At 69.5% G+C, this 57,107-nt stretch carries 53 protein-coding genes, 5 tRNA genes and 1 pseudogene; 39 read left to right on the top strand and 20 right to left on the bottom strand.

The genetic code is table 11. The features are described from left to right. The 4 genes from AB0D53_RS33540 to AB0D53_RS33555 form a co-directional block, all read right to left on the bottom strand. Positions 1-283: ATP/GTP-binding protein (locus AB0D53_RS33540; protein WP_351003482.1), on the bottom strand; the 283-nt coding region annotated here is incomplete at its 3' end. Further along, positions 264-671 carry a DUF742 domain-containing protein gene (locus AB0D53_RS33545; RefSeq protein ID WP_072487285.1) on the bottom strand — a complete coding sequence of 136 codons (408 nt, stop codon included), beginning with the start codon at positions 669-671 and terminating at the stop codon, positions 264-266. The genes AB0D53_RS33545 and AB0D53_RS33540, both read right to left, overlap by 20 nt. 133 nt (positions 672-804) lie before the next feature. Beyond that, a complete protein-coding gene (locus AB0D53_RS33550; protein ID WP_006127850.1) occupies positions 805-1,218 on the bottom strand; it encodes a roadblock/LC7 domain-containing protein in 414 nt (137 codons plus the stop codon). A gap of 9 nt (positions 1,219-1,227) precedes the next feature. Next, positions 1,228-4,980, bottom strand: coding sequence for a nitrate- and nitrite sensing domain-containing protein (locus AB0D53_RS33555; protein WP_362453013.1), 3,753 nt, complete (start codon positions 4,978-4,980; stop codon positions 1,228-1,230). 580 nt (positions 4,981-5,560) lie between these two features. On the opposite strand from AB0D53_RS33555, the gene AB0D53_RS33560 reads away from it, so the two are divergent. The 3 genes from AB0D53_RS33560 (at position 5,561) to gltX (ending at position 8,154) form a co-directional block, all read left to right on the top strand. Continuing rightward, positions 5,561-5,749, top strand: coding sequence for a hypothetical protein (locus tag AB0D53_RS33560; RefSeq protein ID WP_362453014.1), 189 nt, complete (start codon positions 5,561-5,563; stop codon positions 5,747-5,749). Between the two features lie 163 nt (positions 5,750-5,912). Continuing rightward, positions 5,913-6,689, top strand: a complete 777-nt coding sequence (locus AB0D53_RS33565) for a fumarylacetoacetate hydrolase family protein (protein WP_072487282.1) — start codon at positions 5,913-5,915, stop codon at positions 6,687-6,689. After that, positions 6,682-8,154, top strand: coding sequence for a glutamate--tRNA ligase (gene gltX, locus AB0D53_RS33570; RefSeq protein WP_362453015.1), 1,473 nt, complete (start codon positions 6,682-6,684; stop codon positions 8,152-8,154). The genes AB0D53_RS33565 and gltX overlap by 8 nt, the downstream gene beginning before the upstream one ends. Before the next feature lie 58 nt (positions 8,155-8,212). Here gltX and AB0D53_RS33575 read toward each other — a convergent pair whose 3' ends face one another. Together AB0D53_RS33575 and AB0D53_RS33580 are read right to left on the bottom strand one after the other, a co-directional pair. Continuing rightward, the gene (locus tag AB0D53_RS33575; RefSeq protein WP_362453016.1) at positions 8,213-9,118 is read right to left on the bottom strand and encodes a DUF3800 domain-containing protein; all 906 of its coding nucleotides are present in this window, start codon (positions 9,116-9,118) and stop codon (positions 8,213-8,215) included. A gap of 152 nt (positions 9,119-9,270) precedes the next feature. Continuing rightward, entirely contained in the window at positions 9,271-9,600 is a 330-nt protein-coding gene (locus AB0D53_RS33580) for a hypothetical protein (RefSeq protein ID WP_362453017.1), read from the bottom strand. 92 nt (positions 9,601-9,692) lie between these two features. Between AB0D53_RS33580 and AB0D53_RS33585 the strand changes: the two genes are divergently transcribed. From AB0D53_RS33585 to AB0D53_RS33635, 11 genes are all read left to right on the top strand, one after another. Next, positions 9,693-10,595, top strand: a complete 903-nt coding sequence (locus AB0D53_RS33585; RefSeq protein WP_362453018.1) for a helix-turn-helix transcriptional regulator — start codon at positions 9,693-9,695, stop codon at positions 10,593-10,595. A gap of 12 nt (positions 10,596-10,607) precedes the next feature. After that, complete coding sequence (locus AB0D53_RS33590) at positions 10,608-10,805, top strand: DUF397 domain-containing protein (protein WP_362453020.1); 198 nt, start codon at positions 10,608-10,610, stop codon at positions 10,803-10,805. 88 nt (positions 10,806-10,893) lie between these two features. Continuing rightward, positions 10,894-12,420, top strand: a complete 1,527-nt coding sequence (locus tag AB0D53_RS33595) for a class I SAM-dependent DNA methyltransferase (protein WP_362453021.1) — start codon at positions 10,894-10,896, stop codon at positions 12,418-12,420. Further along, positions 12,417-13,574 carry a restriction endonuclease subunit S gene (locus tag AB0D53_RS33600; protein WP_362453023.1) on the top strand — a complete coding sequence of 386 codons (1,158 nt, stop codon included), beginning with the start codon at positions 12,417-12,419 and terminating at the stop codon, positions 13,572-13,574. The genes AB0D53_RS33595 and AB0D53_RS33600 overlap by 4 nt, the downstream gene beginning before the upstream one ends. A gap of 150 nt (positions 13,575-13,724) precedes the next feature. Continuing rightward, positions 13,725-17,363 carry a DEAD/DEAH box helicase family protein gene (locus tag AB0D53_RS33605; protein WP_362453024.1) on the top strand — a complete coding sequence of 1,213 codons (3,639 nt, stop codon included), beginning with the start codon at positions 13,725-13,727 and terminating at the stop codon, positions 17,361-17,363. A 17-nt stretch (positions 17,364-17,380) separates the two neighbouring features. After that, a complete protein-coding gene (locus AB0D53_RS33610) occupies positions 17,381-18,100 on the top strand; it encodes an HAD family hydrolase (protein WP_362453026.1) in 720 nt (239 codons plus the stop codon). A gap of 88 nt (positions 18,101-18,188) precedes the next feature. Further along, a tRNA-Gln gene (locus AB0D53_RS33615) sits at positions 18,189-18,260 on the top strand. 25 nt (positions 18,261-18,285) lie between these two features. Then, a tRNA-Glu gene (locus tag AB0D53_RS33620) sits at positions 18,286-18,358 on the top strand. Positions 18,359-18,418: 60 nt separating this feature from the next. Beyond that, positions 18,419-18,491: transfer RNA gene (locus AB0D53_RS33625), tRNA-Glu, on the top strand. Between the two features lie 12 nt (positions 18,492-18,503). Further along, positions 18,504-18,575: transfer RNA gene (locus tag AB0D53_RS33630), tRNA-Gln, on the top strand. A 26-nt stretch (positions 18,576-18,601) separates the two neighbouring features. Then, a tRNA-Glu gene (locus tag AB0D53_RS33635) sits at positions 18,602-18,674 on the top strand. An 84-nt stretch (positions 18,675-18,758) separates the two neighbouring features. Here AB0D53_RS33635 and AB0D53_RS33640 read toward each other — a convergent pair. Continuing rightward, positions 18,759-19,400, bottom strand: a complete 642-nt coding sequence (locus tag AB0D53_RS33640; RefSeq protein ID WP_362453027.1) for a MerR family transcriptional regulator — start codon at positions 19,398-19,400, stop codon at positions 18,759-18,761. A gap of 89 nt (positions 19,401-19,489) precedes the next feature. Between AB0D53_RS33640 and AB0D53_RS33645 the strand changes: the two genes are divergently transcribed. Then, complete coding sequence (locus AB0D53_RS33645) at positions 19,490-19,987, top strand: DUF4188 domain-containing protein (protein ID WP_362453028.1); 498 nt, start codon at positions 19,490-19,492, stop codon at positions 19,985-19,987. Positions 19,988-20,055: 68 nt separating this feature from the next. On the opposite strand, the gene ndgR is transcribed toward AB0D53_RS33645, so the two are convergent. Then, positions 20,056-20,772 carry an IclR family transcriptional regulator NdgR gene (gene ndgR, locus AB0D53_RS33650; RefSeq protein ID WP_030928691.1) on the bottom strand — a complete coding sequence of 239 codons (717 nt, stop codon included), beginning with the start codon at positions 20,770-20,772 and terminating at the stop codon, positions 20,056-20,058. A gap of 174 nt (positions 20,773-20,946) precedes the next feature. Here ndgR and leuC point away from each other — a divergent pair, with 174 nt between their 5' ends. The 4 genes from leuC to AB0D53_RS33670 all read left to right on the top strand — a co-directional run bounded on the left by leuC (position 20,947) and on the right by AB0D53_RS33670 (position 24,111). Beyond that, a complete protein-coding gene (leuC, locus tag AB0D53_RS33655; protein ID WP_362453029.1) occupies positions 20,947-22,371 on the top strand; it encodes a 3-isopropylmalate dehydratase large subunit in 1,425 nt (474 codons plus the stop codon). A gap of 5 nt (positions 22,372-22,376) precedes the next feature. Next, the gene (gene leuD, locus AB0D53_RS33660; protein WP_362453030.1) at positions 22,377-22,970 is read left to right on the top strand and encodes a 3-isopropylmalate dehydratase small subunit; all 594 of its coding nucleotides are present in this window, start codon (positions 22,377-22,379) and stop codon (positions 22,968-22,970) included. Positions 22,971-23,074: 104 nt separating this feature from the next. Next, on the top strand, positions 23,075-23,302 hold the full coding sequence (locus AB0D53_RS33665) for a hypothetical protein (RefSeq protein ID WP_072487271.1): 228 nt from the start codon (positions 23,075-23,077) through the stop codon (positions 23,300-23,302). A gap of 143 nt (positions 23,303-23,445) precedes the next feature. Next, positions 23,446-24,111: an HU family DNA-binding protein gene (locus tag AB0D53_RS33670; RefSeq protein WP_362453031.1), complete on the top strand. Its 666-nt coding sequence runs from the start codon at positions 23,446-23,448 to the stop codon at positions 24,109-24,111. 125 nt (positions 24,112-24,236) lie between these two features. Here the strand turns inward: AB0D53_RS33670 and AB0D53_RS33675 are convergent, their stop codons facing one another. Further along, positions 24,237-24,440, bottom strand: coding sequence for a hypothetical protein (locus AB0D53_RS33675; protein WP_362453032.1), 204 nt, complete (start codon positions 24,438-24,440; stop codon positions 24,237-24,239). A gap of 10 nt (positions 24,441-24,450) precedes the next feature. Continuing rightward, positions 24,451-25,188, bottom strand: a complete 738-nt coding sequence (gene cofC, locus AB0D53_RS33680) for a 2-phospho-L-lactate guanylyltransferase (RefSeq protein WP_362453033.1) — start codon at positions 25,186-25,188, stop codon at positions 24,451-24,453. A 149-nt stretch (positions 25,189-25,337) separates the two neighbouring features. On the opposite strand from cofC, the gene AB0D53_RS33685 reads away from it, so the two are divergent. The 3 genes from AB0D53_RS33685 to AB0D53_RS33695 all read left to right on the top strand — a co-directional run bounded on the left by AB0D53_RS33685 (position 25,338) and on the right by AB0D53_RS33695 (position 28,358). Then, on the top strand, positions 25,338-26,090 hold the full coding sequence (locus AB0D53_RS33685) for a lysophospholipid acyltransferase family protein (RefSeq protein ID WP_362453034.1): 753 nt from the start codon (positions 25,338-25,340) through the stop codon (positions 26,088-26,090). After that, positions 26,087-27,097 carry an NAD(P)H-dependent glycerol-3-phosphate dehydrogenase gene (locus AB0D53_RS33690; protein WP_362453035.1) on the top strand — a complete coding sequence of 337 codons (1,011 nt, stop codon included), beginning with the start codon at positions 26,087-26,089 and terminating at the stop codon, positions 27,095-27,097. The genes AB0D53_RS33685 and AB0D53_RS33690 overlap by 4 nt, the downstream gene beginning before the upstream one ends. A gap of 103 nt (positions 27,098-27,200) precedes the next feature. Continuing rightward, positions 27,201-28,358, top strand: coding sequence for a D-alanine--D-alanine ligase family protein (locus AB0D53_RS33695; RefSeq protein ID WP_362453036.1), 1,158 nt, complete (start codon positions 27,201-27,203; stop codon positions 28,356-28,358). A gap of 48 nt (positions 28,359-28,406) precedes the next feature. On the opposite strand, the gene AB0D53_RS33700 is transcribed toward AB0D53_RS33695, so the two are convergent. Continuing rightward, positions 28,407-28,859 carry a DUF3515 domain-containing protein gene (locus AB0D53_RS33700; RefSeq protein WP_362453119.1) on the bottom strand — a complete coding sequence of 151 codons (453 nt, stop codon included), beginning with the start codon at positions 28,857-28,859 and terminating at the stop codon, positions 28,407-28,409. Positions 28,860-28,909: 50 nt separating this feature from the next. Beyond that, entirely contained in the window at positions 28,910-29,143 is a 234-nt protein-coding gene (locus AB0D53_RS33705) for an Lrp/AsnC ligand binding domain-containing protein (RefSeq protein ID WP_072487263.1), read from the bottom strand. Positions 29,144-29,466: 323 nt separating this feature from the next. Between AB0D53_RS33705 and AB0D53_RS33710 the strand changes: the two genes are divergently transcribed. Then, positions 29,467-30,438: a thiamine-phosphate kinase gene (locus AB0D53_RS33710; protein ID WP_362453037.1), complete on the top strand. Its 972-nt coding sequence runs from the start codon at positions 29,467-29,469 to the stop codon at positions 30,436-30,438. Between the two features lie 10 nt (positions 30,439-30,448). Further along, positions 30,449-31,255, top strand: coding sequence for a bifunctional hydroxymethylpyrimidine kinase/phosphomethylpyrimidine kinase (thiD, locus tag AB0D53_RS33715; protein ID WP_362453038.1), 807 nt, complete (start codon positions 30,449-30,451; stop codon positions 31,253-31,255). Positions 31,256-31,341: 86 nt separating this feature from the next. Here thiD and rpmB read toward each other — a convergent pair whose 3' ends face one another. Further along, positions 31,342-31,527 carry a 50S ribosomal protein L28 gene (gene rpmB / locus AB0D53_RS33720; RefSeq protein ID WP_030928661.1) on the bottom strand — a complete coding sequence of 62 codons (186 nt, stop codon included), beginning with the start codon at positions 31,525-31,527 and terminating at the stop codon, positions 31,342-31,344. Positions 31,528-31,786: 259 nt separating this feature from the next. Here rpmB and AB0D53_RS33725 point away from each other — a divergent pair, with 259 nt between their 5' ends. The 9 genes from AB0D53_RS33725 to mutM all read left to right on the top strand — a co-directional run bounded on the left by AB0D53_RS33725 (position 31,787) and on the right by mutM (position 40,904). After that, positions 31,787-33,406, top strand: a complete 1,620-nt coding sequence (locus AB0D53_RS33725; RefSeq protein WP_362453039.1) for a DAK2 domain-containing protein — start codon at positions 31,787-31,789, stop codon at positions 33,404-33,406. 112 nt (positions 33,407-33,518) lie between these two features. Then, positions 33,519-35,726: an ATP-dependent DNA helicase RecG gene (recG, locus tag AB0D53_RS33730; protein ID WP_362453041.1), complete on the top strand. Its 2,208-nt coding sequence runs from the start codon at positions 33,519-33,521 to the stop codon at positions 35,724-35,726. 106 nt (positions 35,727-35,832) lie between these two features. Further along, a complete protein-coding gene (rsmD, locus tag AB0D53_RS33735; RefSeq protein ID WP_362453043.1) occupies positions 35,833-36,417 on the top strand; it encodes a 16S rRNA (guanine(966)-N(2))-methyltransferase RsmD in 585 nt (194 codons plus the stop codon). A 26-nt stretch (positions 36,418-36,443) separates the two neighbouring features. Continuing rightward, positions 36,444-36,923 carry a pantetheine-phosphate adenylyltransferase gene (gene coaD / locus AB0D53_RS33740; protein WP_329815102.1) on the top strand — a complete coding sequence of 160 codons (480 nt, stop codon included), beginning with the start codon at positions 36,444-36,446 and terminating at the stop codon, positions 36,921-36,923. A gap of 98 nt (positions 36,924-37,021) precedes the next feature. Then, positions 37,022-38,092 carry an ATP synthase F0 subunit B gene (locus tag AB0D53_RS33745; RefSeq protein ID WP_362453044.1) on the top strand — a complete coding sequence of 357 codons (1,071 nt, stop codon included), beginning with the start codon at positions 37,022-37,024 and terminating at the stop codon, positions 38,090-38,092. A 162-nt stretch (positions 38,093-38,254) separates the two neighbouring features. Next, complete coding sequence (locus AB0D53_RS33750; RefSeq protein ID WP_072487254.1) at positions 38,255-38,929, top strand: DUF177 domain-containing protein; 675 nt, start codon at positions 38,255-38,257, stop codon at positions 38,927-38,929. 2 nt (positions 38,930-38,931) lie between these two features. Beyond that, a complete protein-coding gene (gene rpmF / locus AB0D53_RS33755) occupies positions 38,932-39,105 on the top strand; it encodes a 50S ribosomal protein L32 (RefSeq protein ID WP_003965982.1) in 174 nt (57 codons plus the stop codon). A 19-nt stretch (positions 39,106-39,124) separates the two neighbouring features. Further along, on the top strand, positions 39,125-39,949 hold the full coding sequence (rnc, locus tag AB0D53_RS33760; RefSeq protein ID WP_329815080.1) for a ribonuclease III: 825 nt from the start codon (positions 39,125-39,127) through the stop codon (positions 39,947-39,949). A 94-nt stretch (positions 39,950-40,043) separates the two neighbouring features. Then, a complete protein-coding gene (mutM, locus tag AB0D53_RS33765) occupies positions 40,044-40,904 on the top strand; it encodes a bifunctional DNA-formamidopyrimidine glycosylase/DNA-(apurinic or apyrimidinic site) lyase (RefSeq protein WP_362453045.1) in 861 nt (286 codons plus the stop codon). Here mutM and AB0D53_RS33770 read toward each other — a convergent pair. The 4 genes and pseudogenes from AB0D53_RS33770 to AB0D53_RS33785 form a co-directional block, all read right to left on the bottom strand. Then, complete coding sequence (locus AB0D53_RS33770; protein ID WP_362453046.1) at positions 40,901-41,293, bottom strand: helix-turn-helix domain-containing protein; 393 nt, start codon at positions 41,291-41,293, stop codon at positions 40,901-40,903. The genes mutM and AB0D53_RS33770 overlap by 4 nt on opposite strands. 390 nt (positions 41,294-41,683) lie before the next feature. Continuing rightward, on the bottom strand, positions 41,684-41,836 hold the full coding sequence (locus tag AB0D53_RS33775; protein WP_362453047.1) for a hypothetical protein: 153 nt from the start codon (positions 41,834-41,836) through the stop codon (positions 41,684-41,686). A gap of 887 nt (positions 41,837-42,723) precedes the next feature. Beyond that, a pseudogene (locus AB0D53_RS33780) lies at positions 42,724-42,996 on the bottom strand (YdcF family protein); the annotation flags it as partial. Positions 42,997-43,038: 42 nt separating this feature from the next. Next, a complete protein-coding gene (locus AB0D53_RS33785; RefSeq protein ID WP_362453048.1) occupies positions 43,039-43,950 on the bottom strand; it encodes a CAP domain-containing protein in 912 nt (303 codons plus the stop codon). A 144-nt stretch (positions 43,951-44,094) separates the two neighbouring features. Between AB0D53_RS33785 and AB0D53_RS33790 the strand changes: the two genes are divergently transcribed. From AB0D53_RS33790 to AB0D53_RS33805, 4 genes are all read left to right on the top strand, one after another. Continuing rightward, entirely contained in the window at positions 44,095-44,376 is a 282-nt protein-coding gene (locus tag AB0D53_RS33790) for an acylphosphatase (protein ID WP_026242487.1), read from the top strand. 439 nt (positions 44,377-44,815) lie between these two features. Continuing rightward, complete coding sequence (locus tag AB0D53_RS33795) at positions 44,816-45,028, top strand: hypothetical protein (RefSeq protein ID WP_362453050.1); 213 nt, start codon at positions 44,816-44,818, stop codon at positions 45,026-45,028. A gap of 335 nt (positions 45,029-45,363) precedes the next feature. Further along, on the top strand, positions 45,364-48,957 hold the full coding sequence (smc, locus tag AB0D53_RS33800) for a chromosome segregation protein SMC (protein ID WP_362453051.1): 3,594 nt from the start codon (positions 45,364-45,366) through the stop codon (positions 48,955-48,957). Positions 48,958-49,166: 209 nt separating this feature from the next. Further along, entirely contained in the window at positions 49,167-50,585 is a 1,419-nt protein-coding gene (locus tag AB0D53_RS33805; protein WP_362453052.1) for a sugar porter family MFS transporter, read from the top strand. On the opposite strand, the gene AB0D53_RS33810 is transcribed toward AB0D53_RS33805, so the two are convergent. Together AB0D53_RS33810 and AB0D53_RS33815 are read right to left on the bottom strand one after the other, a co-directional pair. Continuing rightward, positions 50,582-51,568: an LLM class flavin-dependent oxidoreductase gene (locus AB0D53_RS33810; protein ID WP_362453053.1), complete on the bottom strand. Its 987-nt coding sequence runs from the start codon at positions 51,566-51,568 to the stop codon at positions 50,582-50,584. The genes AB0D53_RS33805 and AB0D53_RS33810 overlap by 4 nt on opposite strands. A gap of 57 nt (positions 51,569-51,625) precedes the next feature. Next, positions 51,626-53,053: a cytosine permease gene (locus AB0D53_RS33815; RefSeq protein WP_362453055.1), complete on the bottom strand. Its 1,428-nt coding sequence runs from the start codon at positions 53,051-53,053 to the stop codon at positions 51,626-51,628. A gap of 109 nt (positions 53,054-53,162) precedes the next feature. Here AB0D53_RS33815 and ftsY point away from each other — a divergent pair, with 109 nt between their 5' ends. Continuing rightward, entirely contained in the window at positions 53,163-54,374 is a 1,212-nt protein-coding gene (ftsY, locus tag AB0D53_RS33820) for a signal recognition particle-docking protein FtsY (protein ID WP_362453056.1), read from the top strand. A 98-nt stretch (positions 54,375-54,472) separates the two neighbouring features. Here the strand turns inward: ftsY and AB0D53_RS33825 are convergent, their stop codons facing one another. Further along, entirely contained in the window at positions 54,473-55,132 is a 660-nt protein-coding gene (locus AB0D53_RS33825) for a bifunctional DNA primase/polymerase (protein ID WP_362453057.1), read from the bottom strand. A 425-nt stretch (positions 55,133-55,557) separates the two neighbouring features. On the opposite strand from AB0D53_RS33825, the gene AB0D53_RS33830 reads away from it, so the two are divergent. Further along, complete coding sequence (locus AB0D53_RS33830; RefSeq protein WP_362453059.1) at positions 55,558-57,033, top strand: hypothetical protein; 1,476 nt, start codon at positions 55,558-55,560, stop codon at positions 57,031-57,033. The last annotated feature ends 74 nt before the right edge of the window (positions 57,034-57,107 follow it).

The following is a 57,107-nucleotide window of genomic DNA, read 5'->3' on the forward strand; positions in this document are numbered from 1 at the left end:
AGCGGTCCTGTCCGGGCGTACCGAAGAGGTACAGGATCAGGTCCTGGTCCAGGGTGATGCGACCGAAGTCCATCGCCACCGTCGTGGTGGTCTTGCCCCCGGTGTGCGTCAGGTCGTCGATGCCCGCGGACGCGGACGTCATCACGGCTTCCGTACGCAACGGGTTGATCTCCGAGACGGCACCGACGAACGTGGTCTTGCCCACGCCGAAGCCCCCTGCCACCACGATCTTCGCCGAGGTGGTGGCCCGGGCCGCACCGCCGCTAGAGCTTGCGAAGTCCACTGAGCACCCTTTCGAGCAGTGTCACATCCGGCGCGCCGCCGGTCTCTCCATTGCCCGGCTGGTGGATGGCCACCATGCCGGCTTCCGCCAGGTCCGCGACGAGGATCCGGGCCACACCGAGCGGCATCGACAGCAGCGCCGAGACCTCGGCCACCGACTTGACCTCACGGCAGAGGTGGCAGATCCGCTGGTGCTCGGGGAGCAGGGTCCCCAGATGCGCGGGGTCGGCCGTCGTGGAGACCAGTGCCTCTATGGCGAGCTGGTAGCGCGGCCGGGTCCGGCCACCGGTCATGGCATACGGGCGGACCAGTGGCTGGTCGCCTTCACCGTCGTACGACGCGTGGTGCAGTGCGCCGTACGGATCGGGTGAGGCGGGTGGCGGGGTCATGAATCCTCCGGGCGTGACAGCAGTACGTCGGCTTGCCGTCTGAAGGGGCCGGTGGGGGGCTCTAAGCGGCCGGACGGGCGAGGGTTGAGGGCGTTACCTGGGGCAATCGAGTCTGTCATCGATCCATGGCCGCCTAATGGAGCAGGCTGCCCTGGAGCTCGGCACGGAGGTCGGGGGTGAGGACGGTACCCGCACGGTCGACCAGCAGAGCCATCTCGTACCCCACCAGACCGATGTCGGCGTCCGGGTGGGCGAGGACGGCCAGTGAGGACCCGTCCGAGATGGACATCAGGAAGAGGAACCCGCGCTCCATCTCCACCACGGTCTGGCTGACGGCGCCGCCCTCGAAGATCCGGGACGCGCCCGCGGTCAGCGAGGTCAGCCCGGAGGCGACGGCGGCCAGCTGGTCGGCGCGGTCACGGGGGAATCCTTCGGACATGGCCAGCAGGAGTCCGTCGGCGGAGACCACCACCGTGTGCGACACCCCGGGGGTGTTGTCCACGAAGTTGGTGATCAACCAGTTCAGATTCTGCGCGGCCTGACTCATCGGGCTCAACTAACGCTCCTGCTGGTGAGTGGGGCCGAGTGGGAAACTGCCGGTCGACTGGCTGTTGTTGGCCTGCCGCCCCTGCTGGATGCCCCGGCGGAGATTGGTCAACCGCCCGCGTACATCATCGGGGGCGCGTGACACCTGCGGACCGGACTGATGGTTCTGCTGCTGAGCGGTACCCGGCACCAGGTTGGCGCGAGGTACCCGGCGCGGCAGTCCGGAAGTGGTGACTCCGCCTGCCGCGGGCTTCTTGACCCGCTCCGCCTGCCGTACGAGTTCGTCGTTCGGCGAGGGGCGCCAGGAACTTGTGGGGCTGCCCGGGTCGCTTCCGCCGAGGCGCGGCGCCGCGGGAGCGGAAGGCTCCGGGGCCTGCTGCTGGGGGAGCGGCGAGGGTGCCTGGGGCTCGGCGGACGGCTGCTGGCCGCCCTGCTGCGGGCCGTGGAACCAGTTCGTCTCCAGGGTGTCGTACAGCGGTGTACGACCGTCCCCGGGCCCGGCCGCCGGAGGCAGCGCCTCGGGCTGCGGCTGCGGCGGCAGCACCGGGCGGTACTGCGCGTCGCCGGCGGGCGGGCGCGGGGCACCGAAGTCCTCGTCGTCCCGGCCGCGCTGACGCGGGGCCGGCAGGCCCTGGTCCTGCGGCCGGACGGGCTGCGGTCCGCCGAAGTCGGGACGGGCGAACTGCGCGGTGCTCGCCGGGTCCTGGGACAGGTCCTGCGGGGCGTGGGCCTGCGGGGCCGGAGCCGAGAAGTCCGGGCGGGCGAACTCGGCGGTGGAGCCGGGGCCCCGGCTGTCGTCCATGGGCGCCCGCGGGTTGAGCGGCGGGCTCATCGGCCGCTGGAACTGGCCGGTGGACTCGGGCTCCTCATGACCGCGCGGGGCATCCAGCGGAGTACGGCGCGGCGCGGACGGGTCCTGGGCGCCCCAGCTGGTGGTCTGCGGACGCTGCGGCTGAGGGTTGCCACCGGGCAGCTCGGCACGCGGGCCGCCGGCCGGGGGAAGCCGGCGCTCCGGCTCGCCCTGGCCGACGGGCTGCTGGAAGCCGCCCTGGCCGGCGGGGTACTGCTGCGGCTGCGAGGGCTGCCAGGGGGCGCCGGGGCCGTTCGGACCCTGCGGGCCGTTCTGGTCCTGCCGGTTCTGGTCCTGGCGGTTCTGGTCCTGCCGGTTCTGGCCGAACAGGTCGGGACGGCCCGACTCCGGACGGCCCGGTCCGTCGCCCTGGCCGCGGGCGCCGAGGCGGGCGCCGTTGCCGAAGGCGCCGGCGAGGCCGCCGCCCTGACGCTGCGGCTCCGGGCGGGAACCGTCCTGCGGGCCGGTGCCGGACAGCCCGGCGGACTGGAATCCGGCGTTCTGCTGGCCCTGCTGGTTCGGCTGGCCTTGCTGGTGGCGGGGACCGCCGTCGCGCGAGGGCAGCGCGGCACGCGGCGCGGAGCCCGCACCGACCTGACCGCGCGAGGCGCCCGGACCCGAGGCGAGACGGCCGGCCGGGCCGGACGGGGCGCCGCCGAGGCCGGGACGGGAGCCGTTGCCCGCGCCTGCCGGGCCACCGGCGAGCAGACCGCCCGGAGCGCCGGACTGCTGCCCGGGTGCCTGCTTGGGGGCCGGCTGCTTGCCGCCGTGCGCGACATCGACGGGCAGCATGACCAGCGCGGTCGTGCCACCGGAGTCGGAGGGCCGCAGCTGGATCCGGATGCCGTGACGCAGGGACAGCCGGCCGACCACGAACAGACCCATGCGGCGGGAGACCGAGACGTCCACGGTGGGCGGCGAGGCGAGCCGCTCGTTGATCGCGGCGAGGTCCTCGGGGGAGAGGCCGATGCCGGTGTCGTGGATCTCGACCAGCACCCGCCCGTCGGGCAGCGCGTGACCGGTGACCCGGACCTTCGTCTGCGGCGAGGAGAACGACGTGGCGTTCTCCAGCAGCTCGGCGAGCAGGTGCACGAGGTCGTTGACCACGCGGCCCGCGACCTCGGTGGCGGGCACCGCGGCCAGTTCGATGCGCTCGTACTGCTCCACCTCGGAGGCGGCGGCACGGAGCACGTCGACCAGCGGGACGGGGCGGGTCCACCGGCGGCCCGGCTCCTCACCCGCGAGGACGAGGAGGTTCTCGCCGTTACGGCGCATACGGGTCGCGAGGTGGTCGAGCTTGAAGAGCGAGGAGAGCTGGTCCGGGTCGGCCTCGCGCGACTCCAGTTCGGAGATGAGCGAGAGCTGACGCTGGATGAGGCCCTGGCTGCGACGCGAGAGGTTGGTGAACATCGCGTTGACGTTGCCCCGGAGCAGGGCCTGCTCGGCGGCGAGGCGGACGGCCTCGCGGTGCACGTCGTCGAAGGCCGCGGCCACCTTGCCGATCTCGTCCCGGGAGTGCACACCGACCGACTCGACCGAGGTGTCCACGTCCTGCGGGTCGGCCTCGGAGAGCTGCTTGACGAGCTCGGGCAGCCGGTCCTGGGCCACGCGCGTGGCCGTGTCCTGGAGCCGCCGCAGCGAACGGATCATCGACCGGGCGACGACGAAGGCACCGACGAGCGAGACACCGAGCACCAGCAGGATGAGCGCACCGCTGATGATCGCTTCGCGCTTCGACTCGTCGCGGAGCTCGCGGGCCTTGCCCTCCATGTCGCTGAGGAGGGTCTCCTCGATGGTCTTCATCGCCTGGATCTTGGTGGAGCTCTGGTCGTACCAGTCCAGGTAGGAACGGCGCGCGGTGCCGGTCATGCCCGAGGGACTGTCCAGCACCTTCTTCGCGTAGGTGTTGGCGGCCTTGATCTCCGGGTTGCCCTCGTCGAGCGTGGCGGTCAGCTCGTCGGCGTTGTTGCCGGTCGCCCCGTACACCGCCTTGAAGGAGCGCAGCGCCGAGCTCTCCTTGCGCAGCGCGGCGCGGCCGAACTGCTTGTCGTTCTCGTCGAGATGGGGCTGCTTGTCGTTGCCGCCGGGCAGGGCCGCGGCGATGATCGCGCGCTGGACCGAGGCGTACTCCTTGGCGGAGGAGAAGGCCGCCAGCGCCCGGGTCCGCTTGATCATCTCGGAGTTGCTGGTCGCCTGCGCCATGTCCTGCGAGAGGCTCAGCAGCGAGGTGATCAGCTGGCTGTACTGGTCGACGGTCTGGAGACTCGGGGTGCCGTCGGCGTACGCCGTCTTGCGGATGTTGCGGATGTCGGCGAGCTGGCTCGCGATCTGGGTGACGCTCGAATAGATGCCTTCGAGCGCCTCGTCGCCGGTGGGGTCGCCGATCGAGGTCGTCGCGTCGAGGAAGGCCGTCTTCGCCCGGTCGGTCTTCTTGCGGGGCTCGGTGACCTTGAAGTCGTCGGGCTTCACCCCGTTGGCCAGCGGACCGGCCGAACGGTCGCGCTCCTCCTGGAGCGCCTGGGCGAGCGACGTCGCCTGCTTGGTCATCTTGGTCAGCAGCTGCATGTGATCCAGCTGCTGGATGTCGCTCATGGACTCGTTGATCCGCAGTCCGCCCAGCGTGGTCGCGGCGACCACCGGAAGGGCGAGCAGGGAGACCAGACGCGTGCTGATGCGCCAGTTGCGAAGAGCGACGCGCGAGCCGGTGCTGGCGGGGCCACGGGACTTCGACGACGAGACCGGGTCGACGTCACCGTTCGCCGTGGCACCGGGGCGCTGAGCACGGTCGCCGCTGTCGCCGCCCGCGGCAGGCCCGGGGTTCTGGGCGTGCTGGGCCGAGGGACCGCGGTCGGTCCCGCCGTGCGGCTCCTGCTCCGCCGCAGCGCTGCCATCCCTCTTGAAACGTCCCTGCACTAGCGTCGCAACCTCTGGACCAGGCGTTCCTCCGCGCGAGGCGGTGGAACGGTGTCGGCGTCGTGGGGCGTTGTACCCGCCCCATGGTGGTCGTGAGTGACCGGCGTCCTTCCCCTTTCCGCCGCCACTCGGCGCTCCGTTGCGCCCCCTGCGCGCCGGCTTGAAACCCGCGGCGGTGCGTGGAATTCCAGCACAGTGCCGGATCTCCAACAAGGGCCCCGTGCCGGGCTGTGACCCGGGTGACGCGTTGTGACGACTGGGTAACAAGCCGTGCAGCGTGATCACGGGTAAACCGGACGATTACGGGTGAACCGGCGAAGCGTGGACGGTGTCCCAGTCGCCATGGTCAGGAGTGGAATGACTGATTCAGTTACGTAATGTCCGTTTCTGTGAGCGTGATCAAGTGACCGAAATGAGGGAATTGTCGACGCGGTCGTGAGCAAACTCACATGATGATCGCCGTCTCTTCCGGGCTCTCGGGGGGAATTGGATGTTTAGCCTGACGCTTTACAGGGATGGCAAATCCGACAACCGGCGCCCCTTCGGGCGGCGCCCGCAACCGACAGGGTCCGAACGGCAGATGAAGACGACGATGATGTTCCGCAACATTGCCAACCCCCGGCGCACCACGCTGGCGCACCTCGAGGACGCCGACGCACTGCGGACGCCGGAGCAGCCGGAGCACGCCGTGGCCCTGCCCACCCAGACGGCCAACCCCCGCCGCACCATCCTCATGGAAGCCCCGGTCACCGCCGCGGTCGCGGAGTAGCGGAAGGCCCCGGACGGGCCCCGCTCCCCCTCGCCCGCGCCGGCGCCCCGCCTCCGCGGGGCCGCCCCGTCACGCCGCCCGGCAATTGGGGCAATCCCCGCCGGGCAACGCGTTAGCCTGGAGCGTCAGTCTTCAGCCAGCAAGTGAGGGGCGACAGCATCCCGTGCGCATCGCCAGGTTCTCCATCGACGGCAATGTCGCCTTCGGCGCCGTCGAGGGCGAGGGGCCCGATGGTCTCGTCCTCGACATCATCAAGGGCATTCCGTACGCCGAGTTCGAGCTCTCCGGCACCAAGGTCCCGCTGAACAAGGTCCGCCTCCTGCCGCCCGTGCTCCCCAACAAGGTCGTGGCCATCGGCCGCAACTACGCGGAGCACGCCGCGGAACTCGGCAACGAGGTACCGGACGTCCCCGTCGCCTTCTTCAAGCCCACCACCTCGGTGATCGGCTCCGGCGACGCGATCGAGTACCCCTCCTTCTCGAACGAGCTCCACCACGAGGCCGAACTGGCCGTGGTCATCGGCCGCATGTGCCGGGAAGTGCCGCGCGAGCGCGTGAAGGACGTCATCTTCGGCTACACCTGCGCCAATGACGTCACCGCCCGCGACGCCCAGAAGCGCGAGAAGCAGTGGGCCCGGGCCAAGGGCTTCGACACCTCCTGCCCGCTCGGCCCCTGGGTGGAGACCGACCTCGACCCCCATGACCTCACCATTCAGGCGACGGTCAACGGAGAGCAACGGCAACTGGGCCGTACGAGCGACATGATCCGCTCGATCGAGGATCTGGTCGTCCACATCACGGAAGCCATGACGCTGCTCCCGGGCGATGTGATCCTCACCGGCACTCCCGCAGGGGTCGGACCCCTCCATGTCGGCGACGAGGTCGCCGTCACCATCGAAGGCATCGGCACTCTCACCAACAAGGTGATCAAGCGTGGTTAACGCACCTGTCCGTGTACGTTTCTGTCCCTCGCCGACCGGCAACCCCCACGTGGGCCTGGTCCGCACCGCCCTGTTCAACTGGGCCTTCGCCCGGCACCACGGCGGCACCCTGGTCTTCCGCATCGAGGACACGGACGCCGCCCGTGACTCCGAGGAATCCTACAACCAGCTCCTGGAGTCGATGCGCTGGCTCGGCTTCGACTGGGACGAGGGCCCCGAGGTCGGCGGCCCGCACGCCCCGTACCGCCAGTCGCAGCGCATGGACATCTACAAGGATGTCGCCGACAAGCTCCTCGCGGGCGGGTACGCGTACCACTGCTACTGCACCACCGAGGAGCTCGACGCCCGCCGCGACGCCGCCCGCGCCGCCGGCAAGCCGTCCGGCTACGACGGCCACTGCCGCGAGCTGAGCGCCGAGCAGACCGCCGCGTACGAGGCCGAGGGCCGGACGTCCATCGTCCGCTTCCGGATGCCCGACGAGGCGCTCACCTTCACCGACCTGGTCCGCGGCGAGCTGACCTTCCAGCCGGAGAACGTGCCGGACTACGGCATCGTCCGCGCCAACGGCGCCCCGCTCTACACGCTGGTCAACCCGGTCGACGACGCGCTGATGGAGATCACCCACGTCCTGCGCGGCGAGGACCTGCTCTCCTCCACCCCGCGCCAGCTCGCCCTCTACAAGGCGCTCATCGAGCTGGGCATCGCCAAGGAGACCCCCGCCTTCGGTCACCTGCCGTACGTCATGGGCGAGGGCAACAAGAAGCTCTCCAAGCGCGACCCGCAGGCCTCGCTCAACCTCTACCGCGAGCGCGGCTTCCTGCCGGAGGGGCTGCTCAACTACCTCTCCCTGCTGGGCTGGTCGATCGCCGAGGACCGCGACATCTTCTCGATCGAGGAGATGGTGGCCGCGTTCGACATCAAGGACGTCAACGCCAACCCGGCGCGCTTCGACCTGAAGAAGTGCGAGCACGTCAACGCCGAGCACATCCGCAAGATGGACGTGAAGGCGTTCACCGAGGCCTGCGGCCCCTGGCTGAAGGCCCCGTTCGCCCCGTGGGCCCCGGAGGCCTTCGACGCGGAGCAGTTCGCGGCGATCGCCCCGCACGCCCAGACCCGCGTCACCGTCCTCTCGGACATCACGGCCAACGTCGACTTCCTCTTCCTCGACGAGCCGGCGACGGACGAGGCCTCCTGGACCAAGGCGATGAAGGAGGGCTCCGACGCCCTTCTCACCACGGCCCGCGCCAAGCTGGCCGACGCCGAGTGGAACGCCGACGCGCTGAAGAACGCCGTCCTCACCGCGGGCGAGGAGCACGGCCTGAAGCTCGGCAAGGCCCAGGCCCCGGTCCGCGTCGCCGTCACCGGCCGCACGATCGGCCTGCCGCTCTTCGAGTCCCTGGAGATCCTGGGCCGCGAGAAGACGCTGGCCCGGGTGGACGCCGCCCTGGCGAAGCTGACCGCGTAACGCCCGTATGTACGCCGGAGGCCGGGGTTCCCGCAGGGGAGTCCCGGCCTCCGGCCGTTCACGGCCCCTGCGGCACCCCGCGCGGGCCGGCCTGCTGCCCGGGGATGACGGCCCCGGCTCCCACACGCTTCCCGTCGCCGAACATCAGGCTGGAGGGCTGCGCGGTGCGCCGGTCCGAGACCACGATGCCGCCGCGCCACTTCCCGCTCGGATCCTGGTAGCGGAACTGGAGCTTCTTCAGACGCTCACCGAACTGCTCCCGGAGCGGCGCGTAGGCGTCGTCGCAGTGCACGTTCCACGTGAGGTCGTTCAGATAGGCGTGGCAGGCGATCGGGAACAGCAGGGACGACACCACCAGGTCCGCGACCTGCAACAGGGTGTGCGTGTCGCTGTGACCGAAGACGGGGGACTCGATGATCCCCCGGAGACCGTCCCCGCCCGTGCGGTATTTGCGGGTGGTCACGCAGTGCACGTTGGGCGCGTTCTTCACCTTGGTGCGGCTGTCGAGGACCATCATCCCGCGTGAGTGTTCGTGGGCCAGCTGAGCCTGGAACGTCTCGGTCAACGAACCCACGGAGGTCGGGTAGACGCCGGATTCGTTGAAGGCGAGCCCTTCCTCCTTGATCCAGACGCGGGCGAGGAGCCGTGCGTCGTGGCGTTCCAGTATGTCGAGCAGGGACGACACGAGTTCCATCGCGGCCCGGCGCCAGTTGTGATTGCCGGCCCGCAGGTTCTTGCGGACGTCGGACCCCTTGATCTCGTGCTGGATCAGCTCGGACAGATGCATGACGTGCTTCAACTGGGGCCGGTAGTGCTTCTTGACGTTGAGGAACTCCCAGGTCAGGTCCTTGACTTGGGAGCGGGGAACGCTGAATCCGCCGATGACGAGTACGGGTGGCGCATCCGGCTTGGCCGGATCGAGCGTCTGCCCGTTACCGGCCTCGTCGATGTAGCAGAGATGCACCGAACCTCCCCTGAAACACGTCTGTGGCCGCCCCCGAAGGGACGGCCACAGGGTCTGCGCAGCCATATGCGCGGTGTTTTGTTTACTGCTTCCGATGCTGCCAGGCGCCGGAGCCCAGGGTCAAGCGTGACGTCGCTCTGAGTTGACTGGGTTCAACCCTCTGGAGTGAGAGGGGTAGTTGCCAAGCCGGGCCATACCAGGCAGCCGACGCTTCCCGGGCGCATGGAGATCATGTGGGCGGCACGGTCAGGAGCGCGCAGCGACATCCGGAACCCGCCGTCCACGGCGGTGACCTGGGCGCTCCCGTCGTCGTGGGCGAGGCCCCAGGCGGCGACGCGGGCGTCGGGCTCGCCGCTATCGTTCCGGAACTGCTCGACGACAGCGAAGAGGCGGGGTGCGGTGGCTTCGACGAGGGCGCGGATCTCGTCGGCGAAGCTGTCAGACGGGGCGGGGTTTGGAGGCTGCGGGGATACGGTGGTCATGCGAAGTCTCCTGTCACTGAGAGGAGTTGATGCGTGATAGAACGCTAACGGAGTCGCGATAGATCTATCGTGGAAACTTAGGGATATCTCGCATGTTCACTGATGTGGGGGACAAGAGCGACCGTGGGTGGAGAGGGGATGTGGTGGTTGCTTCCACGCCGCCGACGCTGCGCCAGCGGCGCCTCGGAGCGGAACTGAGGAAGTTGCGCGAGCAGGCTGGGTTGAGTTCGACGGAGGCGGCCGCACGCATCGGCATTCAGCAAGCCAGGATGAGCATGATCGAAGCTGGGCGCTACGGCGTGAGCGCGGATCGTGTACGAGCCATGGCGCACAGCTACGCTTGTGGAGACGCTGCGCTGATCGAGGCACTGGGCAACATGACGGGGCGGCGAGGGCGTAACTGGTGGGATGAGTACCGAGAGCTGCTGCCTGTGGCCCTTGTGGAGGTTGCAGAGCTTGAGGCGGAGGCGACGGCCCTGAGGGTTGCCGTGCTTGTCTCCATGCCTGGTCTTCTGCAGACAGCTCAGCAGGCGAGAGCGTCCTACAGCCAGAATGTTCCGGTGCTCCAGCCGTACGAGGTCGAGCACAGATCTGCTTTCCGCGTGAGGCGGCAAGGCGTCCTCTACGAGACGTCGTCCCTGCCGTACACAGCAGTCATCCACGAGGCGGCGCTTCGCATGGGGGTGGGCGGTCCGGACGTTGTACGCGGACAGTTGGAGCACTTGGTCCATGTGGGAGAGCAGGAGAATGTGACGATCCTGGCCATCCCGTTCGAACGGGCCGACTTCCCTGTGTCCGGTCAGCCGATCACGTATGCAAGCGGCACCGTGCCGCAACTGGACACGATCTTGTTGGATTCCGATCATGGGTGCGACCTTCTCTATGCGGAGGCGCAGCTTGCTCGCTACCGGGCGGTCCTGGACCGCATGGAGCGGTGTGCGCTCAGTCAGGCCAAGAGCCGTGATTTCATCCACAAGATCGCCAAGAGTCTATGAGGCACCGGAACCATGCATGCTTACAACTGGCAGAAGTCCTCGTACAGCAACGAGGGAGCGAACTGCGTCAACGTGGCCGCTGCGCCCGACGGCACACTTCGGTTGCGGGAGAGCGACGACCCGGACGTGATACTCGTCGCAACCCGGGTCGGTCTGTCCGCTCTGGTCGCATCGATCAAGGAGAACGAGAGCCTTGGGCCGCACCTCTGAGTGAGGCTGCGACTCCGCCGCTCCGGAACGTACCGGCGGGCTCGCCGGAGCGGCTCCCAGTGTCAGTGGGCGGAAGTAAGCTCACAGGGTGATTACCGGTGAAGTGAAGAGCAAGGTGGGGCGCGTCTGGGACGCGTTCTGGTCGGGTGGCATCTCCAATCCGCTGGAGGTGATGGAGCAGATCACGTACCTGCTCTTCATCAAGCGACTGGACGAGCTCCAGACGATCAAGGACCGCCGGGCGAACGCCACGGGCACGCCAGACCTTGACCCGTTCTTCGACGCGGACCAGCAGGACCTGCGCTGGCAGAACTTCAAGGTCCGCGACCCCGAAATCATGTACGGGCTGGTCGCCGAAGGCGTCTTCCCGTATCTGCGCCGCATGGGCGGCGACGACTCGACGTACTCGCACCACATGAAGGACGCCCGCTTCACCATCCCGAACGCGAACCTCCTCGCGAAGGTCGTCGACCTCCTCGACGACCTCGGCATGGACAAGGCCGACACCAAGGGCGACATCTACGAGTATCTGCTCGCGAAGATCGCGTCAGCCGGCCAGAACGGCCAGTTCCGCACGCCCCGGCACATCATTGACCTGATGGTCGAGATGACCCAGCCCGGCCCGGGTGACGAGGTCTGCGACCCAGCCTGCGGCACGGCGGGCTTTCTGGTACAGACGTCGTCGTACGTCAAGCGCACGCACAGGGAAGCCCTGCTCGGGGTGGAGCAGAGCAAGCACTTCAATGAGTCGATGTTCCACGGCTTCGATTTCGACTCCACGATGCTCCGCATCGGCTCGATGAACATGCTGCTCCATGGAGTGGAGAACCCGGACATCCGCTGGCGGGACTCCCTCGCGGAGTCGGCGGCCGGCGAGGCGGAGAAGTACTCCCTGATCCTCGCCAACCCGCCCTTCGCGGGCAGCCTCGACTACGAGTCGACGGCGAAGGACCTTCAGTCGATTGTCAAGACCAAGAAGACGGAACTCCTCTTCCTGGCTCTCTTCTTGCGCCTCCTCAAGCCTGGTGGCCGCGCGGCCGTCATCGTTCCTGACGGTGTTCTCTTCGGCTCCACAAAGGCCCACAGGGAACTCCGCCGCATGCTGGTGGAGGAGCAGCAGCTCCAGGCGGTGGTCAAGCTGCCGAGCGGCGTCTTCAAGCCGTACGCCGGTGTCTCGACGGCCATCCTCTTCTTCACCCGCACCGACAGTGGTGGCACGGAGGACGTCTGGTTCTACGACGTCAAGGCCGACGGCCTTTCGCTGGACGACAAGCGCAACGAACTCCTCCCGGAAGGCCGCCTCGGCGTCCGCCCGACCCCTGCGGACAAGCCTCTGACCGCAGAGGAGCACGAGAAGAACAACCTCCCGGACGTCCTGACTCGCTGGTTCAACCGAGACACCTCGGAACGCGACCGCGCGAGGACGGAACAGAGCTTCTGCGTCCCGAAGGCGGAGATCGCGGCCCAGTATTACGACCTGTCCCTGAACCGCTACAAAGAAAGTGTCCACGAGGAGATCAAGACCCGATTCCCCTTGGAAATCCTGGCAGATGTGGAGCGTCTGGAAGTTGAAATTTCCAAGGGAATGGAAGAGCTGAAGGATTTGCTCGCATGACTGAAAAGATGCAACTCTCGGCAGTTTGTGAAATTATCATGGGGCAAGCTCCGAAAGGTGAATCTTACAACACTGCCAGAGACGGGTGGGCCCTTATTGCCGGTGCGGGTGATTTCTCAGCGGGCAAGCTTGCCCCTAAGAAGTGGACAACGGAAGCGAGTAAGCTCTCAAAAACAGGCGATATCGTCCTGAGTATTCGCGCGTCAATCGGTGCGAAAGTGTGGTCGGATGGAGAGTTCTGTTTGGGTCGTGGCGTTGCCGCGTTGCGCGCAAAGGCAGGTTTGAGCAAGGAGTTCTTGTGGCATTGGATCACATTTAAAGAGGAAGAGCTGGTCGCAAAGGGAAAAGGTGCCACCTTCCTCCAGGTGAATCGCGGCGACATTGGCGAACTGGAGATGGAGCTGCCTCCGCTTGCCCAGCAGCGCCGAATCGCCACAGTTCTCGAGCGGGTGGACTCACTCCGCGCCAAGCGTCGTAAGGCTGTCGCCCTCCTCGATGATCTTGCCCAGGCTGCCTTCCTCGACATGTTCGGCGACCCTGTGATGAATCCGAAGGGCTGGCCGGTGCTGCCTTTTGGTGAAGTCTGTGAAACCCGACTTGGTAAAATGCTTGACAGTAAGAGGGAAACTGGAAGGAGTGGTCGGCCGTACCTTCGCAACGCAAATGTTCAGTGGTTCCGAATTGATACCACGGATCTCCTCGAAATGGATTTCAATGGCAAAGATAAGGTCACCTATGGACTTGCTCCGGGGGACTTGATGATCTGTGAGGGCGGAGAGCCGGGGCGGGCCGCGATCTGGCGAGGTGAAGTCGAGGACTGTTATTTTCAAAAGGCGTTGCATCGGGCAAGACCCAATGTCGAGTTGGCGCGAGCGGAGTATTTGGTATGGATGCTCCGGATCCTTAGCATGAGGGGCGGGCTGTCCGACCATGTGTCGACGGCCACTATTGCTCATCTCACAGGTGCCAAACTGAAATTGCTCCCCATTTTGCTTCCACCCGTCAAACTGCAGCAGGAGTTCACATCGCGCCTGGAGGCCGTTGAAGAAATGAAGAAGCGGCATGCGGTGCAGCTCGCCACACTCGACGAGCTCTTCGAATCCCTGCAACAGCGCGCCTTCGCCGGGCAGCTCTGGGATCATGAAGCCGCGTAACCCATAACGACGCACACGAACCACCGCACCACCACGCCGACCGCGCCCGGTCTGGGGAGACCCGGGGCGCGGCCGGCGCTGCCGCATCACGTAGCTCGCAGCTCACGGCCGCGTACAGCGACCGGTACAGGGGAGAGGGACGCCACAGCGATGGCCAGCAACCAGAGGAACGACGGCATCGGCGACAGCAGTGGCGAGGCGAGTCCGCCCAAGCCAGGCCCGCGCCCCACTCCCGGCCCCCCGATGTCGCGCCGGTCGACCGACCAAGCCGCCGCCCGCCACCTTGCCCGCCCCGCCGGGAACTTCGCGTTCCTCAAGGCTGAGTGGCCCGCCCTTTACGAGGAAGCCACCCGCGCCGAGCGCCTTGCCCACGCCGATCCCCGGACCGCCTGCTTCTACGCCCGTCGGGCGATCGAGCTGGCCGTGCACTGGATGTACGACAAGGACACCTCGCTTCGGGCCCCGTACAAGATGGACCTCAACGCGATGCTCCACGAGCCGTCGTTCCGGACGCTCGTCGGGCCCACCGTGAACGCGAAGATGGACATCATCCGCCGCCAGGGCAACCATGCGGTCCACAAGCAGACCCCCGTGCCCCCGCAGGCCGCCGTCGCGAGCCTGCGCGAGCTGTTCCACTCGCTCTACTGGTTCGCCCGCACCTACACGGGCCAGGCCCATGACCTCCCCACCGCGGGCATGGAGTTCGACTCCACCGCCATTCCCCGCCCGCTCTCTCCCGAGGCCCGCCGCAAGAAGCAGGAGGAGCTGCGAAAGCAGGCGGAGGAGGACCAGAAGCGCTACCAGCAGCAGGCGGACGAGCTCGGCAAGGCCCGCGCGGCGAGCGAAGCCCTCGCCGCCCAGCTCGCCGAGCTCCGGGCGCAGGTCGCCGCCGCCAAGGCCGCGAACCAGAAGGTCCAGGACACCCACGACTACGACGAGGTCACTACTCGCGACACGTTCATAGATCTTCTCCTCAAGGAGGCCGGCTGGGACCTGGCGGCCTCCGGGACCGACCCGGCGGGGAAGTACACCGTCGAACGTCCGGTGACCGGCATGCAGACCGCCTCGGGCAACGGCTACGTCGACTACGTCCTGTGGGGTGCGGACGGCAAGCCCCTCGCCGTCGTCGAGGCCAAGCGCACCCGCCGTGACCCCCGCGACGGCCAGCAGCAGGCCAAGCTGTACGCGGACGCCCTCGCGGCCGAGTTCAACCGCCGCCCGGTGATCTTCTACACCAACGGCTACGAGACCTGCCTCTGGGACGACGGCCTGGGCTACCCGCCCCGCCAGGTCCAGGGTTTCCTCACCCACGACCAGCTCCACTGGCATGTGCGGCAGCGTGCTAGCCGTCTCTCCCTGACGACCACCCCGGTGAACGAGAAGATCGCCGGCCGCCCGTACCAGCTGCGCGCCATCAAGCGCGTCGGTGAGACGTACGAACGCGACCGCCAGCGCCAAGCCCTCCTCGTCATGGCGACCGGCACTGGCAAGACCCGTACCACCGTGGCCCTGGTCGACCAGCTGAAGAAGGCCGGCTGGGTTCAGCGAGTGCTGTTCCTCGCCGACCGCGAGGCCCTGGTCATCCAGACGATGAAGGCGTTCAAGGAACACCTCCCGAACACCCCCGTCGCCAGTCTCCTGGACGACAAGTCCGCGTCGGCGCACGTCTTTGTCTCCACTTACCAGACGATGATGAAGCAGATCGACGTGTCGGATGCCGCAGGCCGCCGCCGCTTCGGTCCCGGCTACTTCGACCTCATCGTCATCGACGAGGCCCACCGTTCCGTCTACGCGAAGTACGGCGAGATCTTCCGCTACTTCGACTCGCTCCTGCTCGGCCTGACCGCCACCCCGAAGGACGAGATCGACCGCAACACGTACAAACTGTTCCAGTTGGAGGACGGCGTCCCCACCGACTCCTACGGTCTGAACGAGGCGGTCGGCGAGGGATACCTCGTGCCGCCGAAGGCCGTGAAGGTGCCGTTGAAGTTCATGGAGCGAGGTATCCGCTACGAAGAACTCTCCGACGAGGAGAAGGCCGAATGGGATGACAAGGAGTGGTCCGAGGACGGCGAGAAGCCGGACGTCGTCAGCCGACACGAGATGAACAGAATCCTGTTCAATGAGGACACCGTCGACAAGATGCTGGAAGTCCTGGTCACTCAGGGCCACCGGGTCGAGGGCGGTGACCGCCTCGGCAAGACGATCATCTTCGCGAAGAATAACGAGCACGCCCGGTTCATCGAGGCCCGGTACAACGCCAACTATCCCAAAGGCGCCGGCCACCAGGCACGAGTGATCACGCACAAGGAAACCTATCGTCAGTCCCTGATCGAGGACTTCTCCGCAGCGCGCAAGGAGCCCGACATCGCGATCTCCGTCGACATGCTGGACACCGGCATCGACGTACCGGAGGTCGTCAACCTGGTCTTCGCCAAGCCGGTCTTCTCCAAGACCAAGTTCTGGCAGATGATCGGCCGTGGCACCCGGCTGCGCCCGGCCCTGTTCGGGCCGGATGAGACAAACCCCGACCATGAGAAGCAGAACTTCCGGGTCTTCGACTTCTGCGGCAACATCGACTTCTTCAACAGCGAGCTCGCCGGCGTCGAAGCCCGTCAGGCACCCGCCCTGAGTGAGCGCCTGCTCGGCCTGCAGCTGGATCTGCTGCGCAGCCTCGACCGCCGACAGCAGCCGGACCCGGCCCGCGACGGCGGCCCCGACGCCATCGCGACCGAGCCGTCGGTCCGGTGGGCCCTGGCCCACCGCCTGCACTCCACCGTTGCCGGGATGAACCTGGACAACTTCCTCGTCCGGCCGCACCGCCGTGAGATCGAGACGTTCGCCGACTTCCGCACTTGGCACCGCATCGACGAAGATGCCGAACACGCGGTTCGCGAGAAGCTGCTCCGCCTGCCCAGCGACCACGAACCCGACCCCGATGAGACCCGCGAGGAGGCCAAGCGCTTCGACCTCATCGCCTTCCGGCTCCAGCTCGCGGCGCTGGACGGCGGCAAGGAGTACGCCAAGCTGCGCCAGAAGGTCCGTGACATCGCGGAGGACCTGCTCGGGAAGGCCAATATCCCGGCCGTCGCCGAACAGTTGGAGCTGCTGGAGGCGGCAGCGGGTGAAGAGTGGTGGCAGGACGCCACTCTGCCGATGCTGGAAGACCTGCGCAGAAGGCTGCGAGGGCTGGCCAAACTGGTGGACGCCAAGGCCAAGCGGAAGATCGTCTACACCGACTTCGAGGACGAGTTCGGTGAGATCTCCGAGGCGGACATCAAGGACATGCCGACAGGCACGGACGAGCACAGGTTCCGCCAGAAGGCCCGTGCATACCTGTTGCGTCATGAGGACCAGCCGACCGTGCACAAGCTGCGCCACAACGAGCAGATCACCGAAGACGACCTGGCCGGCCTGGAAGAGATCTTCCTCGCCGAAGCGGTGGCCTCGCCCGAGGACCTGGACGAGGTGCGGGCCATGGGTGGTCTGGGTCTGTTCATCCGTGCCTTGTGCGGACTCGACCGGCAGGCCGCTCAGCAGGCCTTCGAGAGCTTCATTGTGGGAAAACAGCTGAGTGCCGCACAGCTGGACTTCATCACGCTGATCATCGACGTGGTCGCCAAGCGCGGTGTGCTCGACGTCGGAGACCTGTACGAAGTCGGCAGCCCGTTCCATGACCGCGCGCCCGGCGGTCCGGACGATCTGTTCTCCCCGGAGGAGATCGACGGCCTGAAGATCGTGTTCATCGGCCTGCTGACGACCGCAAAGCCCACCACGCTTGCCGCGTAGGCCCTTACGCTGGATCCATGACGATCCGCGCGGTGCTCTGGGACATCGACGACACGATCTTCGACTACAGCGGCGCCGACCGCGTCGGCATGCGTGCCCACCTCGAACAGGAGGGCCTGCCCGACGGATATGGCGACGCCGAGCAGGCGCTGGACGCGTGGCGGGCGATCACCGATACGCACTGGGCGCGGTTCGCGGCCGGGGAGACGGACTTCCTGGGGCAGCGCCGGGACCGGGTCAGGGAGTTCGTCTCGCGGGCGCTGGAGGACGAGCAGGCCGACGCCTGGTTTGCCAGGCACGCGGCCCACTACGAGGCCGCCTGGTCGCTCTTCCCGGACGTGCTGCCGGTCCTCGACCTGCTGGCCGGCCGGTTCCGGCACGCCGTGCTGTCGAACTCCAGCATCCACAACCAGGACCGCAAGCTGCGCGCGCTCGGCGTGCGGGACCGTTTCGAGGCCGTGGTGTGCGCCGTCGAGCTGGGCGTCTCCAAGCCGGAGGCAGGCGCCTTCCACGCCGCCTGCGAGGCGCTGGCGCTGGAGCCGGGGGAGGTCGCGTACGTGGGGGACGAGCCGGACATCGACGCCGGTGGGGCGGTCGCCGCCGGGCTGATGGGGATCTGGCTGGACCGGGGCGGACGCGGTGGCCGGCCCGAGCTCGTCCGTATCGGCGGGCTCGATCAGCTGCCCGGACTGCTGGCGGGCAATACCCGTTTTGGAGCGCCGGACACCTTCGGGTAATGTTCTTCCTGCGCCGCCCAAGCGGAACGAAAGATCCGAACGGGAAGCGCAAGCCGAACAAAATCCCTCACCAGGGGTTGAGTTTTGGTGGGCTATGGTGTAATTGGCAACACTACGGTTTCTGGTACCGTCATTCTAGGTTCGAGTCCTGGTAGCCCAGCGCAGAAATGCAAAAGTAGTAACAAGCCCCCGTTGTGTAGCGGCCTAGCACGCTGCCCTCTCACGGCAGTAGCGCCGGTTCGAATCCGGTCGGGGGTACAGATCCTTCCCGCGAGATCATCTGGGTCGCACCCACGCTCTCGATGCAGGATCGCTAGGGCCCCCGTTGTGTAGCGGCCTAGCACGCTGCCCTCTCACGGCAGTAGCGCCGGTTCGAATCCGGTCGGGGGTACTTGTAACACCATGGGCTATGGTGTAATTGGCAACACTACGGTTTCTGGTACCGTCATTCTAGGTTCGAGTCCTGGTAGCCCAGCGCAGAAATGCAACAAGCAGTATCAAGCCCCCGTTGTGTAGCGGCCTAGCACGCTGCCCTCTCACGGCAGTAGCGCCGGTTCGAATCCGGTCGGGGGTACAACAGCAGGACGGACAAAGGCCCTTCACCTCGGTGGAGGGCCTTCGCCGTTGGCTCGCGAGGCCCGTTCGGGCCGGGGCGCGTTCAGAGGCCGTAGCGCCGGGCCGACTCCTCCTCCTGGGCCATCCTGCGCAGGGCCAGCAGCAGCGGCTCGTAGAGCACGGCCGACGCGACCGCCATCTCCACCTGCTCCGACTCCGTCGGATGAGTCTCCATCATGTCCAGGTCCTGGACGGCGACTTGATGCATCAGCCCGGCCTGTTCGGCCAGGTAGTCGACATCGCATGGATAGCCGAGGCGGATCAGGGTGGCCACCGAGGAAACCAGCGCGCGATAGGCGGGGGAGAGGGGGCCGATCTCCTGCGACGTCGCCCAGCCGATCCGCTTCAGGAGCCGCTCGACCTCCGCGCGGGCGGTCTCGGTCTCCGGCGCCTCCTCGTCGGGGTCGGGGCCGTACGGGAGCGACCACAGCGCCGCACCCAGCCGGATCGTCCGGCCCAGGGAGTCGTCGTCGATGTGCGAGAGGACCTCGCGTGCCGTGGCCACGGGAAGGCGGCCCACCTGGATCAGGGCCCGCACCAGACGCAGCCGGCGCACATGACTCTCGTCGTAATCGGCCTGTGTCGCGGTGATCCGCCGGCCGGGGTGCAGCAGCCCCTCGCGCAGGTAGTACTTGATCGTCGCGGTCTTGACGCCGCTCGTCCCGCTCAGTTCCGAGAGCCGCATGTTCCGTGCCTTCCCTTGCGCCACCTCTTGGGCAGTGTCACTATCCAATCATTGGATAGTGTGACTCTCCAACAGGGGAAGGGGTAGGTATGTTCGCGAAGCCGAATCCGGGACGGACCACGGCCGCGGCCGAGGGAGAGGTGGTCGTGCTGCTCATCGGGATGCGCATCAATCACTTCTGGGGCGTGCACCATTGGCTGCCCGTGCTGCTGGCCATGCCGCGCATGCTGCGGGAGTTGAGCAAGGACAAGGGGCGCGGCCTGCTGGGCCACACGCTGTTGACCGGCTCGCCGCGGACGTACTACGTCGTCCAGTACTGGGAGTCGAAGGAGAAGCTCTACGCGTACGCGAGCGCTCCCGACATGTTCCACCGCAAGGCCTGGGCGATCATGAACCGCAAGGAGAAGAAGTCCCGGCAGCATGTGGGGCTGTGGCACGAGGCGTACGTCGTGCCCGAGGGCGGTTACGAGTCGATCTACGCCGACATGCCTGCCCACGGGCTGGCCGGGGCCACCGGCGTGCTGCCGTTGGAGGCGCGCGGCCGTCGGGGGGCCGACCGTCTCGCACGCCGCTCGTCCGCGAAGTGAGGCTCCGCGAATGAGGTGCCGAGAGGGGCCGCCACGACACTGGGGCGGCCGGGGAGCTGCCGGATGTCTCAGCCGTTGCGGCGCAGGGCCTCGCTGAGCCTGGCCGCCGAGTCGATGACCGCCTGGGCGTGCATCCGGCCCGGGTGCCTGGTCAGCCGCTCGATCGGTCCGGAGACCGAGACGGCGGCGACCACCCGGTTCGAGGGGCCGCGCACCGGGGCCGAGACCGAGGCCACGCCCGGCTCGCGCTCGCCGATCGACTGGGCCCAGCCCCTGCGCCGTACGCCCGAGAGCGCCGTCGCCGTGAACCGGGCGCCCTGGAGACCGCGGTGCAGGCGCTCCGGCTCCTCCCAGGCCATCAGGATCTGGGCCGAGGAGCCGGCCTTCATGGTGAGCGTGGAGCCGACCGGCACGGTGTCCCGCAGGCCGGACAGCCGCTCCGCCGCCGCCACGCAGATCCGCATGTCGCCCTGCCGTCGGTAGAGCTGCGCGCTCTCGCCGGTGATGTCGCGCAGGTGCGTGAGCACCGGGCCCGCCGTGGCCAGCAGGCGGTCCTCGCCCGCCGCCGCCGCGAGCTCCGCGAGCCGGGGGCCGAGAATGAAACGGCCCTGCATGTCCCTCGCCACCATCCGGTGGTGTTCCAGTGCCACGGCCAGCCGGTGGGCCGTGGGTCGTGCGAGCCCGGTCGCCGCGACCAGCCCGGCGAGGGTGGCCGGACCGGACTCCAGGGCGCTCAATACCAGAGCTGCCTTGTCGAGAACGCCGACGCCGCTAGAGTTGTCCATACGACGATACTCCCGTCTCACTCTGTGAAACGCAAGTTCAATATTCGGCGGAAGTTGCGAACCTGTACGGGCGGCCACACAACGGCCCGTAGCCACCGCCCCGCACGGGGGTCCGGACGGCGGCGCACCAAATCTCTAGTTGGGCCGGCGAAGACGCCGGCCGGAGGGAAAGCGATGGGTAGGACACTCGCGGAGAAGGTCTGGGACGACCATGTCGTCCGGCGCGCCGAAGGTGAGCCCGACCTCCTCTTCATCGATCTGCACCTGCTGCACGAGGTGACCAGCCCCCAGGCCTTCGACGGCCTCCGGCAGGCCGGACGCCGGGTGCGGCGCCTCGATCTCACCATCGCCACCGAGGATCACAACACCCCGACCCTCGACATCGACAAGCCGATCGCCGACCCGGTCTCCCGCGCCCAGCTGGAGACCCTGCGCAAGAACTGCGCGGAGTTCGGCGTACGGCTGCACCCCCTGGGCGACGTCGAGCAGGGCGTCGTGCACGTGGTCGGCCCGCAGCTGGGCCTGACCCAGCCCGGCACCACCGTGGTCTGCGGCGACTCCCACACGTCCACGCACGGCGCCTTCGGCGCGCTGGCGTTCGGCATCGGCACCAGCCAGGTCGAGCACGTGCTGGCCACCCAGACCCTGCCGCTGGCCCGCCCGAAGACCATGGCGATCACCATCGACGGCGAACTGCCCGACGGCGTCACGGCCAAGGACCTGATCCTCGCGATCATCGCCCGGATCGGCACCGGCGGCGGCCAGGGCTACATCCTGGAGTACCGCGGCTCCGCCATCGAGAAGCTCTCGATGGAAGCCCGGATGACCATCTGCAACATGTCGATCGAGGCCGGCGCCCGGGCAGGCATGATCGCTCCGGACGAGACCACCTTCGACTACCTGAAGGGCCGCGACCACGCCCCGCAGGGCGAGGACTGGGACGCCGCCGTCGCGTACTGGAAGACGCTGCGCACCGACGACGACGCGGTCTTCGACGCCGAGGTCGTCATCGACGCGGCCGAACTGGCCCCGTTCGTCACCTGGGGCACCAACCCCGGCCAGGGCGCGCCCCTGTCGGCCAACGTCCCCGACCCCGCTTCGTACGAGGACGCCTCGGAGCGCAATGCCGCAGAAAAGGCTCTGGAGTACATGGGGTTGACCGCCGGCCAGCCGCTGCGCGAGATCAACGTGGACACCGTCTTCGTAGGCTCCTGCACCAACGGCCGGATCGAGGACCTGCGCAACGCGGCCTCGATCCTGGACGGACGCAAAGTCGCCGACGGGGTACGGATGCTGGTCGTCCCGGGCTCCGTCCGGGTCGCGCTGCAGGCCGTCGAGGAGGGCCTGGACAAGGTCTTCACCGCCGCGGGCGCCGAATGGCGGCACGCCGGCTGCTCGATGTGCCTCGGCATGAACCCCGACCAGCTGGCCCCCGGCGAGCGCTCCGCCTCCACCTCGAACCGCAACTTCGAGGGCCGGCAGGGCAAGGGCGGCCGTACGCACCTGGTCTCCCCGCAGGTCGCCGCCGCCACCGCCGTGCTGGGCCACCTGGCCTCGCCGGCCGACCTGTCCGACGCCCGTACGCCCGCCGGAGTCTGAGAATCATGGAAGCTTTCACCACACACACCGGCCGGGCCGTCCCGCTGCGCCGCAGCAACGTCGACACCGACCAGATCATCCCCGCCCACTGGCTGAAGAAGGTCACCCGGGACGGCTTCGAGGACGGGCTCTTCGAGGCCTGGCGCAAGGACGAGAACTTCGTCCTCAACCGCCCGGAGCGCAAGGGCGCCACCGTCCTGGTGGCCGGACCCGACTTCGGCACCGGATCGTCCCGGGAACACGCCGTGTGGGCGCTGCAGAACTACGGCTTCAAGGCCGTCGTCTCCTCCCGGTTCGCCGACATCTTCCGCGGCAACTCGCTGAAGAACGGGCTGTTGACCGTCGTGCTCGACCAGAAGGTGGTCGACGCGCTCTGGGAGCTGACCGAGGCCGACCCGACGGCCGAGATCACCGTCGACCTGGAGGCGCGCCAGGTCCGGGCCGAGGGCATCACCGCCGACTTCGAGCTCGACGAGAACTCCCGTTGGCGACTGCTCAACGGGCTGGACGACATCAGCCTCACCCTTCAGAACGAAGCGGACATCGCGACTTATGAGGTGGCAAGGCCGACCTTCAAGCCGCGTACAATTAACGCCTGAGCAGCGCGTTTCCAGGACTGCGCCCCCTGCCATCTGGTAGGGGGCGCAGTCGCTTGTTGAGACCCCGTCGGGCGACAACTCGCCCCAGATGGCACAATCGGTGCATGGAACGCGACAGCCAACTCAAGCTTTACGGCCAAGTCGCCGACCGATTGAAGGAAGCGCACACAAGAGTGCGCGCACTGCAAGTCCCGGAGGGCGTAAGGATGGCGCTGTCCCGGAAGCTGTTGGTCATCACGGCCGCGGCTAAGCACGATCTCCCGGATGCGGCAAGGCGTCTGGACCGGTTGATGAAGGACCTCGATGAGGGCCGATTCCCCGAAGGTGACTGACTCTGCGGAACTGCGCAGCGGTCGACTTCGTTGCGGCACTAGGGTGATTAGCCCGTTTCGTGTTTGATTTGCGGTATATATCTGCCTAACGTGCGAAAACGCTTGAACACTTTCGTTCTGGCAATGTCTCCGAAGGGGAAGACGTGAACAAGGCGCAGCTCGTAGAAGCGATTGCCGACAAGGTCGGAGGCCGCCAGCAGGCCGCCGACGCCGTCGACGCGGTACTCGACGCGATCGTCCGTGCGGTTGTCGCGGGGGACCGTGTCTCGGTCACCGGCTTCGGCTCGTTCGAGAAGGTCGACCGCCCCGCCCGCTACGCCCGTAACCCGCAGACGGGTGAGCGCGTGCGGGTCAAGAAGACCTCGGTTCCCCGCTTCCGCGCGGGTCAGGGCTTCAAGGACCTGGTGAGCGGCTCGAAGAAGCTCCCCAAGGGCGGCGAAGTGGCCGTGAAGAAGGCGCCCAAGGGCAGCCTCTCGGGTGGTCCTTCCACCCGTACGACGACCAAGGCCGCCGCCAAGAAGGCCGCGGCGAAGAAGGCCACGGCGAAGAAGGCCACCGCCAAGAAGACCACCGCGGCGAAGACCACGGCGGCCAAGAAGACCACCGCGAAGAAGACCACCGCGGCGGCCAAGAAGACCACGACGGCCGCGAAGAAGACCACCGCTGCGGCGAAGAAGACGACGGCCGCCAAGAAGGCCGTCGCCAGCAAGACCGCGCCCGCGAAGAAGGCCACGGCGAAGAAGGCGCCCGCGAAGAAGACCACGGCGCGCAAGACCACGGCGAAGAAGGCCACTGCACGGAAGAAGTGAGACCGAGCCGCGCAGGGCTACTACTCACACGCGCCGGGCCGGGCTCCCCTCGGGGAGCCCGGCCCGCGGGCTGTCATGGGCACCGTTCGTGCCGTACACGCCGTTCGAAACGTCCGCGTCCGCGTTCAGAACGTCTGCAGCGTCACCAGGGTGATCCGCAGCTGCGCACCCTCGCCGCTGCCCTCGATCCGCACCCGCTGTCCCGGGCGCAGCAGCCGCAGACCGCCGGCGTCGAAGGCCCGGGCGTCGAAATCCACCGGGGTGCCGTCGTCGAGCAGCACGCTGCCGGTGCGGGTCTCGGGGTCGTAGGTGTACGAGGTCGCCTGCATGGGCGGAAGCCTATCGGTCCGGTGGGACAGTCGTTGAAGGTCCACCGCCGCGGGCCCGGGCGGCGGCCGCGGCGGCCCTGGAGGCCTCCACGTCCCAGTGTCCCGCGGTGTGGGCGCCCACGCCCAGCGCCAGCGCCGCCCGCAGATCCTCGCCGGTGTCCACGTCCTGGCGGACCGAATCGATGCCGGTCAGGTCGATTTCCACCGCGCCGGAGTCCAGGTGCCGAGCCCGGGAAGGGCCGCCGAAAGCCGGGCGCAATTCCACCCCCGGTGCAGCCGAGAGAAATGTCGTCCCGATTCCCGCCGCATCGGTCACAAATGCGCGAGGGAATTCCGCGGAATAGTCGAGTACCCGGGTCAATTCCGCGGGGCGCAGCGCGGGCAGATCCGCGTTGAGCGCGGCCACCGGGGCCCGGGGCCGCCGGGCCCGTACCGCCTGCTCGCCGTGTGCCAGCGCGGCGTTGAGCCCGCGGTCGGGCTCGTCGGGGACGACGCGCGCCCCGAGCGCGGTGAGGGCCGCCCGGGCCTCCGGGTCGTCCGTGACTACCACCACATCCAGCACCGCAGGGCAGGACAGGGCGGCGGCCACGGTGTCCCGGGCGAAGGCGAGGGCGAGCCGGGGGCGCAGTTCGGGGCCCGTCACGGGCGCCAGCCTGCTCTTGGCCCGCGCCAGGGGCTTCAACGGGACGACCAGGGACCAAGGACCGGTCGGGTCGGTGTTCGTGGCGATCTCCCCCTCGGTGCGCATCGCCGCCTATTCTCGCCTGCCGGTGCGAGAACCCGGAGGCTCGGTCCCGAAAGCGGGGCGTACGGTGTTCTCGACAGAGCAGGGGCCTGGGGCGAGACTTGACCGTCGGTAGCCAGGCAGAGTTCAGGTCCTTAGAGGAAGGTGTCCGAGTGTCCCGCCGCAGAATCGGCTTCTGGTACCGCCTGGCGGCGGTCATCGCAAAACCGCCGTTGGTGGTTCTGTTCAAGCGTGACTGGCGGGGGACGGAACACATTCCGGCCGACGGCGGATTTATCACCGCGGTCAATCACAACTCCTATCTGGACCCGCTTTCCTACGGCCACTTCCAGTACAACACCGGACGGGTGCCGCGGCTTCTCGCCAAGGCGGGCCTGTTCAAGACCCCCTTTGTGGGAATGATGCTGCGCGGCACCGGACAGATCCCGGTGTACCGCGAGACGACCAACGCGCTGGACGCGTTCCGGGCCGCCGTCGACGCCATCGAGCGGGGTGAGTGCGTCGCCTTCTACCCGGAGGGCACGCTCACCCGCGATCCCGACATGTGGCCGATGGCCGGCAAGACCGGTGCCGCCCGCGTCGCGTTGATGACGAAGGCCCCGGTCATCCCCGTCGCGCAGTGGGGCGCCAACTTCGCGATGCCGCCGTACGCCAAGGAGAACAAGCTCCGGCTGTTCCCCCGCAAGACCCTCCAGGTGCAGGCCGGACCGCCCGTGGACCTCTCCCGGTTCTACGACAGGGAACCGACGCCCGACGTCCTGCGCGAGGCCACCGAGGTCATCATGGCCGCGGTGACTGCTCAGCTGGAGATCGTGCGGGGCGAGCAGGCCCCCGCACAGCCCTACGACCACCGCAAGGCCCGCGCGGAGCAGCGCCGCAAGGCCGAAGGAGAGGGAACCAAGTGACGCACCCCGCAAAGGCGGCCGTCTTCGGAACCGGCTCATGGGGTACGGCCTTCGGCATGGTCCTCGCCGACGCCGGCTGCGAGGTCACCCTCTGGGGCCGTCGCGCCGAGGTCGCCGAGGCCGTCAACACGACCCGTACCAACCCGGACTACCTGCCGGGAATTGAGCTCCCCGCCTCGGTCCGGGCCACCACCGACGCCGTCGAGGCGCTGGACGGCGCCGACTTCGCCGTACTCGTGGTGCCTTCGCAGACCCTGCGCGCCAACCTCGCCGAGTGGACCCCGCACCTCGGCCCGGACACCGTTCTCGTCTCGATGATGAAGGGTGTCGAACTCGGCACCGCGAAGCGGATGAGCGAGGTCATCGAGGACGTCACCAAGGTCTCCGCGGACCGGGTCGCCGTCATCACCGGGCCCAACCTCGCCAAGGAGATCGCCGAACGCCGTCCCGCGGCAGCCGTCGTCGCCTGCCAGGACGAGTCCGTGGCCCAGCGTCTCCAGAGCGCCTGCCACACCTCGTACTTCCGCCCGTACACCAACACCGATGTGGTCGGCTGCGAACTCGGCGGCGCGGTCAAGAACGTCATCGGCCTGGCGGTCGGCATCGCCGACGGCATGGGTCTCGGAGACAACGCCAAGGGTTCGCTGATCACCCGGGGACTCGCCGAGACGACCCGCCTCGGCCTGGCCATGGGCGCCGACCCGCTGACCTTCTCCGGACTCGCGGGCCTGGGCGACCTGGTGGCGACCTGCTCCTCGCCGCTCTCGCGCAACCACACCTTCGGCACCAATCTCGGCCGCGGCATGACGCTCCAGGAGACCATCGCCGTCACCAGGCAGACCGCCGAGGGCGTCAAGTCCTGTGAGTCGGTGCTCGATCTGGCGCGCAGGCACGGCGTCGACATGCCGATCACCGAGACGGTCGTCGGCATCGTCCACGAGGGCAAGCCGCCGATGGTCGCGCTGGGCGAGCTGATGTCGCGCAGCGCGAAGCCCGAGCGGCGCTGAAGCAGGCCGGGGGCGGCCGGAGCGGTGAACGTTCACGGTCACCGCTCCGGCCGCCCCCGGCCGCGCTGACGCGAGTGGTACCAGCAGGTACGCTCAACGCGATATGAGCAGCGAGAACCTCCCCCAGAGCCCGGAGCAGCAGCTCCGCAAGCCGCGTGTGGCCGTCGTGTTCGGCGGCCGCAGCTCCGAACACGGCATCTCGGTCGTCACGGCCGGCGCCGTCCTGAACGCCATCGACCGGACCAAGTACGACGTCCTGCCGATCGGCATCACGACGGACGGCCGCTGGGCGCTCACCGCCGACGAACCCGAACGCATGGCCATCACGGACCGGAAGATGCCGGAAGTGGCCCAGCTGGCCGAGTCCACCGAGGGCGCCGTGGTGCTCTCCGTCGACCCCGGCAGCCGCGAAGTGGTGTACAGCGAGCCCGGCTCGGTCCCCAAGGCGCTCGGCGAGGTCGATGTCGTCTTCCCCGTGCTGCACGGCCCGTACGGCGAGGACGGCACCCTCCAGGGTCTCCTGGAGCTCTCCGGTGTGCCCTACGTCGGCGCCGGGGTGCTCGCCTCGGCGGTCGGCCAGGACAAGGAGTACATGAAGCGGGTCTTCATCTCCTACGGGCTGCCGGTCGGCCCGTACCTCGTGGTGCGTCCCCGTGAGTGGGACAACGACCCCTCCGGTGCCCGCAAGCGCATCGTGGACTTCGCCGGTGACCACGGCTGGCCGCTCTTCATCAAGCCCGCCCGGGCCGGCTCGTCCATCGGCATCACCAAGGTCGACGACCTGTCCGGACTCGACGCAGCGATCGAGGAGGCCCGCCGCCACGACCCCAAGTTCCTGGTCGAGTCGCTGCTGCGGGGCCGCGAGATCGAGTGCGGGGTGCTGGAGTTCGAGGACGGGCCGCGCGCCAGCGTGCCCGCCGAGATCCCCCCGGTGACCTCGCACGACTTCTACGACTTCGAGGCCAAGTACATCGACTCGGCCTCCGGGATCGTGCCCGCCCCGCTCACCGAGGAGCAGACGGCCGAGGTCCAGCGGCTCGCGGTCGAGGCCTTCGACGCCACGTCCTGCGAGGGGCTGGTCCGCGCCGACTTCTTCCTCACCGAGGACGGCACCTTCGTGATCAACGAGATCAACACCCTGCCGGGCTTCACCCCGATCTCCATGTACCCGCGGATGTGGCAGGAGAGCGGTGTGAGCTACCAGGAGCTGGTGGACCGGCTGATCCAGGCCGCGTTGCGCCGTCCGACCGGCCTGCGCTGAGCCGGCCACGCGCCTTAGGGCGTGCGCTCCCGGGCGGGAGCGCACGCCCTACAGTCCGGGAACCGTCTTGCGGACGGCCGCGCCGAACGCGGCCAACGGGCTCGCGTCATGGGCGTACGCCTGCGAGAGCGTCACCTCGACGTACGCCTTGCGGTACGTCGTCGTGAAGCGCGGGCCGGTGTCGTCGGGCTGTTCCAGCAGCCAGTTGACGCCGTTCGCCTCGGTCCCCTTCGCCATGGGGTCGTCCATCTTCGCGGGCCGGGGGACACCGCAGCGCAGTACGATCTCCCCGTCCCCCCACTCGGCGGTCAGTTCGGACTTCGGCCCGGCGTCACCGAGGCCGAGACCGGCAACGGTCCTCGGCAGCTCCTTGTGCAGGGCACGGCAGTAGCCCGCGGCTTCCGGGGACGGTGTGGGAACCGTGATCGACACCGCGGCGTCCGTCGAGGAACAGCCCGCCGCGGCCAGCAGCAGTGCGGCGACGGACGGGCCGAGGAACACGGAATGGCGAAGTCGGCGCGAAGATCTCACCGGCCCAGCGTAGACGGGGGCTACAGATGAACGACCGGGCAGGTCAGGGTTCGGGTGATGCCTTCCACTTGCTGGACCTTGGCGACCACCATGCGGCCGAGTTCATCGACCGTGTCGGCCTGTGCGCGCACGATCACGTCGTAGGGGCCGGTGACGTCCTCTGCCTGGATCACTCCCGGAACTCGGGCGATGGTCTCGGCGACGGTCGACGCCTTGCCCACCTCGGTCTGAATAAGGATGTACGCCTGTACCACGGAACCTCCAGGGCGGCCACGAGGATCATGTGGGGGAGAAGGGACGCCACGGTATCGCGTTGCCGCGTGCCGCGGGGAGACCTGTGGACCGTTGACGCCCACAGCGTGGCGCACGCGAGACGCAAGTTGACGTATCTCTTGACAGTACCGACAGCAGTGACGGCCCGCGACCGCAAGTGCAGCGGTCCGGAAGGGGGACGGGCATGGCGGTGACGGGCGGTGCAGACTGCTCCCTGCGGCGGCGGCCGGTCCAGGGTCCGGACCCCCGGCCGCCGAAGCAGCCCGGACGACCGTCCGGCGCGATAGATGAGAGGTGAGACTCGGTGAAGGGAACCGTGGGCGAGTTGGGGGAGTTCGGGCTCATCAGGGAGCTCACTTCCCGGCTCACCACCACTCCGGCGGTACGGCTCGGCCCCGGCGACGACGCCGCGGTCGTGACCGCTCCCGACCGCAGGGTCGTGGCCAGTACGGACATCCTGTTGGAGGGACGGCACTTCCGCCGTGACTGGTCGACGGCGTACGACGTCGGCCGCAAGGCCGCCGCCCAGAACCTCGCCGACATCGCCGCCATGGGCGCGGTGCCCACCGCGCTGCTGCTCGGCCTGGTCGTCCCCGCCGAACTCCCGGTCACCTGGGCCGGCGAGCTGATGGACGGCATCCGTGACGAGTGCCAGGTCGCGGGCGCGGCCGTGGTCGGCGGAGACGTGGTGCGCGGCGAGACGATCACCGTCTCGATCACCGCGCTGGGCGATCTGCGCAACCACGAGCCGGTCACCCGCTCCGGCGCCCAGCCCGGCGACGTCGTCGCCGTCACCGGCTGGCTCGGCTGGTCCGCCGCCGGGTACGCGGTGCTCTCCCGCGGCTTCCGCTCGCCCCGCGCCTTCGTCGAGGCCCACCGGCGCCCCGAACCGCCGTACCACGCGGGCCCCGCGGCAGCCGGGCTCGGCGCCACCGCGATGACGGACGTGAGCGACGGGCTCGTCGCCGACCTCGGGCACATCGCCGAGGCCAGCAAGGTCCGGATCGATCTGCGCTCCGGGCTCATCGACATCCCCTCGCAGATGTCCGACATCGGGCAGGCGGTCGGCGTCGACCCGCTCCAGTGGGTGCTGACCGGGGGCGAGGACCACGCGATCGTCGCCACCTTCCCGCCGGACGTGAAACTGCCCGCCCGCTGGAAGGTGATCGGAGAGGTCCTCAACCCCTCCGCACTGCCGCAGGTGACCGTCGACGGGGCGCCGTGGACCATCAAGAGCGGCTGGGACCACTTCGGGGACATCGAGGACGCCCAGTAGATTTCGGCGTATGCCCCTATCTGCTGCTGTACCCGCCCGTGTGCTCACCGTCGCCGGATCCGACTCCGGCGGCGGTGCGGGCATCCAGGCCGACCTGAAGACGATGCTGGCGCACGGTGTGCACGGGATGAGCGTGCTGACCGCCGTCACCGCCCAGAACTCGCTGGGGGTGCAGGGCGCCTGGGAACTGCCCGTCGAGGCTGTGCGCGCCCAGTACCGCAGCGTCGTGGACGACATCGGGGTCCAGGCGGTGAAGACCGGAATGCTGTCGTCGGCCGTCCTCGTGGAGACCGTGGCCGAACTCCTCGCCGCCACCGGCGCCCCGGCCGTCGTCGACCCGGTCGGCGTCTCCAAGCACGGCGACCCGCTGCTGGCCGCCGAGGCGCTCGATTCCGTACGGACGAAACTGCTGCCGGCCGCCACCGTCGCCACCCCGAACCTGGACGAGGTGGCCCAGCTCACCGGCATCCACGTCGAGGACGAGGCGGGAATGCGGCGGGCCGCCGCCGCGGTGCTGGACCTCGGGCCGCGCTGGGTCGTCGTCAAGGGCGGCCATCTGCCGGGCGACCCCGTCGACCTGCTGACCGACGGCAGCGAGGAGCACTGGCTGCGCGCCCCCCGGCACGACAACCGCCACACCCACGGCACCGGCTGCACCCTCGCCTCGGCCATCGCCTGCCGCCTGGCCCTGGGCCAGGACGTACCCGCGGCGGTACGGGACGCGAAGGCCTATGTCACCGGGGCGATCGCGGCGGGCTTCCCGCTGGGCGCCGGGATCGGCCCGGTCGACCACGGCTGGCGGACGCGTACCGTGTGAGGGCGCCCAGAAACACAACAAAAAGCCGGTCCACCGAGGTGGACCGGCTTTTTGGGCAACCGGAAGGCTGCGCTACGACGGGAACGTCAGCGCGCGACCTTGCCGGCCTTGATGCACGAGGTGCAGACGTTGAGCCGCTTCGGCGTCCGACCGACCACGGCACGCACGCGCTGGATGTTGGGATTCCAGCGACGGGACGTACGGCGGTGCGAGTGCGAAATGTTGTTGCCGAAGCCCGGCCCCTTGCCGCAGACGTCGCAGTTGGCAGCCACGGGTCACTCCAAAGACTTCAGATGCACTTACAGTGAAATCCGGCGCGCCGGATTCATATGACTGAAGTGGCGGTACCGGAGGGATGGCCCGACTCTCATCGGGCAACCGAAGCAGCATACAACGGCTGCGTCGGTAGAACGAAACTACCATGGGTTCCGCGGACCTCGTCCCGCGCCCTGTCCCCGCCGGACCCGGCGCGCGGGGGCTACTCTGCGATGCAGCCGGCCGCCCACGGCCGAATCCGAGGAGGTCCGACAGGTGCCGCAGACCGACGACGAGATGGACGCCGTCGCGGTGCGTACCTGGTGCTCACTGGCCCTGGAGGCACTGGGCCGGGAGCGCGAGGCGATCGACGCGATCAATGTGTACCCCGTCGCCGACGGGGACACCGGTACGAACCTCTACCTGACCGTGGAATCGGCGGCCCAGGCCGTCGAAGCGGTCTTCGCCGCCCACGAGACCGGAGCGACCGCACCCGTCGCGGCCGACGCGGTACGGGCCATGGCGCACGGCGCCCTGATCGGCGCCCGCGGCAACTCCGGCACGATTCTGGCCCAGTTGTTGCGCGGGATGGCGGGCGTGCTCGCCGTCGGCCATGACGCGGACCATCTGCGCCGGGCGCTCGCCGTCGCCGCCGAAGCGGCCCGGCAGGCCGTCGCCCACCCCGTCGAGGGCACCGTGCTGACGGTGGCCACCGCGGCCGCCGAGGCCGCCGCGCGCACCGCGCACGACGCCGGAACCGGGGCGGTCGCACGAGCGGCGTACGAGGGGGCGCGAACAGCCCTGGAAGCGACCCCGCGGCAGCTCGCCGTCCTCGGCCGGGCGGGCGTCGTGGACGCCGGGGGACAGGGCCTGGTGACGGTGCTCGCAGCACTCGTCGAAGCGGTCTGCGGGCGGGCCCCCGAGCGCACCCGGGTGTCCGTGCCCGCCCTCCCCGTGCCGGACGACTGCGCGGCGGACGAGGCGGAAGGCGGGCCGGCCTTCGAGGTCATCTACCTGCTGGAGGCCGCGGACGAGGCGGTGGACCGGCTGCGGACCCGGCTCGACCGGCTCGGCGACTCGCTCGTGGTGGTGGGCGGCGACGGGCTGTGGAACGTCCATGTGCATGTCGACGACGCGGGTGCGGCCGTGGAGGCCGGGGTCGAGGCGGGGCGGCCGTACCGCATCCGGATCACCCACTTCGGCGCGGACCGGGTGCACCCCCACACCGAGCCCGTGCAGCGCGCGGTCGTCGTCGTGGTCCCCGGCGACGGGCTCCGCGGCCTGTGCAAGGAGGCCGGGGCCACGACGGTCCTGGCCCGCCCCGGGGAGCCGCCGGCCAGCGGCGAACTGGTCGACGCGATCCGGCGGGCGCACGCCCGCGAGGTGGTCCTGCTGCCCAACGACGCGGAGCTGCGCCACACCGCCGCTGCCGCCGCCGAACAGGCCCGCGCGGAGGGCGTCCGGGTCGCCCTGATCCCGACCAGGGCCGCCGTCCAGGGCATCGCCGCCCTCGCCGTCCACGAGCCCGACCGCAGCTTCGACGAGGACGTGGTGGCGATGACCGCCGCCGCCGGTGCCACCCGCTACGCCGAACTCGCCGTCGCCGAACGGCAGTCCTGGACCATGGCGGGCATCTGCCAGGCCGGCGACATCCTGGGCCTGATCGACGGCGACGTCGCGGTCATCGGCGAAGACGTACCGCAGACCGCCCGCGACGTGCTGGACCGCATGCTGGCGGCAGGCGGCGAACTGGTCACCCTGGTGCTGGGCGAGGACATCCCCGACAGCCTCGCGGACGCGCTGGAGGAGCACGTGCGCGAGGGCTATCTGGCGGTGGACACGGTGGTCTACCGGGGCGGCCCCCAGAGCGCCCCGCTGCTCATCGGCGTGGAGTAGCGGAGCCGTCCCGGGCGCCGGTCCGTGCAACCCGGCGGCCGAACTCCTCCGACGAGGGATTCCCGGGTTCCGGGTGGTGCCCGCCGGACATCTGTCAGTGGTGTGGTGTGCAATGGATCGCGTGTCTGCGTTCGATGAACCCCTCAAGAAGCTGCTCGGCGGAGCCACCGCGAAGGTGATGGCCGAACACCTCGACCTGCACACGGTCGGGGATCTGCTCCACCACTACCCGCGGCGTTACGAGGAGCGCGGCCGGCTCACGGCGCTGACGGACCTCCCGCTGGACGAGCACGTGACGGTGGTCGCCCAGGTCGCCGACGCCCGCGTCCTGATGTTCAACAACGGCCGCGGCAAGCGCCTCGAAGTGACCCTCACCGACGGCAGCGGCCGCCTCCAGCTGGTCTTCTTCGGCCACGGCGTCCACAAGCCGCACAAGGAGCTGCTGCCCGGCCGGCGGGCGATGTTCGCGGGCAAGGTCTCCGTCTTCAACCGGAAGATGCAGCTCGCCCACCCCACGTACCAGCTGCTGGACAGCAAGGACACCGACGAGGCCACCGAGGCGGTGGACGCCTTCGCCGGGCGGCTGCTGCCGATCTACCCGGCCTGCAAGCAGCTGGACTCGTGGCGCATCGCCAAGGCCGTCGACACGGTGCTGCCCAGCGCCCGGGAGGCCGTCGACCCGCTGCCGCCGAGCCTGCGCGAGGGGCGCGGGTTCACCGCGCTCCCCGAGGCGCTGCTGAAGGTCCACCGCCCGCAGACCAAGGCGGACATCGCCCAGGCCAGGGACCGGCTGAAGTGGGACGAGGCCTTCGTCCTCCAGGTCGCGCTGGCCCGCCGCCGGTACGCCGACACCCAGCTCCCGGCCGTCGCGCGCAGAGCCGTGCCCGGCGGACTGCTCGACGCCTTCGACGCCAGGTTGCCCTTCACCCTCACCGACGGACAGCAGAGCGTCTCCAAGGAGATCTTCGACGACCTCGCCACCGAACACCCGATGCACCGGCTGCTCCAGGGCGAGGTCGGTTCCGGCAAGACCATGGTCGCGCTGCGGGCCATGCTCGGGGTCGTCGACGCGGGCGGGCAGGCCGCCATGCTCGCGCCCACCGAGGTGCTCGCCCAGCAGCACCACCGTTCCATCACCGAGATGATGGGCGATCTGGCCGAGGGCGGAATGCTGGGCGGCTCCGAGCAGGGGACGAAGGTGGTGCTGCTCACCGGTTCGATGGGCGTCGCGGCCCGCCGTCAGGCGCTCCTCGACCTCGTCACCGGCGAGGCCGGGATCGTGATCGGCACCCATGCCCTGATCGAGGACAAGGTGCAGTTCCACGACCTGGGCCTGGTCGTCGTCGACGAACAGCACCGCTTCGGCGTGGAACAGCGCGACGCTCTGCGCTCCAAGGGGAAGCAGCCGCCGCACCTGCTGGTCATGACGGCCACCCCCATTCCCCGTACGGTCGCCATGACCGTCTTCGGCGACCTGGAGACCTCCGTACTGGACCAGCTCCCGGCCGGCCGCTCGCCGATCGCCAGCCATGTCGTCCCCGCCAAGGACAAGCCGCACTTCCTCAGCCGCGCCTGGGAAAGGGTGCGGGAGGAAGTGGAGAACGGGCACCAGGCGTACGTGGTCTGCCCCCGCATCGGCGACGACGCCGACGACGAGGCGGGGAAGAAGGCGAAGAAGAAGGCGCCCGAGGACGAGGGCGACAAGCGCCCGCCGCTCGCCGTGCTGGAGATCGCCGAACAGCTCGCCAAGGGCCCCCTGGCCGGTCTGCGCGTCGAGGTGCTGCACGGCAGGATGAATCCGGACGACAAGGACGACGTGATGCGCCGCTTCGCCGCGGGCGAGGTCGACGTCCTGGTCGCTACCACCGTCATCGAGGTCGGCGTCAACGTCCCCAACGCCACCGCCATGGTGATCATGGACGCCGACCGCTTCGGGGTCTCCCAGCTGCACCAGTTGCGCGGCCGGGTCGGCCGGGGCTCCGCCCCCGGGCTCTGCCTGCTGGTCAGCGAGGCCCATGAGGCCAGTCCCGCCCGCGCCCGGCTCTCCGCCGTCGCCGCCACCCTCGACGGCTTCGAGCTCTCCCGGATCGACCTCGAACAGCGCCGCGAGGGCGATGTCCTGGGCCAGGCCCAGTCCGGGGTCCGCTCCTCGCTGCGGATGCTCACCGTCATCGACGACGAGGAGGTCATCGCCGCCGCACGGGAGGAGGCCGTCGCGATCGTCGCCGCCGACCCGGAGCTGGAACACCTGCCGGAGCTGCGGACCGCGCTGGACGCGCTGCTCGACAAGGAGCGCGAGCAGTACCTGGACAAGGGCTGACCGGGGGCACCGGGTGCGCGGGCCCGACCGGCCACGACGCCATATCGTGGGTGGCACGGCGCCGGGGCACCCCGCGGGCCGCCCACGAACCGAGGACCAGACACCCATGACCCGCGTGATCGCCGGCTCGGCCGGCGGACGCCGCCTGGCCGTTCCGCCCGGCACCGGCACCCGCCCCACCTCCGACCGTGCGCGCGAGGGCCTCTTCTCCACCTGGGAAGCCCTTCTCGGCAGCCTGGAGGGCACCCGTATCGCCGATCTGTACGCGGGTTCCGGGGCCGTCGGCCTGGAGGCGCTCTCCCGGGGCGCGGTGCACGCCCTGCTCGTCGAGGCCGACCCCAGGGCCGTCCGCACCGTCCGGGACAACGTCCGCACGCTCGGCCTGCCCGGCGCCGAGGTCCGCACCGGCAAGGCCGAGCAGATCGTGACGGGACCGGCACCGGCCCAGCCGTACGACGTGGTGTTCCTGGACCCGCCGTACGCCGTCACCGACGACGATCTTGGCGAGATACTGCTCACACTCCGTGCCCAGGGGTGGCTCACGGACGATGCCCTCGTCACCGTGGAACGGAGCACCAGAGGCGGAAATTTCGACTGGCCCGAGGGATTCGAAGGATTGCGGGCCCGTCGATACGGCGAAGGAACGCTTTGGTACGGTCGCGCCGCCTCTACGTGCGAAGACGCACGATGACCGCACCGGAGAGCGAGGGAACCAAGTTGCGCCGCGCCGTCTGTCCGGGGTCGTTCGACCCCATCACCAATGGACACCTCGACATCATTGGCCGCGCCTCGAAGCTGTACGACGTCGTACACGTCGCGGTGATGATCAACCAGTCCAAGAAGGGCCTGTTCACGGTCGACGAGCGGATCGACCTGATCCGCCAGGTCACCGCGGACTTCGGCAACGTCCAGGTCGAGTCCTTCCACGGCCTCCTGGTCGACTTCTGCAAGCAGCGCGACATCCCGGCGATCGTCAAGGGCCTGCGGGCCGTCAGCGACTTCGACTACGAGCTCCAGATGGCCCAGATGAACAACGGCCTCTCCGGCGTCGAGACGCTCTTCGTGCCGACCAATCCCACCTACAGTTTCCTGTCGTCCTCCCTGGTCAAGGAGGTCGCCACCTGGGGCGGAGACGTCTCCCACCTGCTCCCCCCGGTGGTCCACGAGGCACTCACCGAGCGTCTCTCCCAGCGCTGAGCCGCTGACGGACCGTCACCAGGTGTCGGACGGGCGCCGACTGGCCTTACAGTCGTCCCGTCCGTCTCCAATCGGCTGTAGAGAGTGGCGAGCACACGGTGGACGTGCAGAAGAAGCTCGACGAGATCGTCGAAGCGGTCGGGAACGCCCGGTCGATGCCCATGTCGGCTTCGTGCGTGGTCAACCGCGCCGAGCTGCTCTCGATGCTCGAAGAGGTGCGTGAGGCCCTGCCCGGCTCGCTCGCCCACGCCCAGCAGCTCATCGGCGGCCAGGAGCAGCTGGCCGAGCAGGCCCGCCAAGAGGCCGAGCGGATCATCGGGGCCGCCCGCGCCGAACGCACCTCGCTGATCGCCGACACCGAGATCGCCAGGCAGTCCCGCAGCGAGGCCGACCGCATCCTCGACGAGGCCCGCCGCGAGGCCGCCGAGGTCCGTGCCGAGGCCGACGAGTACGTGGACAGCAAGCTGGCCAACTTCGAGGTCGTCCTCACCAAGACGATCGGTTCCGTCGACTGGGGCCGCGAGAAGCTCCTCGGCCGCGGCCAGCCGTTCGACGAGCAGGGCTACGAGGACCCCGACTTCGCCGAGGCCCCCGAGCGCAGCACCGACCCGGCCACCCTCCAGCGCCGGGCGGACGAGTACGTCGACACCAAGCTGGGCGCCTTCGAGGCCGTGCTCGCCAAGACCCTGGAGGCGGTCGGCCGCGGCCGGCAGAAGCTGCACGGCCGGATCCCCACCGACGACCTCGGCGCGCACGTGGCCGCCCAGGACGCGGCGGGCGACCAGGGGCGCATCAGCGACGAGGACCACTGGGCCGGCCTGGCCGAGCTCGCCACCCCGGCGCCCCAGCCGGTGCACCAGCAGGCCCAGCCGCAGTTCCCCGCCCAGACACAGCCCGGCTACGCGGAGACCTACGCCTACCAGGACCAGCCGCAGCAGGACGTCTACGGATACCAGCAGCAGCCGGACCCGTACGCCGCGGCCTACCAGCAGCAGGGCTACGACCAGAGCCAGGCCCAGGTCCCGGTACAGGGGTACGACGGCTGGCACCAGCAGCAGCCCCAGCAGGCCCTCCAGCAGCAGGGCGAGAGCGCCCTCGACGAGACCAGCCTGTTCGACACCAGCATGATCGACCTGGACCAGCTCCGCCGGTACGAACAGGAACGCTGACGGGAGGGGCCGGGGCCCGGGTCCGGGCGGCCCCGATCGCCCGGATTGGGAGCTGGGCGGCGCGTCCAGTATCCTGGCTCCTCGGTCGCGCGTATGTCCGCGGTCCCGGCTGCCCGTTTCGACTCCGAATCCGGTCGGCCCTCCCCACGATGTGCGTTGCACATGATTTCGAAAGCAGGAAAAGCCCTGAACGGCCACCTCGACCACCGAAACCCCCTCGTGTTCGATACGCACGAGCTGGGCCGGCGTCCCGGTGCCCTCCAGCGGCTCTCCCGCACGGTGGACGCACCTGGTCCGCCGGCTGTCCTCGGCATCGAAGGGGTCATCGGTGTGCCGGAAGGCGCACCCGTGGAGCTGGACCTCCGTCTCGAGTCGGTCATGGAAGGGGTGCTTGTCACAGGCACCGCCCGTGCGTCGGCCGAGGGGGAGTGCGTAAGGTGTCTGGAGCCGCTGCGCCTAGAGGTTGCGGCGGACTTCCAGGAGATGTTCTCGTACCCTGACGCCGATGACCGGGGCCGCAGCAGCAAGGCGGAGCCGGCCGACGACGTTGAGGACGACGAGGACAGGCTCTTCATCGAGGACGGCCTGTTCGACCTCGAACCAGTGCTGCGTGATGCGGTGGTGCTCGCACTGCCGATGCAGCCGGTGTGCCGGGAGTCCTGTGCCGGTCTGTGTTCCGAATGCGGAATCAGGCTGGACGAGAACCCCGGTCATCACCACGATGCCGTCGACATTCGTTGGGCGGCATTGCAGGGACTCGCCGACACCGTTCAGGACGGCGAGAAGGACAACATGGGCGGCGCCGAAGCGGGCGTCGACGAGAAGCAGGAGAAGTAGCCGTGGCTGTTCCGAAGCGGAAGATGTCGCGCAGCAACACGCGCCACCGCCGGTCGCAGTGGAAGGCTGCGGTCCCCACCCTGGTTTCGTGTGAGCGTTGCCAGGAGCCGAAGCTGCAGCACATCGCGTGCCCCAGCTGCGGCACGTACAACAAGCGCCAGGTCCTCGAGGTCTGAGCGGCTGGTGAGAGGCCCGATGTCTGAGTTGTCCAACGCCAAGAAGAAGGCAGACAACGTCAACACAGCCTCGTCCCACACGCTTCTGGAAGGGCGGCTCGGGTATCAACTCGAGACCGCCCTTCTGGTGCGCGCGCTGACCCACCGTTCGTACGCGTACGAGAACGGCGGTCTGCCCACCAACGAGCGGCTCGAATTCCTCGGGGACTCGGTGCTCGGCCTGGTGGTCACGGACACGCTGTACCGCACCCACCCCGACCTGCCCGAAGGCCAGCTGGCCAAGTTGCGGGCCGCGGTGGTCAACTCGCGTGCGCTTGCGGAAGTGGGCCGCGGCCTAGAACTCGGCTCCTTCATCCGGCTCGGCCGGGGTGAAGAGGGCACGGGAGGCCGGGACAAGGCGTCCATCCTCGCCGACACCCTTGAAGCGGTGATCGGCGCGGTCTATCTCGACCAGGGCCTCGGCGCGGCCTCGGAGCTGGTCCACCGGCTCTTCGACCCGCTGATCGACAGGTCCTCCAACCTCGGTGCCGGCCTGGACTGGAAGACCAGCCTCCAGGAGCTCACCGCCGGCGAGAGCCTCGGAGTCCCCGAGTACATCGTCACGGAGACCGGCCCGGACCACGAGAAGACCTTTACTGCTGCTGCTCGCGTCGGTGGTGTCTCGTACGGCACCGGCACCGGTCGTAGCAAGAAGGAAGCGGAGCAGCAGGCGGCGGAGTCCGCCTGGCGCGAGATCAGCGCCGCCGCGGAGGAACGGGCGGCAGCGGCGAAGGCCGCTGCCGATGGAGGGGTCGCCGACACCCCTGCAGGCCCGTCGCCGTCCACGGACGCGACTCCGGCCTGACCCTCCAGAACCCCCCGGCGCCCCCGCGTGCCGGGGGGTTCGTCCTGCCCGAAAACGTACCCTTTTCTCAGATCATCCCTTCAGGAGCGACACCGTGCCCGAGCTGCCCGAGGTCGAAGTCGTACGACGTGGTCTGGAACGCTGGGTCACCGGCCGGACGGTCGGCGATGTCGAGGTCCTGCACCCGCGTGCCGTCCGCCGCCATCTCGCCGGCGGCGTGGACTTCGCGGCCCGGCTCGGCGGCGCCCGCTTCGGTACGGCGATGCGCCGGGGCAAGTACCTCTGGGTGCCGCTGGACGACGCGGCCAGCTCGCTCCTGGGCCATCTCGGCATGAGCGGCCAGCTGCTCGTGCAGCCGCAGGACGCACCCGACGAGAAACATCTGCGCATCCGGATCCGTTTCGACGACTCTCTGGGCACCGAGCTCCGCTTCGTCGACCAGCGGACCTTCGGCGGGCTCTCGCTCCACGAGAACACCCTCGACGGCCTGCCCGACACCATCGCGCACATCGCCCGCGACCCCCTGGACCCGGCCTTCGACGACGCCGCCTTCCACGCGGCCCTGCGCCTGCGCCGTACGACCGTCAAGCGGGCTCTGCTCGACCAGTCGCTGATCAGCGGCGTCGGCAACATCTACGCGGACGAGGCGCTCTGGCGCAGCAGACTGCACTACGACCGGCCGACCGCGACCCTCACCCGCCCCAAGTCGGCCGAACTGCTCGGCCACGTCCGCGACGTGATGAGCGCGGCGCTCGACCAGGGCGGCACCAGCTTCGACAGCCTCTACGTCAATGTGAACGGCGAGTCCGGCTACTTCGACCGCTCGCTCGACGCCTACGGACGCGAGGACGAGCCCTGCCACCGCTGCGGTACGCCGATGCGCCGCCGCCCCTGGATGAACCGCTCCAGCTACTTCTGCCCGCGCTGCCAGCGGCCGCCGCGCCTGACGCCCTAAGACGTGGGGTGCGTTCCGTCGTAGTGTTCGCGCGCCCGGAGCACCTCGGGCATCCGGCCCTCGACGAGCTGGATCAGCGCGAGCAGCCGCTCGGCCACCTGCCGGCCCAGGGGGGTCAGCTCGTAGTCGACGCGCGGTGGATTGGTGGGCTGCGCCTCGCGGAGGACCAGGCCGTCCCGTTCCAGGGCGTGGAGCGTCTGGGAGAGCATCTTCTCGCTGACCCCGTCGACCCGGCGACGGAGCTCGTTGAAGCGGAAACCGCCTTCGTACAGCGCGCCCAGCGTCAGGCTGCCCCAGCGTCCGGTGACATGCTCCAGCGTGCCGCGTGAGGGGCACTGTCTGGAGAACACATCGAAGGCGAGCTCGTCCAGACGGGTGTTCTCGTCCATACCCAGCAGCGTACGCCCGCACAGCGCTCACCGCCGGAACGCGCTTTCTCCGGGGGAGCGCTGTGCGGGCGTACAGCCAGAAGCCGAAGAAGGTCGGTATTGGTCATCGTTGAGCGCCCTTCCACGGCCCTGAGACGGCCCCGGGAGAGCGCTCCGTTGATGCCGCTGCCACTCGATGCGAACTACGGGCAGGACGGTCGCTGAGGTCTGCCCGGCTGATCGGACGTTCGCTGGCAGGTTGATGTTGGTCGACTGCAGTCGCGGCGGTTGCTGTACTTCACTGCTGTACAGCACCGGTCGACCACCGGAGAGGGCGCGGTGTGTGCACGTACTCCGACCAGAGAGCCGAACAACGGTCACACACCGCGCTCCGAAGGTGCTCAGTCAATCTCAGTAGCCGCCGCCGCCGTAGCCGCCGCCGCCGTAGCCGCCGCCGCCGTAGCCGCCGCCGCCGTAGCCGCCGCCGCCGCCGTAGCCGCCGCCGTAGCCGCCGCCGTAGTCGCCGCCGCCGTAGCCGCCGCCGTGGTCACCGTAGGAGCTCACGGAAGTCTGGGCGTGAGTCGGAGCCGCGGCAGCTGAGGTCCCCGCTGCGCCGATCGCGGCACCACCGGCCACGAGAAGACCGGCTGCGGAAACCGCAAAGAGGTGCTTCAGACGCTGCGCCTTCATGATCTGCACCTTTCCTTTGATCGACTTGCGCGTTGTGTCGGACGCGCGATTGTCGACCGCAGCCATAAGGTGCGCGGCGTGATCTTGAATTCGCCACGTGTCATGGGGGATGAGCTTCCCCGACCGGCTCCGTAGTCCCGCAGTGCGGGCGTTTCACGAATGCGCGGAGGCCGCGGTCTTCAAGGATCCGCCGGAAGGGGCATACTGCCGGGTTCCGGCTTCCACTTACATACGCTAGTCGCCTCTTGAGCAGTCGCATCTTGGGCGGCTGTCAACCGTTTGCCGCTTCGAGCGTGGCGGGTCCAGGTCGGCCCAGCGGTCCGCGATGGCTGCGCGGTGGAGCGCGCCACTGTACGAACGACCTTGACGGCCTGGGTCGCGACTGCTCGGCTCCGCCTGGGTCGAAGGTGGTCGGAATGGGAGCCCCACGACGCTCGCCACGTTCCGGCCGGCACTCGCGAACGGCGCCCCGTCCATCCCGGAGTCTGAGCGCCCCCGCCGGAGGCATGACCTGAGCCGCGGGCTCGGTTCTCGTCTCATGCCCTCGGGCCTATCCACTGCGGGCGCGCGTCGGCGGCGGCAGCGCCGAGCGGGCCGCAGGCAGGAGCGCGGGCGCAGCCAGAGCCGGGTGCCTTGATGAGGTAGAGAAACCTGTAACAACCTGGCCCGGGGCAAGGGCTAGTGATCACCTTGCGGCCGTCGTGCGAACGAACGTTGGGGCACTGTGTGGGGGGCGACCGTGCTGCGCGCCGAAGGTGATCTCAAGGGGTTGGCTTGTCTGTGGTGAGGAGCCGACTCGTGAAGCCCTCTCGGCACAGCCGCTCGTATGCCGCCATCACGTCCGGCTCCGACTGCGCGATCATGAATCCTTGGTCCGGGTAGAGCAGCAACCGCTGTAGTGCGCCTACAAGCATGTCGATCACCAAGCGAACGTCCTGAATGGAGTCGACGTACTCATCCAGCGTCAACGGAGTGGACGCGCTGATGATCTCAACCCCCGACCAAGCCTTACGCGCCATGGCGTAGGCCCCCCTGGCGGCCCAAGAGGGTTCATAGGTCGCTGACCTGCGGAAATCTCAGGAGCCGAAGTCCTGGGTCCACCAGGGGCCGCCGGAGCCGTAGTGGACACCGACGCCGAGCGTCTTGTAGTCGCAGTTGAGAATGTTCGCCCGGTGGCCGTCGCTGTTCATCCAGGAATCCATCACGGCCCGCGCGTCGGCCTGGCCGCGGGCTATGTTCTCGGCGGCGAGGCCCTGCACACCGGCCTTCGAGGCGCGGTCCCAGGGGGTCCTGCCGTCGGGGTCGGTGTGGTCGAAAAAGCCGCGGGCGGCCATGTCCTCGCTGAAGTCCTGGGCGAGCGAGGCGAGCGAGGCCCTGGCGGTCAGGGGGCTGCAGCCGACCTTGGCGCGTTCCTGGTTGACCAGGGCCAGTACGGCGGACTGGGCGGAGGACGGGGCCGCGGCACTGCGGGTGGCGGGTGCGGAGGTCTTCGGCGCGGCCGACGACCGCTCGGCGGCGGGAGCGGTGGTCTTCCCGCTTCCGGCATCGGCGGACTTCGACGGTGCCGACGAGGACGGCTGCGCCCGCTCGGGCGTCCCGGACTTCTTCGAAGGGGAAGCGGCGGATCCGGTGGGGGACCCCGCCTTCGCCGGGCCCTCGGCCCGGCCGGTGCCGCGGCCGGCCGTGGTGGGGGTGGTGGAGCGGTCGGCCGGTGCGGTGCCCGCGCCGTCCTGGGCCAGCAGATCGGGGGCGCCCTCGGCCCGCACCCGGTCGGCGCCGCCGCCCGGGCCGTAGCCCTCGCCGCCGGGCACCAGGCCGGAGGCCACCGCCACGGCTCCCACGGCAAGGGCGGCGGAGACGCCGATCAGTCCTGTACGGACAGGTGCCCCGGAGCGCTTCCCGCGGTGCCCGCGCCGGTCGTGGCCCGAGCCCTTCGCCGCGTGGTCCTCAGCGGCCGGAGCTGTGGCGGAGCGTCGATGGCGTCCCATCTGCTGAGCCCTTCTGAGGTCTGGACGCCGCACCCGGCGTCAACAAGCCTCACCCGTTCGGGTGAGGTCATTGCGTCGGGACTGTACGCCATGCCCCAAGGGCGGGACGTGCTCCAAGGGCAATCGGCCGGTTAGCGTGCGGGCATGAACGAAGACGTACGGCTCACCGCATGGGTGCGCGGCCGAGTGCAGCAAGTGGGGTTCCGCTGGTTCACCAGGGCGAACGCCCTGGAGATCGGTGGTCTCACCGGTTTCGCCCTGAACCTCGACGACGGCAGGGTGCAGGTCGTGGCCGAGGGACGACGTGAGAATTGCCACCGCCTGCTGGACTGGCTGCGCTCGGACGACACACCCGGACGCGTGGACGGAGTCACTGAGATATGGGACACCCCGCGCGGTGGATACGAGGGCTTCGCGATCCGCTGATCCGGGCCCGGTGCGGGGGCGCGGAGCGGTCTGTGTTCGGACCGTGTTCGAAGCATTGCCGGGGGTTGCCGGGCCGGGCGCTCATCCGCGTACACATGAAATGACCTGCGGAATGACCGGGTGGTTGCCAAGATTCGGTTGGCATGCCAGGCTGCGGCAGTAAGGATGATCTCCACGCCCCGCAGGGCCCCGCAGGAGAGCCGCGCCGCATGATCGACGAGCCGCGCGCCCCCGGGCTGCCCGCCTCTACAGGGTGTGATCGTGTTGACCGTCAAAGTTTTTGGTGAGACGCTGAAATCCCCGCGCACCTTAGCTGTTTGGCAGAGCTGTTTGGCAGCAGAACAGCAGTGATGACAGAGCACTGCCGAGCACCGCGGGTGCGAATCCCTCACGACCCACACCGCATCGGTCGGTCACTCAGTGTGGAGGACCATCCATCATGGCAAAGGCGCTTCTCGGTTACGTCGGCGGTTCCGACCCGCGACTCCTCGCCGAGATGCGACGGCTCCAGCAGCGCGTCCAGGACCTCGAATCCGAGCTCGTACGGATCCAGGACGAGAACGACGCGTTGAATGCCGCCGCCCAGCACCAAGAGTCGCTGCTCGACAGCATCGACATCGGCGTACCTCAGGCGGAGCCGGCGCTGACCTGACCGAGGGCCCCCAGGGGCCGGTCGGGCCGTAGGCGTCAGCCGTCCGAGATCATCACCCGGATCGTCGCCGGATCATTGAAGATCACTGCTCTTGATCTGTCACCCTTGTGACATGTCCTTGATCCGTCATGCCCAGATGCACCAGTAACACCGCACGTAACACCGCACAAGATTTACAAGGGGCGCTCCGGCGTCCCTTCTTTCTTTTTCCCTCCGGTCCTTTTCCGCCCGGACCTGTGCGGGACCCGCCCCCGCCGTACACCCCTTCCCTTAACGTCTGATGTGCCCTGCACCTTCATCAGCGAAACCGAGAGCGAAAGGTAGAGTCCGGCGGCGTGCACCTCAAGGCCCTGACCCTGCGTGGTTTCAAATCGTTCGCCTCCGCCACGACGCTGCGGTTCGAACCCGGCATCACCTGTGTTGTCGGCCCCAATGGGTCCGGCAAGTCCAATGTGGTGGACGCGCTCTCCTGGGTCATGGGGGAACAGGGCGCCAAATCCCTGCGCGGCGGCAAGATGGAAGACGTGATCTTCGCCGGCACCACCGGCAGGCCCCCGCTCGGACGGGCCGAAGTATCGTTGACCATCGACAATTCCGACGGCGCACTGCCCATCGAGTACGCCGAAGTGACGATCACTCGGATCATGTTCCGCAATGGCGGCAGCGAGTACCAGATCAATGGCGACACCTGCCGGCTCCTGGACATCCAGGAACTCCTCTCGGACTCCGGCATCGGCCGCGAGATGCATGTCATCGTCGGTCAGGGCCAGCTGGATTCCGTGCTCCATGCCGATCCGATGGGCCGTCGCGCGTTCATCGAGGAAGCCGCGGGCGTGCTCAAGCACCGCAAGCGGAAGGAGAAGGCGCTGCGGAAGCTGGACGCGATGGGGGCCAACCTCGCCCGTGTCCAGGACCTCACCGACGAACTGCGGCGGCAGCTCAAACCGCTCGGCCGGCAGGCGGCCGTGGCGCGCCGTGCCGCCGTGATCCAGGCCGATCTGCGCGACGCCAGACTGCGGCTGCTCGCCGACGACCTGGTGTCGCTGCGCACGGCGCTGCGCAGCGAGATCGCCGACGAAGCGGCGCTCAAGCAGCGCCGTGAGGCCGCGGAAGCGGAACTCAAGGCAGCCCTGGCCCGCGAGGCGGAGCTGGAGGACGAGGTGCGGCGGCTGACACCGCGGCTCCAGCGGGCCCAGCAGACCTGGTACGAGCTGTCCCAGCTGGCCGAGCGGGTGCGCGGCACGATCTCGCTGGCCGACGCCCGGGTGAAGAGCGCCTCCGCCGCTCCGGAGGAGGAGCGGCGCGGCACGGGATTCCGGGACCCTGAAAGCATGGAGCGGGAGGCGGCCCGGATCCGCGAGCAGGAGGCGGAGCTGGCCGCCGCGCTGACGGCCGCGGAGCACGCCCTGGAGGACACCGCAGCCCACCGCGGTGAACTGGAACGGGAGTTGACGGCCGAGGAGCGCAGGCTCAAGGACGCCGCCCGCGCGATCGCGGACCGCCGCGAAGGGCTCGCCCGGCTCAGCGGGCAGGTCAACGCGGCCCGCAGCCGGGCCGGTTCGGCGCAGGCCGAGATCGACCGGCTGGCCGCTTCCCGGGACGAGGCGCGGGAGCGGGCGGTGGCCGCCCAGGAGGAGTACGAGCAGCTCAAGGCCGAGGTCGAGGGTCTGGACGCCGGGGATCAGGAGCTCGGCGAGCGGCACGAGGCCGCCAAGACGGAGCTCGCGGAGGCGGAGGGGGCGCTCTCCGAGGCCCGGGAAGCGGCCACCGCCGCGGAACGGAAGCGGGCGGCGGTCGCGGCCCGCCACGAGGCGCTGGCCCTCGGTCTGCGCCGCAAGGACGGCACGGGCGCGCTGCTGGGGGCGCGGGACCGGCTGTCCGGCGTGGTCGGCCCGGCCGCGGAACTCCTGACGGTGGCGCCCGGACACGAGGTGGCGGTGGCGGCGGCACTGGGCGCGGCGGCGGACGCGGTCGCGGTGACGGACCCGGCCACGGCGGCGGAGGCGATCCGGCTGCTGCGCAAGCAGGACGCGGGGCGGGCGGCGCTGCTGCTGGGCGCGGTGCGGCGCGCCGAGGTCCCCGGGCAGGAGGGGGCCGATGATGCTGGTGGTGGTGCCGGTGCCGGAGGGCCGCGCGCCGTGGCCGATCTCGTCCGCGGGCCCGTCGAACTGACGGACGCCGTGCGCAGGCTGGTGCGGGACATGGTGGTCGTCGGCACGCTGGAGGACGCCGAGGACCTCGTCGCCGTACACCCGGAGCTGACGGCCGTGACCGCCGAGGGGGACATCCTCTCGGCCCACTTCGCGCACGGCGGCTCCGCCGGGGCGCCGAGCCTCCTCGAAGTGCAGGCCTCGGTCGACGAGGCCGCCGCCCAGCTCGGGGAACTGGCCGTGCGGTGCACCGGGTTGACCGAGGAGCAGCGGATCGCGGGGGAGCGGCGCCGGGCCGCGGCCGGGCTGGTCGAGGAGCTGGCCGAGCGGCGCCGGGCGGCCGAGCGGGAGAAGTCCGGGGTGTCCCAGCAGCTGGGGCGGCTGGCCGGGCAGGCCCGTGGCGCGGCCGGTGAGGCCGAGCGGACGACCGCGTCGGCCGCCCGCGCCCAGGAGGCCCTCGAACGGGCGACCGAGGAGGCCGAGGAGCTGGCCGAGCGGCTGCTGGTCGCCGAGGAGACGCCGGTCGAGGAGGAGCCGGACACCTCGGTGCGCGACCGGCTCGCCGCCGACGGGGCCAATGCCCGCCAGACCGAGATGGAGGCCCGGCTCCAGGTGCGCACCCACGAGGAGCGGGTCAGGGCGCTGGCGGGCCGGGCCGACTCCCTCGACCGGGGCGCCCGCGCCGAACGGGAGGCCCGCGCCCGCGCCGAGCGGCGCCGGGCCCGGCTGCGCCACGAGGCGGCGGTGGCCTCCGCCGTCGCGTCCGGTGCCCGTCAGCTGCTCGCGCACGTCGAGGTGTCCGTCGTACGGGCCGAGCGGGAGCGGGGGGCGGCCGAGGCGGCGAAGGCGGAGCGGGAGCGGGGGCTGGCGGCCGAGCGCGGCCGGGGCCGCGAGCTCAAGGGCGAGCTGGACAAGCTCACCGATTTCGTCCACCGCGGCGAGGTGCTCGGTGCCGAGAAGCGGCTGCGGATGGAGCAGCTGGAGGCGAAGGCCCTGGAGGAGCTGGGCGTCGAGCCGGCCGGGCTGGCCGCCGAGTACGGCCCCGATCAGCTCGTACCGCCCTCGCCTGCCGCGGAGGGCGAGGAACTGCCGCAGGACCCGGACCATCCGCGCAACCGGCCGAGACCGTTCGTCAGGGCCGAGCAGGAGAAGCGGCTGAAGTCGGCCGAACGGGCGTATCAGCAACTCGGAAAGGTGAATCCACTCGCCCTGGAGGAGTTCTCGGCGCTGGAGGAGCGGCACAAGTTCCTCTCCGAGCAGCTGGAGGACCTGAAGAAGACCCGGGCCCACCTGATACAGGTCATCAAGGAGGTCGACGAGCGGGTCGAGCAGGTGTTCACGGAGGCGTACCGGGACACGGCCCGTGAGTTCGAGGGCGTCTTCTCGCGGCTCTTCCCGGGGGGCGAGGGCCGGCTCGTCCTGACCGACCCGGACAACATGCTCGCGACCGGTGTGGACGTGGAGGCGAGGCCGCCCGGCAAGAAGGTCAAGCGGCTCTCGCTGCTGTCCGGCGGCGAACGCTCGCTCACGGCGGTGGCGTTGCTGGTCTCCATCTTCAAGGCCCGGCCGAGTCCCTTCTATGTGATGGACGAGGTCGAGGCGGCGCTCGACGACACCAATCTGCAGCGGCTCATCCGGATCATGGAGGAGCTCCAGGAGAGCTCTCAGCTCATCGTGATCACACATCAGAAGCGGACGATGGAGGTCGCCGACGCGCTGTACGGCGTATCGATGCAGGGCGACGGAGTCTCGAAGGTCATCAGCCAGCGCCTGCGCTGAAGCCTTTGTGCCACCTTCAAGGCTTCGATGTGCTCTCCGGATATTCCTCGACAGGCCTGTACATGGTTCCGGAAATCCGCTTCGAAACATGGGTGAATGATCTCCGCGGCGTCGGTTTTACCTTCAAGTGGTGGCCATGGGGAAGTTATGCGCCACTTGGAAGAGTTCGCCCCCACACCTGACGACGCGGCCAGGCATCAGGAGCTCATGTGACCCACACATCGCAGGGACCGGAATCCGGAGCCCGAGCGGCGCACCCGGACCACCTCGGCCATGTCATCTTCATCACCGCGGCCGCCGCCATGGGCGGCTTCCTTTTCGGCTACGACAGCTCCGTCATCAACGGCGCCGTCGAGGCGATCCGCAGCCGCTACGACATCGGCTCGGGAACGCTCGCCCAGGTGATCGCCATCGCCCTGATCGGCTGTGCGATCGGCGCGGCCACCGCGGGGCGCATCGCCGACCGTATCGGCCGTATCCGCTGCATGCAGATCGCCTCCGTGCTCTTCACCATCAGCGCCGTCGGCTCCGCGCTCCCGTTCGCGCTCTGGGACCTGGCGATGTGGCGCATCATCGGTGGCTTCGCCATCGGCATGGCCTCGGTGATCGGCCCGGCGTACATCGCGGAGGTCTCGCCGCCCGCCTACCGCGGCCGGCTCGGCTCCTTCCAGCAGGCGGCGATCGTCGTCGGCATCGCCATCTCCCAGCTGGTCAACTACGGCATCCTGCAGCTCGCCGGCGGCGACCAGCGCGGAAAGGTCGGCGGCCTCGAAGCCTGGCAGTGGATGCTCGGTGTGATGGTCGTCCCGGCCGTCCTGTACGGGCTCCTGTCCTTCGCGATCCCCGAGTCGCCGCGGTTCTTGATCTCGGTCGGCAAGAAGGACCGGGCGCGGAAGATCCTGGAGGAGGTCGAGGGCAGGAGCGTCGACCTCGATGCCCGGGTGACCGAGATCGAGACCGCGATGCACCGCGAGCACAAGTCCAGGTTCACGGACCTGCTCGGCGGCCGCTTCGGCTTCCTGCCGATCGTCTGGGTCGGTATCGGGCTGTCCGTCTTCCAGCAACTCGTCGGCATCAACGTGGCGTTCTACTACTCGGCGACGCTCTGGCAGTCCGTCGGCATCGACCCGACCGCCTCGTTCTTCTGGTCGTTCACCACGTCCATCATCAACATCATCGGCACCGTCATCGCGATGGTGCTGGTGGACCGGGTGGGCCGCAAGCCGCTCGCCCTGGCGGGCTCCACCGGTATGGCCATCGCCCTCGCCTTCGAGGCCTGGGCCTTCTCCGCCGATCTGGTGGACGGCAAACTTCCCAGCACCCAGGGTGTCGTGGCGCTCGTCGCGGCCCATGTGTTCGTGCTCTTCTTCGCGCTGTCGTGGGGTGTCGTCGTCTGGGTCTTCCTCGGTGAGATGTTCCCCAACAAGATCCGCGCCGCCGCGCTCGGCGTCGCCGCGTCCGCGCAGTGGCTCGCCAACTGGGCGATCACCGCGAGCTTCCCGAGCCTGTCCGACTGGAACCTGTCGGGCACGTACATCATCTACGCGTGCTTCGCCACGCTCTCGATCCCCTTCGTGCTCAAGTTCGTGAAGGAGACCAAGGGCAAGGCCCTGGAGGAGATGGGTTAGGGCCCGCCCGGGGGCGCGTCCGGTGCAACGGCCTCGCAGAACAGCCGCAGACTGCGCCACCCCTCCTCGACCGGCATCCCGCCGCACAGCGGATGCAGCACCAGACTGTCCAGCTCCGAGGCCGCCGCGGCGCACTCCTCGGGGGTGACGACCCGGTAGACCCCCTCGGCCCGCAGTTCCGGCACCGTCGTCGCCGCCGAACGCACGGCGGAGCGGATGTCCTTGGACTGCCAGGAGGCGTAGGTGCGCGCCTCGTGCAGGAAGTGCTCGCCGTACTCCGCCCAGGTGCGGTCCGGGTCCGTCGACACGTGCAGCAGCGGTGTCTCGGCGGCGGGCATCATGCAGAAGCCGTCCGTCCCGAACTCGGCACGCCGCTCCTGGTAGTACGCCTCCAGCTCCGGCAGATGCGCGCTCGGGAAGAACGGCAGTCCGAACCGGGCCGCCCGCCGCGCCGCCGCCCGCGAACTGCCGCCCACCAGCAGCAGCGGGTGGGGCCTGGTGTACGGGCGCGGCGTGACGCGCACCGTACGGCCCCGGTACGGGAACGGCTCACCGGTCCACGCCTGGAGCAGCGTCTCTAGGAGCTCGTCCTGGAGCCTGCCGCGCCGGCCCCACTCGACGCCCGCCTGCTCGTACTCCTCGGGCCGGTAGCCGATCCCCGCGACCGTCACCAGCCGCCCGGCGCTCAGCAGGTCCAGGACCGCGATGTCCTCGGCCAGCCGCAACGGGTCGTGCAGTGGGCCGATGATCGCCGAGACGGTGACCGCGATCCGGCGGGTGGCGCCGAAGACCGAGCCGGCGAAGACGAAGGGGGAGGGCAGCCAGGAGTTGGCGGTGCCGTGGTGCTCCTCGGTCTGCACGGTGCCGATGCCGTGCCCGTCGGCGTACGCGGCCATCTCCAGCGCGGCGCGGTAGCGGGCCGAGAGCGGCTCGGGGGTGGCGTCGGGATCGACGAGATTGAACCGGACCACTGTGAAGGCCATGAGACTTGTCCCCATCGTCGGGCGGACTCGGCGGGCGGGACAGTAGCTGACGTAGCGTCAGAAGTGTAGGGGTGTGTCCGCGCCGGGCTCGCCGCCGCCGTCCCGGGCCCGTCCGGCGGGACGGGGCACGGGGCGGGGCAGGATCGCGTACAGGGTGGCGGAGACCGTGATCGTGGCCGCCCAGCCCAGCCCGTGACGCCCGGTCCAGGTGGTGGCGAGCGGCCCGGCGAACCACCGCACCCCGGTGAAGAGCAGGCCCGTCGCCAGGCCCGCGGCCCACGCGGTCACGGCCGGCACGGCGAAGCCCCCGGTGTACCAGTAGGCACTGGCCGGTGTGGTGTCCAGGAGCGCCGCCGGATCGTAGGTGCGGCCGCGCAGCAGATCCACCGCGAAGACCCCGATCCATGCGGAGAACGTCACGGCGAGAAGGGTCAGGAAGGAGACGAAGGAATCCAGGAAACCCGCGGCCGTGAGCATCAGCGACGCCGCCAGGAACAGACTGATCGCGGCGTTCACGCCGACCGCCCAGGTGCGGGGGACCGAGAATCCCAGCGTCTGCGCGGTGAAACCGGCCGAATACATCGACATCGCGTTGATCAGCACCATGCCGGCCACGACGAACAGCAGATACGGCACCGAGAGCCAGTCGGGCAGCAGGGGACCGATGAACGCGACCGGGTCGCGGGTGACGGCCAGACCCGGTTCGGCGACCGCCATCACGGCGCCCATCAGCACCATCGGTACGTACACGATCCCGGCGCCGCCCACGATCGCCCCGGCCATCGCCCGGCCGGACGCGTCGCGCGGCAGATAGCGGGCGAAGTCGGGGCCCGACGGGGCCCAGCTGATACCGCCCGCCGCGAGGGTGCCCACCCCGGCGATCATCAGCGCAGGAGGCCCGGCGGGCCGGTCCAGCACGGACCGCCAGTCGGTCGCGCCGATGAGATGGACCAGCACCAGCACGCTGACGCCGCCGAAGAGATACGCCGACCAGGTGCAGCACACCCGCAGTGCTCCCGCGCCCAGCCCCGACAGCAGCCAGCTGCATCCCACGAAGGCGAGCAGGGTCACCAGGGTCGGACGGAGGCCGGCCGTGACGCCGAGGAGCAGATTCAGCACGGCGAGCACCGCGTAGGTGCCGGTGACCGCGTTCACGGTCTCCCAGCCCCAGCGGGCGACCCAGGTCAGCGCGCCGGGCAGCAGATTGCCGCGCTGTCCGAAGACGGCCCGGGACAGGGCCATGCCAGGTGCCCCGCCCCGGCTGCCCGCGACCGAGACCAGTCCGACCAGTCCGAATCCGATGACCGAGGCGAGGACGGCGACCGCCAGCACCTGCCAGAGATTCAGCCCGTTGAAGACGACGAGCCCGGCGCCGACGGTGAGGAGGAGCACGGTCAGGTTCGCACCGACCCAGGTGGGGAAGAGGGTCCGGACCCGGCCGGTGCGCTCGTTGTCGGGGACGGGCTCCAGGCCGCGGGTCTCCACGGGCAGGATCGTACCTTTACCGCCAAAGGGTGCATAACGCTCATAGGGATGCCCGAGGGATCCTTCGGGGCGGTCCCCTCGGGCGGACGTGACTGATACTGGGTGGGTTATGGAATTCGTCATCCTTGCTGTAGTCATCGCCCTGGTCGCGGTCGGCGTGATCAGCGGGCTCGTGGTCAGCAGCCGCAAGAAGAAGCAGCTGCCCCCGGCGCCGTCGAGCACGCCGACCATCACTCCTCCCGCCGAGCCCCATGTCGGCGAGGAAGCCGAGACGCCGCGCGAGGAACCGCGCCGCACCATCGAGGAGGCCGGCCCGCCCGAGGCCGAGGCTCCCGCCGAGGAGGCCCCCGAGGCCGTCGAGCCGGAGGCGGCCGCCGCCCCCGCCCTCGAAGTGCCCGAGCCCACCGCCGGCCGTCTGGTACGGCTGCGCGCCCGGCTCGCCCGCTCGCAGAACTCCCTCGGCAAGGGGCTGCTCACCCTCCTGTCCCGCGACAACCTCGACGAGGACACCTGGGAGGAGATCGAGGACACCCTCCTCACCGCCGACGTCGGTGTCGCGCCCACCCAGGAACTGGTGGAGCGGCTCCGCGAGCGCGTCCGCGTGCTCGGCACCCGTACCCCCGAAGGGCTGCGCGGGCTGCTGCGCGAGGAGCTCCTCACCCTGCTCGGCACCGACTTCGACCGCGCGGTCAAGACGGAGAGCGGTCTCGACACCCCCGGCGTCGTGATGGTCGTCGGCGTCAACGGCACCGGCAAGACCACCACCACCGGCAAGCTGGCCCGGGTGCTCGTCGCCGACGGCCGCAGCGTCGTGCTCGGCGCGGCCGACACCTTCCGGGCGGCTGCCGCCGACCAGCTCCAGACCTGGGGCGAGCGCGTCGGCGCCCGCACCGTGCGCGGCCCCGAGGGCGGCGACCCCGCGTCGATCGCCTTCGACGCGGTGAAGGAAGGCATCGCCGAGGGTGCCGACGTGGTCCTCATCGACACCGCCGGACGGCTGCACACCAAGACCGGGCTGATGGACGAGCTCGGCAAGGTCAAGCGGGTCGTCGAGAAGCACGGTCCGCTCGACGAGGTCCTGCTGGTCCTCGACGCCACGACCGGGCAGAACGGTCTGGTGCAGGCCCGGGTGTTCGCCGAGGTCGTGGACATCACCGGCATCGTGCTCACCAAGCTGGACGGCACCGCCAAGGGCGGCATCGTCGTCGCCGTCCAGCGCGAGCTGGGTGTGCCGGTGAAGCTGGTCGGACTCGGCGAGGGCCCGGACGACCTGGCCCCCTTCGAGCCGGAGGCGTTCGTGGACGCCCTGATCGGCGACTGACACTCCGCGCCGCACCCGAAGAGCCCGACCGCATGACACAAGCAGCGGTCGGGCTCTTCGGTGTTACGGGACGGGCTCCGGCTCCGGTGCCGACGCGCTCAGCCGCACAGCGGTGCGCGGTGGCAGCTGTACGCCAGCGTGCCGAGCAGCAGCCGGGCCTCCGGCGGCGCGGCCGCCGTGTCCAGCACCGGCGGGCGCAGCCAGCGGACCGGGCCCCGGCCGCCCTCGTCGGACGGCGGGGCGGTGATGTGGCAGCCGGGCCCCAGCGCCCGCAGGTCCAGCCCCGCGTCGTCCCAGCCCATCCGGTACAGCAACTGCGGGAGCTCGGCGGCGGCCCCCGGAGCGACGAAGAACTGCGCCCGCCCGGCCGGCGTCACCGCGACCGGGCCGAGCGGCAGACCCATCCGCTCCATCCGCACCAGCGCCCGGCGCCCTGCCGCCTCGGGGACATCGAGGACGTCGAAGGTGCGGCCCACCGGAAGCAGCATCGAGGCGCCCGGCACCCGGGCCCAGGTGCCGGCCGCGGCGTCGAGCGTGGCGCCCGCGGGGACCTCGGGAGCGAAGTCCAGCGGGTGGGCGCCGGGGGAGGGGCAGTCCGCCCGGCCGCACGAGCAGCGGCCGGCCGCGGCCCGCGCCCCCGGCGCGACGGCCCAGCCCCACAGTCCCGTGTACTCGGCCACTGCCGTGCACTCGGCCGCACGGCCGCGACGCCGTGAGCCGGTGCGCATCTCGCGGATGCCGCCGATCGTGAAGCCCATGCCCCCTCCAACGGGTCCGGCTTGCCGGTGGTTACGACGAGGGCTTGAGTCGTGACGCTCCGTCGTCGCAGTCGATCCGGAGTGCGCCGGTGACATTCGGGGTCATGCGCCATTGTTCGCGCGCCCCGTTTCGCGTCACCGCGCCCCCTGCTGATCTCCGTGTGTCAAGTGAATCGCGCCCGACGGAGGTGGCGTTCATTCGAAGGGGTGGCGAATGGTGGCGTTTCTGCAATCGCCCTCGCCCGACGGGTGATCGTAGGATTACCGTCGGTACACGAACCATGGAAGTATGTGCGCCCGTGGGTATGCCGGAGGCAACCCGATTTCCTGTTCGATGGTGCGCACCCGCCGCATGGGCGGCATCGGCTCAGGGCATTCTGGTAATGGTTCGCGCGACAGGTATTCAGCGGGATGGGGGCGTTCCAGTGAGTGGCAGCGGCGCAGGCGATTCGAATGCCGGCAAGCGCCCCAACGGGCAATTGAGCTCATGGTTCGTGCGGAGCGGCTGGTCGAAGGGCGAGCTCGCCCGCCAGGTGAACCGCCGGGCGCGGCAGATGGGTGCCCATCACATCAGCACCGACACCTCCCGGGTGCGGCGCTGGCTCGACGGCGAGCAGCCGCGCGAACCGATCCCGCGCATCCTCTCCGAGCTCTTCTCGGAGCGCTTCGGAGCCGTCGTCGCCGTGGAGGACCTCGGACTGCGCTCCGCGCACCAGTCGCCGTCCGTGTCCGGCGTCGACCTGCCCTGGGCCGGCCCGCAGACCGTCGCCCTGCTCAGCGAGTTCTCCCGCAGCGACCTCATGCTCGCCCGCCGGGGATTCCTCGGCTCCTCGCTCGCCCTGGCCGCCGGACCCGCGCTCATCGAGCCCATGCAGCGCTGGCTGGTGCCCGTCCCCACCGCCGGCCCCGGGGAACCGGAACCCGCGGCGGTGGCCCGCCGCCCCTCCCGGCTCTCCGGCCCCGAGCTCGATCTGCTGGAGTCCACCACCGCGATGTTCCGCCAGTGGGACGCGCAGTGCGGCGGCGGGCTGCGCCGCAAGGCCGTCGTCGGACAGCTCCACGAGGTCACCGACCTGCTCCAGGAGCCGCAGCCGGAGAGCACCGCCAAGCGGCTCTTCCGGTGCGCCGCCGAGCTGGCCGAGCTGGCGGGCTGGATGAGTTACGACGTCGGCCTCCAGCCCACCGCCCAGAAGTACTTCGTCCTCGCGCTCCACGCCGCCAAGGAGGCCGGTGACAAACCGCTGGGCTCGTACATCCTGTCCAGCATGAGCCGCCAGATGATCCACCTCGGACGGCCCGACGACGCCCTCGAACTGATCCATCTCGCGCAGTACGGCAGCCGGGACTGCGCCACCGCGCGCACCCAGGCCATGCTGTATGCGATGGAGGCCCGCGCGTACGCCAACATGGGCCAGCCCAGCAAGTGCAAGCGAGCCGTCCGGATGGCCGAGGACACCTTCCTCGACGTGGGGATCGACGGCGAGCCCGAGCCCGACTGGATCCGCTTCTTCTCGGAGGCCGAGCTCAACGGCGAGAATTCCCACTCCTTCCGCGACCTCGCCTATGTGGCGGGCCGCAGTCCCACGTACGCCACGCTCGCCGAGCCCCTGATGGAGAAGGCCGTCCAGCTCTTCGGCGAGGACGACGAGCACCAGCGGTCGTACGCGCTCAACCTGATCGGCCTCGCCACCGTCCACCTCCTCAAGCGCGAGCCCGAACAGTCCACGATCCTGGCCGAGCAGGCCCTGCGCGTCGCCAGGAGGGTCCGCTCCGAGCGCGTCAACACCCGGCTCCGCAAGACCGTCGACACCGCAGCCAGGGACTTCGGGGACATTGCCGAAGTCGCCAGGCTCACCGATCTCCTCACCGAGCAGCTGCCGGAGACCGCGGAAGCGATCTGAGCAGCCCCCGGGCCCCGGCCACGGCGACCACCCCGCACAGACCGACTTCGGCTCCCCCAACTGCCAGGTCAGCG

The sequence above is a fragment of the Streptomyces sp. NPDC048295 genome (genome assembly GCF_040652135.1).
In the GTDB taxonomy this organism is placed as follows: domain Bacteria; phylum Actinomycetota; class Actinomycetes; order Streptomycetales; family Streptomycetaceae; genus Streptomyces.

Coding starts and splice junctions, on each gene's coding strand:
- AB0D53_RS33545 (WP_072487285.1), bottom strand. CDS start 671: ATGACCCCGCCACCCGCCTCACCCGATCCGTACGGCGCACTGCACCAC.
- AB0D53_RS33550 (WP_006127850.1), bottom strand. CDS start 1,218: ATGAGTCAGGCCGCGCAGAATCTGAACTGGTTGATCACCAACTTCGTG.
- AB0D53_RS33560 (WP_362453014.1), top strand. CDS start 5,561: ATGAAGACGACGATGATGTTCCGCAACATTGCCAACCCCCGGCGCACC.
- AB0D53_RS33580 (WP_362453017.1), bottom strand. CDS start 9,600: ATGACCACCGTATCCCCGCAGCCTCCAAACCCCGCCCCGTCTGACAGC.
- AB0D53_RS33585 (WP_362453018.1), top strand. CDS start 9,693: ATGTTCACTGATGTGGGGGACAAGAGCGACCGTGGGTGGAGAGGGGAT.
- AB0D53_RS33590 (WP_362453020.1), top strand. CDS start 10,608: ATGCATGCTTACAACTGGCAGAAGTCCTCGTACAGCAACGAGGGAGCG.
- AB0D53_RS33600 (WP_362453023.1), top strand. CDS start 12,417: ATGACTGAAAAGATGCAACTCTCGGCAGTTTGTGAAATTATCATGGGG.
- AB0D53_RS33605 (WP_362453024.1), top strand. CDS start 13,725: ATGGCCAGCAACCAGAGGAACGACGGCATCGGCGACAGCAGTGGCGAG.
- AB0D53_RS33610 (WP_362453026.1), top strand. CDS start 17,381: ATGACGATCCGCGCGGTGCTCTGGGACATCGACGACACGATCTTCGAC.
- AB0D53_RS33640 (WP_362453027.1), bottom strand. CDS start 19,400: ATGCGGCTCTCGGAACTGAGCGGGACGAGCGGCGTCAAGACCGCGACG.
- AB0D53_RS33645 (WP_362453028.1), top strand. CDS start 19,490: ATGTTCGCGAAGCCGAATCCGGGACGGACCACGGCCGCGGCCGAGGGA.
- ndgR (WP_030928691.1), bottom strand. CDS start 20,772: ATGGACAACTCTAGCGGCGTCGGCGTTCTCGACAAGGCAGCTCTGGTA.
- leuC (WP_362453029.1), top strand. CDS start 20,947: ATGGGTAGGACACTCGCGGAGAAGGTCTGGGACGACCATGTCGTCCGG.
- leuD (WP_362453030.1), top strand. CDS start 22,377: ATGGAAGCTTTCACCACACACACCGGCCGGGCCGTCCCGCTGCGCCGC.
- AB0D53_RS33665 (WP_072487271.1), top strand. CDS start 23,075: ATGGAACGCGACAGCCAACTCAAGCTTTACGGCCAAGTCGCCGACCGA.
- AB0D53_RS33675 (WP_362453032.1), bottom strand. CDS start 24,440: ATGCAGGCGACCTCGTACACCTACGACCCCGAGACCCGCACCGGCAGC.
- cofC (WP_362453033.1), bottom strand. CDS start 25,188: ATGCGCACCGAGGGGGAGATCGCCACGAACACCGACCCGACCGGTCCT.
- AB0D53_RS33695 (WP_362453036.1), top strand. CDS start 27,201: ATGAGCAGCGAGAACCTCCCCCAGAGCCCGGAGCAGCAGCTCCGCAAG.
- thiD (WP_362453038.1), top strand. CDS start 30,449: ATGCCCCTATCTGCTGCTGTACCCGCCCGTGTGCTCACCGTCGCCGGA.
- recG (WP_362453041.1), top strand. CDS start 33,519: ATGGATCGCGTGTCTGCGTTCGATGAACCCCTCAAGAAGCTGCTCGGC.
- rsmD (WP_362453043.1), top strand. CDS start 35,833: ATGACCCGCGTGATCGCCGGCTCGGCCGGCGGACGCCGCCTGGCCGTT.
- AB0D53_RS33750 (WP_072487254.1), top strand. CDS start 38,255: ATGATTTCGAAAGCAGGAAAAGCCCTGAACGGCCACCTCGACCACCGA.
- rnc (WP_329815080.1), top strand. CDS start 39,125: ATGTCTGAGTTGTCCAACGCCAAGAAGAAGGCAGACAACGTCAACACA.
- AB0D53_RS33770 (WP_362453046.1), bottom strand. CDS start 41,293: ATGGACGAGAACACCCGTCTGGACGAGCTCGCCTTCGATGTGTTCTCC.
- AB0D53_RS33785 (WP_362453048.1), bottom strand. CDS start 43,950: ATGGGACGCCATCGACGCTCCGCCACAGCTCCGGCCGCTGAGGACCAC.
- AB0D53_RS33790 (WP_026242487.1), top strand. CDS start 44,095: ATGAACGAAGACGTACGGCTCACCGCATGGGTGCGCGGCCGAGTGCAG.
- AB0D53_RS33795 (WP_362453050.1), top strand. CDS start 44,816: ATGGCAAAGGCGCTTCTCGGTTACGTCGGCGGTTCCGACCCGCGACTC.
- AB0D53_RS33810 (WP_362453053.1), bottom strand. CDS start 51,568: ATGGCCTTCACAGTGGTCCGGTTCAATCTCGTCGATCCCGACGCCACC.
- ftsY (WP_362453056.1), top strand. CDS start 53,163: ATGGAATTCGTCATCCTTGCTGTAGTCATCGCCCTGGTCGCGGTCGGC.
- AB0D53_RS33825 (WP_362453057.1), bottom strand. CDS start 55,132: ATGGGCTTCACGATCGGCGGCATCCGCGAGATGCGCACCGGCTCACGG.